This window comes from Corallococcus sicarius (assembly GCF_003611735.1).
In the GTDB taxonomy this organism is placed as follows: Bacteria; Myxococcota; Myxococcia; order Myxococcales; family Myxococcaceae; genus Corallococcus; species Corallococcus sicarius.
The window spans coordinates 1-42,217 of the sequence record NZ_RAWG01000053.1 but is presented as its reverse complement, the minus strand read 5'-3'; the positions used below and the strand labels follow the sequence as shown (position 1 = coordinate 42,217).

At 71.4% G+C, this 42,217-nt stretch carries 33 protein-coding genes; 12 read left to right on the top strand and 21 right to left on the bottom strand.

Annotated features, from left to right (window positions below; genetic code table 11):
• Window positions 1–447 precede the first annotated feature (447 nt).
• The 10 genes from D7X12_RS11160 to D7X12_RS11115 form a co-directional block, all read right to left on the bottom strand.
• The gene (locus D7X12_RS11160; protein WP_244224487.1) at window positions 448–2,106 is read right to left on the bottom strand and encodes a hypothetical protein; all 1,659 of its coding nucleotides are present in this window, start codon (window positions 2,104–2,106) and stop codon (window positions 448–450) included.
• 67 nt (window positions 2,107–2,173) lie between these two features.
• Window positions 2,174–2,908 carry an endonuclease/exonuclease/phosphatase family protein gene (locus D7X12_RS11155; protein ID WP_120625248.1) on the bottom strand — a complete coding sequence of 245 codons (735 nt, stop codon included), beginning with the start codon at window positions 2,906–2,908 and terminating at the stop codon, window positions 2,174–2,176.
• Between the two features lie 91 nt (window positions 2,909–2,999).
• The gene (locus tag D7X12_RS11150; protein WP_120625247.1) at window positions 3,000–5,747 is read right to left on the bottom strand and encodes a VWA domain-containing protein; all 2,748 of its coding nucleotides are present in this window, start codon (window positions 5,745–5,747) and stop codon (window positions 3,000–3,002) included.
• Window positions 5,748–5,805: 58 nt separating this feature from the next.
• Window positions 5,806–7,539 carry a vWA domain-containing protein gene (locus D7X12_RS11145; RefSeq protein ID WP_120625246.1) on the bottom strand — a complete coding sequence of 578 codons (1,734 nt, stop codon included), beginning with the start codon at window positions 7,537–7,539 and terminating at the stop codon, window positions 5,806–5,808.
• 94 nt (window positions 7,540–7,633) lie between these two features.
• Window positions 7,634–8,494 (bottom strand): DUF58 domain-containing protein, encoded by an 861-nt coding sequence (locus D7X12_RS11140; protein WP_120625245.1) that lies wholly within the window; start codon window positions 8,492–8,494, stop codon window positions 7,634–7,636.
• On the bottom strand, window positions 8,491–10,023 hold the full coding sequence (locus D7X12_RS11135) for an ABC transporter permease (protein ID WP_120625244.1): 1,533 nt from the start codon (window positions 10,021–10,023) through the stop codon (window positions 8,491–8,493). The genes D7X12_RS11140 and D7X12_RS11135 overlap by 4 nt, the downstream gene beginning before the upstream one ends.
• Window positions 10,020–11,003, bottom strand: coding sequence for an ABC transporter ATP-binding protein (locus tag D7X12_RS11130; protein WP_120625243.1), 984 nt, complete (start codon window positions 11,001–11,003; stop codon window positions 10,020–10,022). The genes D7X12_RS11135 and D7X12_RS11130 overlap by 4 nt, the downstream gene beginning before the upstream one ends.
• A complete protein-coding gene (locus D7X12_RS11125; RefSeq protein ID WP_147443609.1) occupies window positions 11,000–12,778 on the bottom strand; it encodes a hypothetical protein in 1,779 nt (592 codons plus the stop codon). Before D7X12_RS11125 ends, D7X12_RS11130 begins: the two co-directional genes overlap by 4 nt.
• A complete protein-coding gene (locus D7X12_RS11120) occupies window positions 12,771–13,769 on the bottom strand; it encodes an AAA family ATPase (protein ID WP_208718949.1) in 999 nt (332 codons plus the stop codon). Before D7X12_RS11120 ends, D7X12_RS11125 begins: the two co-directional genes overlap by 8 nt.
• Before the next feature lie 18 nt (window positions 13,770–13,787).
• Window positions 13,788–15,326 carry a hypothetical protein gene (locus D7X12_RS11115; protein ID WP_120625241.1) on the bottom strand — a complete coding sequence of 513 codons (1,539 nt, stop codon included), beginning with the start codon at window positions 15,324–15,326 and terminating at the stop codon, window positions 13,788–13,790.
• Between the two features lie 154 nt (window positions 15,327–15,480).
• Here D7X12_RS11115 and D7X12_RS11110 point away from each other — a divergent pair, with 154 nt between their 5' ends.
• From D7X12_RS11110 to D7X12_RS11095, 4 genes are all read left to right on the top strand, one after another.
• Window positions 15,481–16,476 (top strand): aldo/keto reductase family protein, encoded by a 996-nt coding sequence (locus tag D7X12_RS11110; protein ID WP_120625240.1) that lies wholly within the window; start codon window positions 15,481–15,483, stop codon window positions 16,474–16,476.
• 239 nt (window positions 16,477–16,715) lie between these two features.
• A complete protein-coding gene (locus D7X12_RS11105; protein WP_120625239.1) occupies window positions 16,716–17,408 on the top strand; it encodes a MotA/TolQ/ExbB proton channel family protein in 693 nt (230 codons plus the stop codon).
• Window positions 17,409–17,411: 3 nt separating this feature from the next.
• Complete coding sequence (locus tag D7X12_RS11100) at window positions 17,412–17,846, top strand: ExbD/TolR family protein (RefSeq protein ID WP_120625238.1); 435 nt, start codon at window positions 17,412–17,414, stop codon at window positions 17,844–17,846.
• Between the two features lie 20 nt (window positions 17,847–17,866).
• Window positions 17,867–18,586, top strand: a complete 720-nt coding sequence (locus D7X12_RS11095; protein WP_120625237.1) for an energy transducer TonB — start codon at window positions 17,867–17,869, stop codon at window positions 18,584–18,586.
• 39 nt (window positions 18,587–18,625) lie between these two features.
• Here the strand turns inward: D7X12_RS11095 and D7X12_RS11090 are convergent, their stop codons facing one another.
• Window positions 18,626–19,117: a MarR family winged helix-turn-helix transcriptional regulator gene (locus tag D7X12_RS11090; protein WP_120625236.1), complete on the bottom strand. Its 492-nt coding sequence runs from the start codon at window positions 19,115–19,117 to the stop codon at window positions 18,626–18,628.
• A 203-nt stretch (window positions 19,118–19,320) separates the two neighbouring features.
• On the opposite strand from D7X12_RS11090, the gene D7X12_RS11085 reads away from it, so the two are divergent.
• Entirely contained in the window at window positions 19,321–20,712 is a 1,392-nt protein-coding gene (locus tag D7X12_RS11085) for a TolC family protein (protein WP_120625235.1), read from the top strand.
• Between the two features lie 146 nt (window positions 20,713–20,858).
• Window positions 20,859–21,071, top strand: a complete 213-nt coding sequence (locus D7X12_RS11080) for a hypothetical protein (RefSeq protein WP_120625234.1) — start codon at window positions 20,859–20,861, stop codon at window positions 21,069–21,071.
• Between the two features lie 6 nt (window positions 21,072–21,077).
• Here the strand turns inward: D7X12_RS11080 and D7X12_RS11075 are convergent, their stop codons facing one another.
• Entirely contained in the window at window positions 21,078–22,121 is a 1,044-nt protein-coding gene (locus D7X12_RS11075; RefSeq protein WP_120625233.1) for a Rieske 2Fe-2S domain-containing protein, read from the bottom strand.
• 85 nt (window positions 22,122–22,206) lie between these two features.
• Here D7X12_RS11075 and D7X12_RS11070 point away from each other — a divergent pair, with 85 nt between their 5' ends.
• The 3 genes from D7X12_RS11070 to D7X12_RS11060 are packed head-to-tail and all read left to right on the top strand — an operon-like array spanning window position 22,207 to window position 25,909.
• Window positions 22,207–23,097, top strand: coding sequence for a DUF547 domain-containing protein (locus D7X12_RS11070; RefSeq protein ID WP_244224486.1), 891 nt, complete (start codon window positions 22,207–22,209; stop codon window positions 23,095–23,097).
• A 9-nt stretch (window positions 23,098–23,106) separates the two neighbouring features.
• A complete protein-coding gene (locus D7X12_RS11065; protein WP_120625232.1) occupies window positions 23,107–24,765 on the top strand; it encodes a DUF4135 domain-containing protein in 1,659 nt (552 codons plus the stop codon).
• Window positions 24,766–24,784: 19 nt separating this feature from the next.
• The gene (locus D7X12_RS11060; protein WP_120625231.1) at window positions 24,785–25,909 is read left to right on the top strand and encodes a WD40/YVTN/BNR-like repeat-containing protein; all 1,125 of its coding nucleotides are present in this window, start codon (window positions 24,785–24,787) and stop codon (window positions 25,907–25,909) included.
• A 124-nt stretch (window positions 25,910–26,033) separates the two neighbouring features.
• Here the strand turns inward: D7X12_RS11060 and D7X12_RS11055 are convergent, their stop codons facing one another.
• The 4 genes from D7X12_RS11055 to D7X12_RS11040 form a co-directional block, all read right to left on the bottom strand.
• Complete coding sequence (locus tag D7X12_RS11055; RefSeq protein WP_120625230.1) at window positions 26,034–26,969, bottom strand: ROK family protein; 936 nt, start codon at window positions 26,967–26,969, stop codon at window positions 26,034–26,036.
• Between the two features lie 46 nt (window positions 26,970–27,015).
• On the bottom strand, window positions 27,016–28,386 hold the full coding sequence (locus D7X12_RS11050; RefSeq protein ID WP_120625229.1) for a phosphomannomutase/phosphoglucomutase: 1,371 nt from the start codon (window positions 28,384–28,386) through the stop codon (window positions 27,016–27,018).
• 169 nt (window positions 28,387–28,555) lie between these two features.
• Window positions 28,556–30,841: a protein kinase domain-containing protein gene (locus D7X12_RS11045; protein WP_120625228.1), complete on the bottom strand. Its 2,286-nt coding sequence runs from the start codon at window positions 30,839–30,841 to the stop codon at window positions 28,556–28,558.
• A 225-nt stretch (window positions 30,842–31,066) separates the two neighbouring features.
• On the bottom strand, window positions 31,067–32,128 hold the full coding sequence (locus D7X12_RS11040; protein ID WP_120625227.1) for a mannose-1-phosphate guanylyltransferase: 1,062 nt from the start codon (window positions 32,126–32,128) through the stop codon (window positions 31,067–31,069).
• 178 nt (window positions 32,129–32,306) lie between these two features.
• On the opposite strand from D7X12_RS11040, the gene D7X12_RS11035 reads away from it, so the two are divergent.
• The 3 genes from D7X12_RS11035 (at window position 32,307) to D7X12_RS44205 (ending at window position 37,522) form a co-directional block, all read left to right on the top strand.
• Window positions 32,307–35,045, top strand: a complete 2,739-nt coding sequence (locus tag D7X12_RS11035) for a GDSL-type esterase/lipase family protein (protein ID WP_120625226.1) — start codon at window positions 32,307–32,309, stop codon at window positions 35,043–35,045.
• 3 nt (window positions 35,046–35,048) lie between these two features.
• Window positions 35,049–36,521, top strand: a complete 1,473-nt coding sequence (locus D7X12_RS11030; RefSeq protein ID WP_120625225.1) for an MBOAT family O-acyltransferase — start codon at window positions 35,049–35,051, stop codon at window positions 36,519–36,521.
• Window positions 36,522–37,048: 527 nt separating this feature from the next.
• Window positions 37,049–37,522: a hypothetical protein gene (locus D7X12_RS44205; protein WP_244224485.1), complete on the top strand. Its 474-nt coding sequence runs from the start codon at window positions 37,049–37,051 to the stop codon at window positions 37,520–37,522.
• Here D7X12_RS44205 and D7X12_RS11020 read toward each other — a convergent pair.
• From D7X12_RS11020 to D7X12_RS11000, 5 genes are all read right to left on the bottom strand, one after another.
• On the bottom strand, window positions 37,519–38,937 hold the full coding sequence (locus D7X12_RS11020) for a serine hydrolase domain-containing protein (RefSeq protein ID WP_120625224.1): 1,419 nt from the start codon (window positions 38,935–38,937) through the stop codon (window positions 37,519–37,521). The two genes, D7X12_RS44205 and D7X12_RS11020, sit on opposite strands and share 4 nt — an antisense overlap.
• Window positions 38,938–39,018: 81 nt before the next feature.
• Window positions 39,019–39,576, bottom strand: a complete 558-nt coding sequence (locus D7X12_RS11015) for a DUF488 domain-containing protein (protein WP_208718947.1) — start codon at window positions 39,574–39,576, stop codon at window positions 39,019–39,021.
• Window positions 39,577–39,578: 2 nt separating this feature from the next.
• Window positions 39,579–40,520 carry a methyltransferase gene (locus D7X12_RS11010; RefSeq protein WP_244224484.1) on the bottom strand — a complete coding sequence of 314 codons (942 nt, stop codon included), beginning with the start codon at window positions 40,518–40,520 and terminating at the stop codon, window positions 39,579–39,581.
• 102 nt (window positions 40,521–40,622) lie between these two features.
• Window positions 40,623–41,246 carry an NUDIX hydrolase gene (locus D7X12_RS11005; protein ID WP_120625251.1) on the bottom strand — a complete coding sequence of 208 codons (624 nt, stop codon included), beginning with the start codon at window positions 41,244–41,246 and terminating at the stop codon, window positions 40,623–40,625.
• A 14-nt stretch (window positions 41,247–41,260) separates the two neighbouring features.
• Complete coding sequence (locus D7X12_RS11000; RefSeq protein WP_120625222.1) at window positions 41,261–42,154, bottom strand: undecaprenyl-diphosphate phosphatase; 894 nt, start codon at window positions 42,152–42,154, stop codon at window positions 41,261–41,263.
• Window positions 42,155–42,217: the final 63 nt, after the last annotated feature.

The window sequence follows — 42,217 nt, the reverse complement described above, 5'->3', positions numbered from 1 at the left end:
GCTGGGGCCGGTGCCGCTGCTGGGGCCCGGGGCTTCGGCTCGGAGAAGGGGTCGGAGTCGGGCCGTGCGGGCATTGCCGGGTTGGCGCGCGGACGCGGCGCGGCCACCGGCTCCTGGGGCGAGAAGGGAGCTTCGCGTTCGAGGTCGGAGACCCAACGCTCCAGGAGCGTCATCACTCCCTGGGAAGGGATGGGAGCACGTGTTCGCTTTCGCTCCGAGTCATGTTCAGCCACGGCGCCTCCACGGCAGGAGTTTCCTGTGCAGGCACAGTAAGGACTCGCGCCTGGGCGAGGAGTTCGACGCGGGGCCGGTGAAGACGCGCACGGTTGACTTCAGAATGGAGGAGGCGCGGGAGAGGGCGGGGACGACAGTGAGGACGTCCTGCGGGGCCATGCGAGGCCTGACCCCGTGGGGAGGCTCGCGTGTCACCGGGTGGTGAACGTCGGATCAGAACAGACGTGAGTACGTCGCCGGTGCGCCTGGACGCGGCGTCCAGCGCTTCCCGTCGCGGGGAAGCCAGAGGAGTTGGAGGCCCTCCGCGCGGCCTTCGTAGCGAAGGGTGTGGCGGCCCTGGGACAGGGTGAATTCGGAGGTGGTGATCCGCACGCCGTCGAGGAACAGCGCGCCGGTGTCGAGCACGCTCGCGGGATGGACGAAGTACCGGTCCGCGCGCACCGCGAGGAAGTGGTCGTCCAGCGCTCCGGAGTCCGCGGGCACGCGGTAGCGCTGGCCCCAGAGGTAGAGGTCCCCGTCGAGCGGCTGGTAGTGCGCGTCGAGGAAGCGGCGCAGCGCGGGAGGAAGGCCGGAGGTGCGCAGGTCGTCCACGCGCAACACGCAGCCCTGCTCCACGAGGGCGCGGGGCATGTCATGGGACAGCAGGTCCACGAGCGAGCCGCGCAGGTACGCGTCCGTGTAGAAGTAGAAGTGCGCATGGGGCCGGCTCACGAAGCCGCCCGAGTTGTCGTAGACGACGTCCTCCGGTCCCGTGAGCGTGGCGATGCGCGCGAGCACCTCGCGCTGCCGTGCGTTGCCACCACCGTCCAGCCGCGCATTCACGTGCGCGGCCTGCACGGCGAGCAGGCCACAGAGCCCGACAAGCCCCACGGTGCGTCCCACGGGAGTGCGCAGCCGGGAGAGCACCGCGAGGACTCCGCGCGCCGCGAAGGGCGCGAGCACTCCGAGGAAGGGCAGCAGACTGTAGGGGAACGGGGCGCGCTGGAGCGCGTACGCGCCGAACGTCGCGGGCACGGCGATGACGAGGAGCACGTCGGGTGTCCCCCGGTCACCCTGCTTCAGCAGGCCCCGGACGGTGGCGACGAACCCGACGGCGGCGAGGAGGAAGAACGCGGGCTGTTCACCCAGCGCGGGCACCAGGTATTCGCGCCACGAGAAGCCAGGGTAGTGACGTTGGTGTTCGGAGGCCCAGACGAAGCACCAGTGCCACCAGGCGCGCCAGGAACCCGTGACCGTGAGGTACGCGGCCACGGCGGACAGCGCGGTGAGGACGCCGAGGAAGAAGGCGCGGGGCGCGGGCAGTCGTCCCCGGCGCAGCAGGAGCTCCCCGATGAGGAACGCGCCCACCAGCCCGCCGAAGAAGAGCGCTTTCTGCGAGCCCCAGCCGGCGGCGACGAGCAGCACGCCCGCCAGGAAGGACGAGGAAGCGGATCCAGGTTGCACGGCCAGCGCCGCGAGCGCCCCGAGGAAGAGCGCGGCGGTGAGGGCATCCGGGCGCACCTCCGTGGCGAAGTGCAGGTACGCGGGTGAGAGCAACAGCAGCACTGGGGCGAGGAGCGCGGCGGTGCGGCCCTCGCGGCGGTTGAGGACGAACACCGAGGCGCAGGCCCCCACGAGCGGCACGAGCATGGCGGCGCGCAGCGCGAGCACGTTGCGCGGATCATCCCCGAGCAGCCGGAACAGCGGCGCGAGCAACTGGTACACGAGGGGGAAGTGCACCTCGAAGAAGTCGCGGTACGGCACCTGCCCGTGCGCCATGAGCCACGCGGCATGCGCGTACTGGAACTCGTCGATGCTGAACGCCTTGTGCAGCGCGAGGCGCGCGGCCTGGAGCAACAGCACCACCAGGACGACACCGAGCCCCCACCGCACGGACCGGGACTCCTTCATCGGCGCCGTCATACCGCGAAAGCGCCCCGGCTTCAGCGGGGGCGCTGCGTCAGTACTGGACGGTCGCGGTATAGGCGAAGTGGTCGGAGCCGAACTTCTCCAGACGCTCCGCGGGACCGGTGCCGATGCCCACGCTGACGTAGATCTGGTCGATGGGCACGCCGTCGACGCCCGCCGTCCGCAGGTGGTTCATCCCGGGGATGTCCTGCGACAACGCGCGGTTGAAGTCGCCCACCAGGACGACGGGCAGGTCACGGCCGCGCAGCTCGGCGACGACCTCGCGCACCACGGCGTTGTGCGTCCGCCAGCGCTCCTGGCGCTCGGGGTGCTCACCGTTCCAGGCGCCGGAGATGTAGTGGGTGTTGACGAACGCCAGCTTCGCGCCGGTCTCCAGGTTCTTCAGCACGACCCAGTTCACGAAGCGGGCAGGCGTCACCCCGGCCTCACCGCCGTGCGTGATCCGGGACCCGTCCCCGGTCTTCTCGTACTTGTTCCTTCGCCAGGAGATGGCGATGGAGTTGCGCGCGTCGAGCCGCTCCGCGCCGGGCCGGAAGTGGTCGTAGAACTCCATCGCCCCCAGCTTGGAGTGACCCTCGGCGGTGCTCACCTCCTGCCAGCCGATGACGTCCGCGAGCGGCCTGAACGTCGCCTGCCCATACAGGGTGTTGTGGGTCGCGACCGTGGTCGTCGTGACGGCGAGCAGCTCGGTCTGCTCCGAGGCGGAGGGCATGAGCCCCAGGGAGAGCAGGAGGCTGAGGACGGCGGAGGACAGGAGCTTGAGCATGATTCCCTTGATGCTCGCGCCAGGCCTCTCCCGGATCAACAGTCAAAACCTGTTAAATCAGAAATCGACCAAAGGCGGAATGGGACGCCGCTCAGCGTCCCGTCCGACGCCGGGCGCGTGCCCGCGCGGCCTCCAACGCGGAGTCCATCCCAGGGGGCGGCTTCGGCGGTTCGGGAGGTTTGTCCTGGGGTGCCTCCGTCGGATCCGCGGGCTTCCCGCCACCTGACGCCTTCACCACCTCCGTGCGCGGCGCGGTCGCGGGCCTGCTCGTGACGGTCTCCTTCACGGGCCGCGCACGGGCCGCTCGCACGCGGGGCGCGGAGAGGAAGCGGCGCACGGCCACCTCCGACAACAGCAGCGCCAGCGCGAACGCCACCAGCCACGGCGCCAGCGCCACGCGTCCCTCGGACTCCGGGGCCTCCTGGAACAGGCCCGTCATCGACAGCCGCTCCTGGCCCCCGCCCACCGCGGCCAGCGCGCGCAGGAGCCTCAGCCCCTCCTTCGCGCTGCCCGGTTCGAACTCCGGCGCGTACGGCAGCGTCACCGGGGGCGCTCGCAACACGCGCCCTGCCCACTTCACCACTGGGTGCCACGTGCCACTGCCCGTCAGCGGGTACTCGGCCACCAGCCGGTCCTCGTCCTCCCAGTGCAGCGGCTTCTCCACCCCGGAGCGCCCGTCGCCCGACAGCAACACCGCCGTGGGCAGCGCTCCGGGCATCGGTGCTCCCGGTGGCAGGTCCAACGTCACGCGCAGCACGTTGCCCTGGCGCTCCGAGCGCACCACCGCGTCCTCCTTCGGCGCGGCGCTCGCCATCGACCAGCGCACCATCGCCTCCAGCGTCGCTCGCAGCGCGCCCCAATCGCGCAGCCCGCCCGTGTACTTCCCGTCCACCTCCGCGGTGAGCGCCACCACGCGTCCGGCGCCGTGCGGCCACAGCGCCAGCAGCGGCGCGGCGTTGGTGTCCAGCGTGCGCAGCGCCACGTTCGCGCGGGGCTTCAGGTACGTGAGGTTGTAGCCGCCCACCTGCGGCAGCCCCTGCGTCGGCAGCGGCCCCAGCAGCGGCAGGTCCGGCGCGGCCTCCAGCGACGCGGGCTCGTCCACGAAGGTGGCCCTCGCCACCGCGAGCGTCTCCTGGCTGAAGATGCGCGGCAGGCTCATCACGTCCTCGGCGAAGTAGATGCGTCCGCCGCCCCGCCGGGCCACCTCGCGCAGCAGCTCCGCGTCGGAGTCCTTCGGGGTGCCCATGCCGATGACGGACACCGTCACGTTCGCCTGTCGCAGCGCGGCCAGCGTCTCCTGGTAGTCGCCCGGCTGTTCGGAGTCCGCCGCGTCGGAGAACAGCACCACGTGCCGCGTGGGCTTGTCGCTGCGGAGGATCTGCTTGCGGGCCGTGCGCAGGGCCACGTCCACGTAGATGCCGCCACCTCCGCTGAAGCCGCTCGCCACCTTGTTCAGCGGCAGGCCTTCGCTCACGGGGCTCAACGGGAAGATTTCATGCACCTCCGTGTCCACCATGTGGATGGACGCTTCGTCGTTGCCGTTGAGGAGCGTGAGCGCGGCGGTGACGCCCTCGGCGGCCAGCTCCATCTTCGTGCGTCCGTCCGGAACCTGCACGCCCATGGAGCAGCTGGAATCCATCAGCACGCTCATCGCCACCGACGCGCGCCGCTGCTCCTCGCGCATCTCCAGCGACACGGGCAGGAGCGGCTCCACGGGCGAGCGCCGGTAGCCGCCCTCTCCGAAGCTCGACCGCCCGCCCGTCATCACCAGCCCGCCTCCCGCCTGATCCACGTAGTCCGCGAGCGCGTTCAACCCCGTCTCGCCCAGCGCGTTGGCGTCCACGTTCTCCAGCACCACCACCCCCACCCCGTCGAGCGCGTCCAGCGACAGCTTGAACGGCGCCCGCACGTCCACGTTCATGCCCGTGGCCCCCAGCGCCTTCGCCAGCGTGCCCGTGGGCTGCTGGGTGAGCAGCAGCACGCGAGGCGGCCCCTCCACGCGCAGCACGCCCAGTCCCACGTCGTTCTCCGGGACACCGTCTCCCGAAGCCTCCACCGTGAGCCGGTAGTGCACGAGGCCCGGTGCTTCCAGCAGGTCTCGCAGGGGCAGCAGGTTCGGCCCGGGCTTGAAGTCGAAGGGCCCCTTCACCAGCACGCGCCCGTCGCGCTCCAGGCGCACGGTGCCGGTGACGGCGGCGGTGGCCTGCACCACGGCGGAGAACTGGAAGGGTTCGCGCACGGAGACGGTGGCGGGCACGTCGAGAGACACGACGGCGATGTCCAACGCGGGCTCCGGACGGGCCACCTGCCGGTAGTCCACCGCGATGCCCCGCGCCGCCAGTCGCCGCGTCGCGCCCCGAGCATCCGCGCCCGTGGCCCGTCCGTCGGAGACGACCAGCACGCGGCCCGTGCGCTCGGGGGGAATCAGCGCGCCCGCCGCATCCAGCGCGGCGGACAGGTCCGAAGCCTCCGCGTCCACCGGCCGCGTGAAGCCGCCGAACCGCCCCACATCCGAGAGCGGTGACTCCACCCGGGCCTCGCGGCCGAAGGTGATGACGCCCACCCGGTCACCGGGCCGGCGCTGCGACTCGACCAGAGACACGAGTTCCTGCGCCACCCGGTCCACGTCCAACGGCATGGAGCGCGAACGGTCCACCACCACGGCCACGTCGCTGCCCGCGTTGGCCAGTCGAAGTTCGGGCCCCGCCAGCGCGCCAACGCCGAGCACCAGCAGCACCCAGCGCAGCACCATGGGAGGGCCGGGCCTCCGGCCGTAGCGCCACAGGAAGAGCCCCAGCGGCAACAGCAGCAGCCACGCCTGCGGAAGGGAGAAGGTCACGCCGTCCTCCGCAAGACCCGTCCCCGTGACAGCAGCCATGTCCGCGCAAGAACGCCAGTCATACCTTCCTCGTGACGTAGAAGTCGGCCAGCAGCGCGGCCAGCAGCAGCACCAGTGGCCAGCGAGCGCGCTCCTGCCCACCGTTGCCCGCCACGTCCTCCCCTGCTTCCTTCGCCGGCACGTCAGCGCTACCCCGTCCGCGCAGGTCCGACTCGCGCGCGTCCAGCGCCAGCACCTCCACCGCGTCCACCTCCGTGCCGTCCCGCTCCAGCACGTAGTGCCCGGGGCTCGTGGGAGGAGGCAGGCTCAGCGCGCCCGCGCCGAACACCGGCTTCTTCCCCATGGGCCCGCTCAGCGCGTAGCGAGCACCCGCCTCCGTCACCACGGGCAGCGCTTCACCCAGGTTGAGCTGATGCCGGGGGAAGCCTTCGCGCAGCCGCCGCGCCTCGCGCACCACGTTGCCCAGCAGCACGGGCCACGCCGTCGTGCGCTGGAGGTTGGAGCGCGCCAGGTCCACGTTGAGGTGCAGCCGTCCACCCTCCTCTTCCGACACCAGCACCGCCTCCCCCGCCGTCACCAGCGGGCGGCCCGGAGGATTCGCGCCCGCCGTCCACCGCACCCCCGCGAGCTGCACGTCGTCCATCAGCGTGCTGCCCTTCTCCGTGAAGAACGGCCCCACGAACGTGCGCAGCGGCGCCTCCGCGCCCAACGTCACCCGAGCCTCCGCGCGCGCAGGCCCCACCGACAACACCGGCGCACCCGCCACGGGCGTGCCACGCGCCACGTCCGGAGACACCGCGAGGAAACGCTCCAGCGCCTGCCGTGACGCGGGAGAGAGCCCTTCTGTCAGCCCCACCGCCACGGGCATCACCGGCGAAGGCGGCAGTCGCACGCGCCCGTCCTCCGGCAGCGCATCATCCGGAAGGGACACCTCCACGTCACCCGCCTCGCGGAACGTGAGCCGCACCGTCGCGGCGCCCTCCTCCGGCAACGCGACCCGCTCCACCCGCTCCGTGCCTTCACGCGCACCGGGCCCTGGCGCCGCACGCACCCGAGCCTCCACCTCCGAAGCCCCCGCGCCAAAGCGCGCCACCCGCAGCGTCACCGTGGCCCGGCCGCCTTCGTCGCGCCGCTGCGCGGACACCAGCGCCACGTTGCCCTGCGAGCGCCCCAGCGCCGTCCAGCGCACCGCGGGCGGCACCACCGTGTCCTCCGTCGGCGGTGCATCGGTGAAGAAGTGCACGCGCTTGCCCGGCCCCGCCAGCTCCTGCGCCCACAGGAGCGTGGGCACGACGTCATGGTCCGGCCCTCGCGACTCGAAGGACTCCAGCGCACCCAGCGCCCGCGATGCATCGGCCTCCGGGCCCGCCACCACGTGGGGCGACGCGCCGCTCGCCAGCACCGTCACGTGCGTAGCGCGTTCATCCTCCACGCGCTTCGCCGCCTCCATGCGCACGCGCTCCAGCACCGTCTTCCCGTCCGGCGACCGAGCGGACATGGACAGGCTGCCATCCACCACGAGCACCAGGTGCCGACGGCGCGCCGTCTCGCCCAGCCGCACGTCCGCCAGGTACAGCGCCGCGGCCAGCACTGCGAGCACCTCCAGCAGCAGCGACGCCTCGCGCGTGAAGCGCTCCCAGCGGGGACCACCCTCCGCGCGAGGACGAGGCGTGCGCCACAGAAAGAGCGCGCTCACCACCACCGGCTTCTGCCGACGGCGCAGGAAATACGCCGCCACCAGCGGAACCAACGCACCCAGCGCCAGCAGACCCCACGGAAGCCCGAAGCTCACGCCCCGCCTCCCACGAACAGCGCGCGCGGCGGTCCTGCGTCCTGCAAGCGCAGGCCGACCGCCGTGCAGAGCAGCCTCCACGGAAGCCCGAAGCTCACGCCCCGCCTCCCGCCACGAACAGCGCGCGCAGCGGCCCCGCCACCTGCGCGCGCAGGCCGTCCGCCGTGCTCACCGTGAGCAGCGTCCCGCGTGCCCGCACCGCGGCGCTCCGCAAGGCGCGTTGGTGCTCAGCGAAGCGGCGGGCGTACGCGGCCAGCACGCTGTCCGTCAGCAGCTCCTCCAGCGCCACGCCGCTCTCCGAGTCCACCAGCCGCGCGCCCTCGCCGCCCGTGGGCTCCAGGTCCTCCACGTCCAGCACCTGCACCAGGAACAGCGCGGACGCCCCCCGCGACAGCCGGGCGCACAGCGCCTCCAGGTCCGTCTCGAAGAGGAAGTCGCTCACCACCACCCGCACACCACAGGGCCGCAAGGGCGGCAGCCGCCCCAGCGCCGACGCCAGATCATCCTGCGCCTCGAACTCCGCGCCCCGCAGCGCCGCGCGACACGCCAGCCCCTGCACCCGCTCCGACCGCGGACCACCCCACAGCAGCGTCGGCGACAGCCCCTGCCTCCCGCCCACCTCCACCGTGAGCAGCGCCACCTCGCGCGCCGCCGCTGCCTTGCGCGGTGACAACGCCATGCTGCGCGAGCCGTCCAGCACCACCTCCGCGCGCGGCGACACCTCGTCCTGCCGCACGCGCAAGACGAGGTCACCCGTGCGCGCCACCGCGTTCCAGTCCACCTGCCGCAGGTCATCCCCCGGCTGGTACATGCGGAAGTCGTGCAGCTCCATCGCGCTGCCCGCGGACGAGGCGCGCACCTCGCCCACCCGCCCGCGCTGCGGCAGCCGCGGCAGGGCCAGGGTCAACCCCGGCACCAGCCGCGCCACCTCCGCTTCATCCAGCCGCGTGCTCACGACGCGTGGGCCCGCCGCTCACGCTCGGCGAGCACCCGGTCCGCGGCGAACGCGGCCAGGAGGGTCACCAGCGCCACGCACAGCAGCAGCTCCGGCGTCATGCGGGTGCCGTACGGCTCGTCGTAGTCATACCGGCCGAAGTTCACCGTGCCCACCAGGGGGTTGAGCAGGTTGAGCAGCGGGTCCCCCGACTCCAGGCCCAGGAACACCGCCACCAGCGGCGGCAGCCCGGAGGCCAGCGTCGTCAGCGCGACGAAGAGCAACCGCACCGACACCGGCGACGCGAAGCGGTCCGAGGCAGGCATCCGTCCCAGCAGCAGCGCCAGCGACAGGAACAGCACCCCGTAGAGCGCCATCGCCGTGAAGGCCATCCCCATCCGCGACCAGTTGCGCACCCAGTCCAACGTCGCCTCCCCCGACATCGCGAGCAGCACCGAGCATCCGAGCGCCCACCCCAGCAGCAGCAGCACCGTCAGCCGGAAGCCGCGCAGCGCCCCGGGCTTGAAGAGCGACCAGGGCCGCGTGCCCGCGCGCAACGGCCGGGCCTGCCCGTCCACGTCCGACATGGTGAAGAGGCCGGTGCCAATGAGGTGCATCGTCCCGAAGATGCCTGCGACATCCGCGACGTCCTTGTGGAAGTCCAGGTACCACCACACCGCTACCGTTCCCGTGAACGTCAGCAGGACCTGCACCACCAGCGCCCGCCGGGGATGGCGTGTGTAGTTCTCCGTCATCAGCGACAGCCGCGCCACCGACGCCTCGAACAACAGCCACCCGTCCGTGAGCATCAGCCACAGGCCCACGCCCACGCCCAGGAGGAAGGTCTGGTCGAAGGTGAACCCGGTGCCCCGCCCCTGCGTGATGATGAACACGAACGTGAGCGCCTGGAAGAACGTCACCGCCAGCACACCCACCAGCGCGAAGCGCACGGCCGCCCGCCCCATCCGGCCGTCCGCCAGCGTCGCCGCGCACACCGACGCGAGCGTGAGGAACACCATCCACACGCCCCCCAGCAGCAGCACGACCAGGATGGTGGGCAGGTCGATGCCGTTGAGGAAGTAGCTGAACAGCAGGAAGGGCCCCACCGCCGACGCGTACAGCGCCGCCTGCACCAGGAAGGACGCCACCTTGCCGCGCAGGATGCGCCGTGGCCCCAGCCCCGTGAGCAGGAGCAGCACCCACGTCTCGTCCTCCCGCTCGCGAGCGAGCGAACGGTACGCGTTGAACGGGATGACGCCGAAGTGCACCACCCCCAGGCACACGAAGAAGGAGAAGAAGTAGGTGCGCCCCTCGCGCGAATACGACGCCCCCTGCGTGTCCGCGTACGCGACGAGCGACAGCACCAGGCACGCGAACAACAACAGGCCGAAGGACACCCAGAAGATGCGCGTGCGCAGCCCCTGCCGCACCTCCTTCACCACCAGCGGGTTGAGCCGGTCCCCCCAACGCTCCCACCGGTCGGACGCCCCGGCGGCGGTGACGGGAACGGACTCGGATGCACCCGACGCCGGACTTGCTTGCGTGCTCACGCCACCCTCCCCTTGGTCACCGTCATGAAGGCATCCTCCAGGTTGCGCTCGCGCGGGGTGAAGGCGCACACCGGCAACCCCTGCGCCACCAGCGCCGCGAGCAGCACCGCCGCGGCGGCCTCCGCCTCCATCGGCCCCGCGCCGGGCTCCAGCTCCAACCGCACGCGCAGCGCGCTTCCCTCGCGCGTCACGTCCTTCACGTGCGGCTGCTCCAGCAGCGTCCGCTCCGCGCGCGCGCCCATCAACTCACCCTCCGCGCCCGCCGCCAGCCGCACCACCAGCTCCGTCACCTGCGAGGCGTCCCCGCTCGCGCGCAGCAGGTCCTCCACGCGGCCCTGGGCCAGCAGGCGCCCCTGTTCGATGATGACGCAGGAGTCGCAGATCTCCGCCAGCTCCGTGAGGATGTGGCTGGAGATGATGACCGCCTTGCCCTGGTCCGCCAGCGCGCGCAGCAGCTCCCGCAGCTCGATGCGCGCCCGGGGATCCAGGCCGTCCGCGGGCTCGTCCAGCAACAGCAGCCGCGGGTCGTGCAAGAGCGTGCGCCCCAGGGCCACGCGCTGACGCATGCCCTTGGACAGCTCCGTGGTGAGCTTCCCCGACAGCGGGCCCAGCCCCGTGAACTCCATCACCGAGTCCACCCGCTGCCGCCGCTGCACGCCCTTCAGGCCGTACGCGCGCGCGAAGAAGTCCAGGAACTCCCTCACGGTGACGTCGTCGTAGGTGCCGTAGCGGTCCGGCATGTAGCCCAGGAGCGGCCGGGCCTTGTCGGGCGCGTCCACCAGCGACCGGCCCTCCAGCAGCACCTCGCCCGCGGTGGGCACGTCCAGCGTGGCCAGGATGCGCAGCGTGGTGCTCTTGCCCGCGCCGTTCGGCCCGATGAAGCCCAGGATGCCGCCGGCCTCCAGCGAGAAGGTCACGTCGTCCACCGCGCGCAGCGCTCCGTAGTCGCGCCGCAACCCCTTCACCTCCAGCAGGCTCATGGCCGCACCTCCTCGAAACCACCGCGCACCAGGTGCACCGCGTCCTCCAGGTCCACGTCCACCGCCGCCGTGGATGCGAAGCCCCGGCCGCCCACGCGGACCAGGAACTCCCCCGCCTCCAGTTCGGCCTGGACGGGCGACGTCGCCGACGGGAAGCGGAGCCCCACCTCGTGCGGTAGCTCCAACACGGTGTCCGCCCCGGACTCGGCCGGCAGGGACTCCGGAGGGCTGGGGGGCAGCGGGACGGCCCGCGCCTCGGCGCCGTCCGGCATCGCGGGCAGGGTCCAGAGCTGCCCCTGGAAGGACAGCCGGCCGGCGACGATGTCCGCGCCGAGCGCGTTCTGTACGATGACCCCGTCCTCCACCTTGCGCGCGGTGAGCCGCGCCCGCGATGGGAGCACGGCCACCTCACCCCACTCGCGGTAGGTGCGCGAGGGCAGGAAGCTGTCGCGCAGCACCAGCCCCTGCGTCCAGTCCAACGTGCGCGGCGGATCCTCCGGCTCCTGCGAGCCCAGCAGCACGCTGGAGGCGGGCATGCTCACGGTCTCCTCAGCGAGGTTCGCGTACCAGGCGGCGAGCCCCACCGTCACCGCGCGCGAGCGCTCGCGGTCCAGCAGCGTGAGGCTGTAGCGCGCGGCGTGTACGCGGAAGCCGTCCACCAGCACCGACCAGGCCACCAGCGCCAGACAGGTGACGGCCGCCAGCGTGGGCACGGCGATGAGCACCGCCAGCGGCCCCTTGCGCCTCGCGAGCATCAACCCGCCGGGTCCCACCGCCAGGGTGAAGAGGAAGATGAGGAACATGAAGCGACCCACGGGGGCGCGCGCGCTGGCCAACAGCGGCTGCCGTCCGTCGCGCAGCATGTCGTTGCGCTCCCACTGGGGCGGCGGGCCCGCGGGCCTCACGATGCCCTCCGCGGACGCCACGTCATCCCCAAGCGCCTGCCCGCATGCCGCGGGCGTGTCACGGCACTGGCGCACCTGACCGAAGCCATAGGCGGACAGCTCCGCCCGGGCGTCCTGGAGCAGCGGGAAGTGCAGACGAGGGTTGGCGGGAGGCTGGGTGAGCACCAGCTTGCCGCCGCTCAGCGCGAAGGACTCCAGCACGGCCCAGACGTCATCGGGCACCTCGCCCGGCGGTACCGTCACCAGCACCGCGTCGTAGCCCACGTACGCGGCCAGGTCGCGCGGCGCCACGCGGGCATCCAGGAAGCGCGTGGCGACGAGCGGCTCCTGGCTGTCCTCCGAGCGGTTCATCGCGGTGGTGCGCTCGAAGGACTTCACGTCGCCCAGCACCATCACGCGCGCGCCGCGGTAGCCGTCCAGGTAGAAGCCGCCGGAGGAGGTCTGCACCCCGGGCGACGACATCTCCAGCCGTCCCGAGGTCAGGTCCGCGGGCAGCATCAGGTAGGTGACGACGCGCTCGCGCGGCCCCACCTGGAGCGAGCGCTCCGTGACGCGCCCCTGGGACTGGATGGCCAGGTGCACCGGGCGCGGTTGGCCGCTGAGGTTGTGCACCGTCACCTGGATGGGCGTGTAGCCCCGCTGGGGCACCAGCGTGACGGAGCGCAGGGTGGCCTGGAGGTCGCCCTTGTCGGGGAAGGTCTCGGGCGTCTCCACCACCTCGCGGTAGCCCGTGGGCCGGGCCTCCGCCGCCTCCTCCGCTGGCACCGCGACGGCGGCGGCGGTCACCGGGAATGGATCCGAGGCGCCCGCGAGCCCGGCCCACAGCAGGACTCCGGCGAGCAGCGCGGCACACGGCCCGCGACTAACCACGGGGCACCTCGGGGATGGCCTTGAGCAGCTCGCGCACCACGTCCGGCGCGGACACCTTCTCCAGCGACGCCTCGTACGCCAGCACCAGACGGTGGTTGAGGGCGGCGGGGGCGGCGGCCACCACGTCATCGAAGCCCACGTTGGGCCGGCCCGCGAGGAGCGCGAGCGCGCGGCCGGCGGCGGCGAGGGCCAGCGCCGCGCGGGGGCTCGCACCGAAGCGCACGAAGCGGCGCACGGGTTCAGGAGCGGAGGCCTGGCGCGGATCCGTCGCCTCCACCAGCCGGCCGATGAAGTCCGCCACCGGGCCGGGCAGGTGCACGCGGTCCACGGCGGCGAACAGGCGCGCGAGTCCCTCCGCGTCCAGCACGGGCTCCTGCGCGGGGGGCGCGCCGCGCACGCGCGTGGTGAGCAGGGTGCGCAGCGTCTTCGCGCCCACGGGCGGCACGAGGATGCGGAAGAGGAAGCGGTCCAGCTGCGCTTCGGGCAGTGGGTAGGTGCCCTCCAGCTCGATGGGGTTCTGGGTGGCGAGCACGAAGAACGGATCCGGCAGGGGCCGCGTCTGGCCCAGCACCGTCACCGAGCGCTCCTGCATGGCCTCCAGCAGCGCGGACTGCGTCTTGGGGCTGGAGCGGTTGATTTCATCCGCGAGCACGAGGCTCGCGAAGAGGGGGCCCTCGCGGAAGACGAAGTCACGGCGCGCCTCGCCTTCGAGCACGTAGGTGCCGGTGATGTCGCCGGGCAGCAGGTCGGGGGTGAACTGGATGCGGCGGAAGGGCAGCGACAAGAGCCGCCCCAGGGCCTTGCACAGCTCCGTCTTGCCCAGGCCGGGCAGGCCCTCCAGGAGCACGTGGCCCCGGGCGAGCACCGCCACGACCACCTGTTCGACGACGCCTTCCTGGTCGAGCATCACCTGGTTGAGCCCGGCCTTGAGCCGGGAGGCCACGTCCGCCGCGCCCTGTGCCTCGGCGGGACTCAAAAGCTCCACTGCCACGTCGTTCCCCCTTCTGGACTACTCACCACCGAAGTACCGCTTCACGAGGTCGCGGTTGCGAGGCAGCAGCGGACCCGAACCCGGTCCCGCCGTCGCATCACCCTTCGCGCCCGTGCCCTGCGCACCCGCCGCGCCCGCCGGTCCTGTCCGAGCCTTCGGATCCGCGGCGCGAAGGCCCCACAACTCTTCCGCGTCACCGCCGTGGCCCTCGGGCAGCGGCTGGAAGGCCAGCCGGTCCGGATCCATCTCCGCTTCCCCACCGAAGACGAGCGGGTTGCTCTCCCCGCCCCGGCCCGTGCCCGCGCCTTCGCCCGGCCGCACAGCCCGGCTCGGGTGCTGAGCGCCCTGCTGGCCCTCGCCCTCGCCCTCACCGTCACCCTCGCCCTGCTGGCCTTGCCCCTGGCCCTGTTGGCCCTGGCCCCGTTGGCCCTGGCCGGACTGGGACCGCCGGGTGGGACGCCGCGCCTGGGCCCCACGGTTCCCCGCCGCGTTGTTTTCCTGGCCGAAGCGCTGGGCCAGCGCCTGCTGCCGGCGCTCCAACGTGCGGCGCAGGTCCGCGACCTGATCCGGAGAACCGGAGGACTGGGCCCGGGCGGAAGCGCGAGCCTGGGCCTCGCTGGAAGGGTTGCCCGAGGACGACTGGGAGCCCTGCTTCTCGCCCTCCTGCTCTCCAGCGCCCTGCCCCTGCTGCGAGCCCTGCGGGGACGCCTGGGGTTCGCCTTCTGGAGGGGACGCAGGGTCCTGGTCCCCACCGGCGCGAGCATCGAGCGCCATGAGGGCCTGCTCCAGCGATTCGCGCTCACGGGTGGCGGACTCGGCGCCACCGGCGGCGTGGAGGGCATCCTCGAGTTCGGCGGCGGCTTCAGCGGCGCGGTTCAACTCCGCGGCGGCCTCGGAGGCGCGCTCGGCGAGCCGCTGCTCCAGGGCATCGGAGGCCTCCCAGTCGGTGGAGTCGAAGCGGCCCTGCGCGACCTCCTCGGACAGCCGGCGCAGCTCCTCTTCGACGTCCTGGCCCAGGGGCTCCTCGCGGGCGAGCGCCTCGGCCTGCGCCTGCACGGCGGCGACCTGGGTGGCGGCAGCGGCGTTGATGTTCGAGGCGCGCAGGGCCGGCAACGGAACGAGGAACCCCACGGCCACGAACAGGAGCGCGCCCAGCAGGGCCCCCACGGGCCGGCGCCACGGCACCTCCGGAGCTTTCACCTGTTGGGCAAACTGGTTGAGGCTCAGCTCCCACTCACCGACAGGGCGCTCCAGGCGCGTGAGCAGCAGGCCTCCGGCGTTGGCGGAGCGGTCCGCGAGCACCGCCGCGTACTCCAGCGACACGCCCCGGGAGCGGGCGCGCACGAACCACCACGCGAGGCCCGCGACGACCAGCGGAGGCACGGCCCAGACGGAGGCCCCCCGCAGGAGCAGCCGGCACAGCACGCACGCGGTGGCGGTGGCCCAGATGGGAACCAGGCCCGCGCCCGTCCACGCCACGACGTTGAGGCGCCGCTGCACGCGCCGGATGGGCGCGAGCACAAGGGACTGGAAGCGGCGTTCTTCGCTGGCGGCCATGCGTGGGCGGCAGTGTCGGACACCCGACCCACCGTTCACAAGCGACGCGCCGGAACGGTCGAATCCAGCCGCGAGCGGTCGACCTCCGGACTCCGGGCGGCGGGACGATGCGAATCCCTGCGAACCCCGCGAACCGGCGGTTACTGTGCCGCGCATGAACTTCCGATTTCTCGGTCGCAGTGGTCTGAAGGTCAGTGAAATCTCCTTTGGCAACTGGCTCACGCACGGCTCCCAGGTGGAGGAGGACGCCGCCCTGGCCTGTGTGAAGGCGGCGCTCGATACGGGCATCACCACCTTCGACACCGCCGACGTGTACGCCGGCACCAAGGCCGAAGCCGTGCTCGGCCGCGCCCTCAAGGGCCAGCGCCGTGAAGGCTACGAGCTGTTCACCAAGGTCTACTGGCCCACCGGCCCCGGCCAGAACGACCGCGGCCTGTCGCGCAAGCACATCATCGAATCCATCCACGGCTCGCTGCGCCGCCTCCAGACGGACTACGTGGACCTCTACCAGGCCCACCGCTTCGACGCGGAGACGCCCCTGGAAGAGACGATGCTCGCCTTCGCGGACATCGTGCGCCAGGGCAAGGCCCTCTACATCGGCGTCTCGGAATGGACCGCCGAGCAGATCGCCGCCGGCGCCAGGCTCGCCCGCGAGCTGCGCGTGCCCTTCATCTCCAACCAGCCCCAGTACTCCATGCTCTGGCGGGTCATCGAGTCCAAGGTCATCCCCACCTCTGAAGCAGAGGGCCTGGGACAGATCGTCTGGTCCCCGCTCGCCAAGGGCGTCCTCACCGGCAAGTACCTCCCCGGCAAGCCCCCTCCCTCGGACACCCGCGCCGCCACCCAGCAGGGCGCGCAGTTCATGACCAACTTCATGACGGACGACGTGCTCACCCGCGTCCAGCAGCTCAAGCCGCTCGCCCAGGAGGCCGGCCTGTCGCTCGCGCAGCTCTCCGTCGCGTGGGTGCTCCAGCACCGCAACGTCGCCTCCGCCATCATCGGCGCCAGCAAGCCGGAGCAGGTGCTCGACAACGTGAAGGCCACCGGCGTGAAGCTGGACGCGGAGCTCCTGCGCCGCATCGACGCTGTCCTCGGCCCCGTCGTGGAGCGCGACCCCGCGCAGACCACCAGCCCCAGCCGCAGGCCCTGAGGCAGACAGGAGAAGCCCCACAACCCGGACTTCCCGTCCCCGGCCGGCGGGCACCTCATCGCCCGCCGTGCCTCAAGCGGCGCCATCCGACATCCGCGCCCTCCTACCGCCATGCGCGGTTTCTTGAATTGCGACACCCTGGTGAACCCGGGCGATCCATTTGACTTTTAAGTCGGGTGGAACAACACAGGGCCTCGCGCGTTAGCAGTCCACACTCTTCACCCCCAGGCTTCTCCTCCATGACGTCCTTCCTCCTCCTGGCCCAGGCGGCCCAACCCGAACTCGGCTGGTTGAGCAGCAAGTTGCTCGGGGTGACGCTGGGCAGCGCCGAGTGGGTGCTCTGGCTGCTCGTCATCCTGTCCGTCATGTCCATCGCGGTGATGCTGGAGCGCGCCGTCTACTTCGCGCGCCACCGGCTGCCGAACTCGGAGGCGCTGGCGGTGCGGCTGGCGCGCGGTGAGTTCGACGCCGTGAGCGCCGAGGTGAAGAACCAGAAGGGCATGGAGGCCGCCGTCATCCGCGAGGCCCTGGCCTCCGCGTCGCAGGGCCCCGACACCGTGGAGCAGGTGATTGCGTCCACCGTCGCCCGCGAGCGCCCCCAGTACGAGCGCTTCCTGTCGCTCCTGGGCACCCTGGGCAACAACGCCCCGTTCATCGGCCTGTTCGGCACGGTGCTCGGCATCATCAAGGCCTTCAACGACCTGGGCGAGATGAACGCCAAGGGCGGCGCCATGCAGCAGACGGTGATGGCCGGCATCTCCGAGGCGCTCGTCGCCACCGCCGTGGGCCTCGCGGTCGCCATCCCCGCCGTCGTCGCCTTCAACATCTTCAGCCGCCAGCTGAAGACGCTCACCAGCCGCACCAACTCCCTGGGCCACGCGCTCGTCGGCGCCATGAAGGCGCGCAAGCCGGGCGCCGCGGGGGGGAACTAGCCCATGGCTGGCAGCGCGGGCGACAACGACGACGAGATCACCGGCATCAACGTCACCCCGCTGGTGGACGTGGTGCTGGTGCTGCTCATCATCTTCATGGTGACGGCGAACTTCATCGTCCGCGAGACGGTGGAGGTGGACCTGCCCCGCGCCGCCAACGGCGGTGAGACGGTGCAGGGCCTGGTGAACGTGGTGCTCGACAAGGAGGGCAAGCTCTACTTCGACGGCGTCGAAGTGACGGAGGCCGACCTGTCCCGCCGCGTGGTGGAGGCCGTCACCAAGGACAAGGACACGCGCGCCATCATCAGCGCGGACCAGACCATCGCCTACGGCCGCGTGATGCGCCTCATCGACGTGGTGAAGGGCCAGGGCATCGCGAAGTTCGCCCTCAACATCGAGAAGGACGCGGCCCCGTCGGCCGCGCCCGCCGCTCCCTGACCAAGGCACGCGAAGCCACCATGAGCCAGGCGGTCCTCCCCTCCTCCATGACGCCCCGGCGCGACCGCTCCACGCGGTTCGTGCTCGTCTTCTTCTTCGTGTCGCTCGCGCTGCACGCGGGCGGCTTCTGGTTCCTGTCCACCATGGAAGGCCGCAAGCACACCGCCGCCCAGCGCCCGGTGGAGCTCGTCATGGTGGAGGTGCAGAAGCCGCCGCCCATCAAGGTCGCGGAAGCCGTCAAGCCGCCGCCCCCGTCGGAGGCGCCGCCGCCGCCCAACGACACGCCGCCGCCGGAGCCTCAGGCGAAGCCGCCGCCGCTCGTGGTGGGCATGACCATGTCGTCCACCACCAGCGCGGGCTCCTTCGCCGCGCCCGTGGGCAACACCGCCTACGGCAAGGCCAACGGCACCGCGAAGGACCCCAAGGAAGTGAAGGGCTACTCCGCGCCCAAGTACGTGCCCGTGTACCAGGTGGACTCCGAGCCCACCGTCGCGTCCGAGGTGAAGATCCCCTACCCGGACGAGGCGCGCCGCGCCGGCATCGAAGGCACCGTGACGCTGTCCATCACCATCGACGCGGACGGCAAGGTGGGCACCGTGAAGGTCATCTCCGGGCCCGGCTACGGCCTGGATGAAGCCGCGCGCGATGCCATCCGGCGCTTCCGCTTCAAGCCCGCCATCAAGGGCGGCGAGGCCGTGGCCACGGAGATGAAGTACTCGTACACGTTCCTGCTGGACTGACGCCGGGTCCCGGGCGCTGAGGCTCGGAGGCTCGGCGCCTCACTGCGTCTTGAGCGCGCGGCGCATGATGTCGCGCAGCGCCACCTGGTCCTCTTCCGGCATCGCCGTGACGAACTCGGGCGGCTCGAACATCCGCGCCATCAGCCGGCCGCGCAACGCGGCGCCCGCCTCCGTCAGCACCAGCATCTTCACGCGCCGGTCCTGCTCGCTGCTGCGCCGCTCCACCAGCCCGCGCGCCTCCAGCCGGTCCACCAGCCCCGTCACGTTGGACGCGTCGCACGACAGGTAGTTGGCGAGCGTGCTCATCGCGAGCGCTTCCTCGCCCAGCTGCCTCAGGACGTGCGCCTGCACCGGGGACAGCTCGAACTCCGCCGCCAACGCGGGGAAGTTGCGCATGTGGGTGTGCAGCAGGGAGAACAGGAGCGTCCACGCCTGCTGCGCGACGCCCACCTCGCCCGCCTCCGTCCCACCGGATGGGCCCCCCGACGGACGCACCGCCTGCTCGCTGTGACTGTCGCTGTATCCGTTCATAGTGAAGTTACGTTAAGTCATCTGACGCACATAAACAATTGACTCCATCAACCTTTGAGGGGTACTACATTCCGGATATTCCAACATCCGACAGTGCGGAGTTCTTCAATGCGGCTCCGGGGTCGGGTAGAGGTCGCCGTGAAGTCGTTCTTTGGACGGATCCGCCTCGCGCTCCCGCGGGTCGGTGAGGAGGTCGAAGCGGTATGAGTACCCTTCTGGCGCTTTCCCTGTCGGCCGCCCTGGCCGCGGCGCCTGTACTGTCGCTGGACGAGGCCTTGGAGTCGGCCCGTCAGCAGAACCTCGATTTGAAGATTGCCCAGGAGCGCTTCGAGCAGGCATCGCTCGCGACGCGCAGGGCCTGGTCGGGCTACCTGCCGCAGGTGTCGGTGGGCGCGTCCATCACGCGCAACAACGTGGAGGCCGCGTTCGGGCCGCTCGGGGAGCTGATCCCGCAGCGCGTCGTCATCCAGCCGCTCATCCAGAAGGGTGCGCAGGCGGAGGTGCGGCAGGCCATCATCGCGCCGCAGCTCTGGGCGGCCATCGCGGCCTCGTACAAGTCGGTGAAGCTGGCGGAGCTCAACACGCAGACGGCGCGCCGGCAGGTGCTCTTCGGCGTGGCGCAGGCCTACTACGGTGCCGCGGCGCAGCAGGAAGCGCTGCGCGCCCAGGAGCGGCTGCTGGAGCTCAACCAGGCGCGGGAGAAGGACACCCAGGCCCGGTTCGACGCGGGCACGGTGACGCGCGTGGCGCTGCTGCGTGCGCAGCTGGACCGCTCGCGCGCGGAGCAGGACCTGGTGCGCGCGAAGAACGCGCTCGCCAGCCTGAAGCTGGCGCTGGGCACGCTCATCCAGCGCGACCCGGACTTCGAGCTGGCCCCGCCGCCGGAGCCGCAGGTGCCCGCGCAGGCGTCGCCGGAGGACCTGGTGAAGCAGGCGATCGAGTCGCGCTCGGACGTGCAGGCCTCCGAAGTGGGGGTGCAGCTGACGCGCATCAACAAGAAGGGCGTGCTGCTGAGCTACCTGCCCACCGTGGGCGTCAACGGCGTCTACCGCATCAGCAACGCGGCGGGCTTCGCCGGCTCCAACGAGACGTGGGCCGTCACCCTGGCCGCCAGCTGGACGCTGTTCGACGGCGGCCTGCGCGAGGCGAACCTCTCCGAGGCGTCGTCGCGCGTGCGTGAGGCCACCGTGAGCCAGCAGCTGGCCCAGGCCCGCGTGAAGGAAGAGGTGCATCGCTCCAAGCTGGACCTGGAGAACGCGCTCGCCAACCGCGCCAAGGCCGAGGAGGCCCTGGGGCTGGCGCGCGAGTCCAACCGCCTCACCGACGTGAGCTTCCAGGCGGGCGTCGCCACGTACCTGGAGGTCGCGGACGCCAACACCTCGCTCACCAACGCGGAGGTGGGCTTCGTGTCGGAGCGCCTGCAGGCGTCCCTCGCCGCGCTGCGCCTGCTCAACGCGCTGGGCTCGTTCGAGTCCGGTTCGGTGCGCAAGGAAGCGGCGGAGCTGGGCGCGCAGCCCGGTGTCTCGGCGCAGCCCGCGCAGCAGCAGCCGGCCCCCGCGCCGGAGCAGCAGCCGCAGCCTGTGCCGCAGCCGTAGTCGCAAGCTTCGAAGGGGAAATTCCCGGCGCCCATCCTGGGGCGCCGGGTCCCCTGCCCTCCCGGGCGAGGAGCAGGTCCGTCGTTGTGGGGGTCCGGCGTCAGCCCCACCCTCCAGACAGGACCCACTTCCACGAGGAGGGCATCATGGCGGACGCATCCTGGGGCAACTGCAAGAACTGTCGCTTCTTCGCCGCCAACGGCGATGAGCCGGGCGCGGACGGAGTGCAGAGCTGCAACCAGCCGGAGCTGAAGCAGTTCGCGCTCGTGGTGTCGGGCGACAGCGGCTGCAACGCCCACGAGGAGCGCACCGGGGAGACGGTGCCCGTCTACGACGACTCCGCCCCCGCGATGCACTGACGCGCGTCAGGCGCCCTTGACGTCGCGCACGTGGGGCGTCGTCACCGGCGCCGGGTCGTGCGCGTAGTAGATGCGCTCCATCAGCTTGCGCTGGTGGACGAGCGGCTTGTCGTACTTGTCCAGCCGCATGCCCTTGTGGCTGTAGGGCGTGTCCGCGACGGTGGGGATGAAGCGCGCGTCATCGCGCACCTCCCACCAGGTCAGCCCCAGCGCGGCCTTCGCCGCCAACGGCAGCAACGGCCGCAGCGCGGGCACCGTCGTGCGCAGGAAGGAGAAGACGTGCAGGCGCGTGGTGCGCGCCGTCTCCGGCACGAAGAAGATGTGCGCCTGCGTGGTGAAGGGCCGGGGCACGCCCGCGGGGGAGGTCCAGTGGATGGTGTAGATGCTGCGCACCGGGTCGAAGCGCGTCACCCAGTCGTTGTGGAAGAGGTCCCCCGTCTTCACGAGCAGCAGACGGATGATGGGTGCGGGCCGCTGCGGGGCCCGGTAGTGCACCTCCGTGCGGTCGTCGAAGTTGTGCGCGTCGAACTCCACCGCGCCCGTCTGCGGGCCGCTCCACCCCAGCCGGGTGTGCACGTAGGGCGTGTGCTCGTCCTCGCTGAAGTTGTCGAGCGACACGTGCAGCGGCGCCTCGAACAGCGTGGAGAAGGTGCCCCCGAAGACGTAGTCCTCGCCGGACAGCTCCGGCATCGCGGACAGGGGCGTGTCCGAGCGCGCGAGCCACAGGTAGCCATGGCGCTCCACCACCTGGAAGCTCTTCGCCTCGCAGTGGCGCAGCTCCGGCTGGCTGGGGTTGGAGCCCTGGCCCTTCGAGTCGAAGCGCCAGCCATGGTACGGGCACTGGAGCTGGCCCTCCTTCGTCACCGTCCCCTTCGACAGCGGCGCGAAGCGGTGGGGACAGGCGTCGGACAGCGCCGCGGGCTGGCCGGAGGCGTCTCGGAAGAGGGCATAGGCATGGCCCCCCAGCTCCACGCGGACGGGCCGGCGGCGGAGCTGATGGGAGGGGAGCACCGGGTGGAAGTGCCGGACAACGTCGGGGGTAGGCTCCATGGAAGGGTGAGTATAGCGGCCTGTCGGGGCTGACCCCGGTGGGTCTTCCCGGTTCCGGTCCTGGCGGGTGGCATACTGCGGCGCCGTGAATGCTCCCGTCCCTTCCCGCCACCGGGCCCGCTGGCTCGCCCTGGGGGCCCTGGCCCTGCTGGCGGTGCTCGTCACGGGGGCGGCGTTGTACGCGCGGGGCGCACTGCCGGCCCCGGTGCCCCCGCTGGCCGGGCCCTTCGGCTACCACGACTACGCCCGGGCGCTGGACCCCGTGCGGCCTGGCGGGGACGTGGACTTCGGGGGGCTCGTGCGGGAGCGCGCGGCGTTGGACCGGTTCGTCGCGTCGCTCGCGTCGGTGTCGCCGCACAACCGGCCGGAGCTGTTCCCCACGCCCGAGGACGGACTTTCGTATTGGATCAACGCGTACAACGCGCTGGTGTTGCAGCACCTGGTGGACGGCTACCCGGACGGCGTGGCGGCGTCGTGGTTCGGCCGCTTCTACTGGGGCCGCGCGTGGCCGGTGGGCGGCGAGCGGCTGACGCTGTGGGCGCTGGAGCAGCGCATCCTCTTTGGCGAGTACGCCGACCCGCGCGTGCACTTCGCCCTCTTCCGGGGGACGCGGGGCGGGCCCGGGCTGGACGGCGCGCCCTACCAGCCGGACTTCCTGGACGCCCAGCTCAACGACGCCAGCCGCCGCTTCATGGGGGACAAGCGCCACGTGCGGATGGAGGGCACCACCGTGCACCTGGCCTCCCTGTTCAAGACGCGCCAGCAGGACTTCCTCGCCGCGCTGCCGGAGGGCCGGGGCGGCAACGTGCTCCAGTTCGTCTGGGCCTTCCTGCCGGACACCTGCGAGGAGCGCCCGGGCTGTGACACGCGCGGCGACCTGGACCGCGCCTGCGGGACGCAGCTGGACAAGTGCACCCTCGCCTTCATGCCCGAGGACGCCTCCTTGCCCGACGCCTCGGCCCCTCTTCGCCCCTGAGTCCCCGCCATGTACGACGCAGAGATCAACACCGCCCTCAACGACGCCTCACAGTTCCTGCGGGACTCGATCATCTCTGGAGGCGAGACGCCCACCCCGAACCGGGCGAAGCCGTTCGTCAAGCAGGCGCTCCAGTTGCTGGTGGGAGACCTGGAGGCGACCTGCGGCATCCAGGGAACACGCGGCATGCTGCCCGTGCTGCTCGCCTCGAACTTCCTCATGCGGGCGGCGGTGGACCTGTACGGCCCGGGCCTGTGCGCGGCGATGCAGTCCGAGCGCGGTGAGTGGGGCATCGTCGACAACATCAGCTCCGGCCGGGTGGGGAGCACGGCGTGGAGCCTCGCCCGGGGCCTGCTCGGCACCGTGACAACGCTCGCGGAGACGGCCACGGACCGCGTCTGGGCGTTGATCAAACGGGTGGTGGCGGGCCACGTGCAGTTCGGCTCGGACATGCTCTGCCGGATCCAGCGCGACCGCTCCTTGTTGAACCGGGCCTTCGGCATCACGGGCACCCTGAACGGGCTGACGGTCACGGGCAGCGACCCGCACCGCACCGGACACCGCGTGGTGCTGCTGCGGTTCTCGGATGGGCGGCGGACCGTCTACAAGCCGTCGGACCTGACGTTCCAGTTGCTGCTCATGGGCGACCCGACCTCGTTCCAGGTCTGCCACGCGCACCATCCCAAGCTCTTCCCGCACACCGACAGCCTGTTCACCGCGCTCGACCCGGACCTGCCGGCCATCCGCATCGTCGCCATGCCGCACAAGCGGGGTGAGTACGGCTACATGCAGATGGTCGCCAAGGCGAATGTGATTGCCCTGGTGGACCAGGGCACCTACTTCCGGAAGCTGGGCCGGCTCATCACGGTGGCCGCCCTCTTCGGCATCACCGACCTCCACGAGGAGAACGTGATGGCCACGGACGACGGGCCCTACCTCATCGACGCGGAGATGGGGTTCTCCTATCCGGGGCAGGGCGTGGGTCCCATCGACCACTCCTCGCTCAACCGGGTCCTGCACATCACCCCGCAGCAGTACACCAACGTGGGGGGCGTCTTCTCCCCGGCCTTCGACAACCAGGGCGCCTGGGAGATCTCCAAGTTGTCCGCCCCCTATGATCCCACCGAGATCAACGCGGGCTTCCGGACGGGGGCGCACGGGCCCTGGGTTGGCGGGGCCACGTATCCGAACGTCCTCCTGCAGGGCATCCGGGAAGAGGTGGACCGCATCGCCCTGCGCCTGCCGAACATCCACAGGTGGATTGGCCTCATGTATTCGGTCGCGCCCGTCGCGCGGGTCATCCTCAGCACGACGGTCATGTGCAGCCTGCACGTCAACGGCGTGACGCGGTACCTCCAGGGGAACCTGGAGACCGACGCCCAGGCGCCGCACCTCTCCTTCGACAACTGGCTCCGGTGGTACGGGGGCAAGCACAACGCGGTGCCCGGCGCCCTGTTCCAGCCGCACAGCCGCCAGGTGCTCTACGACCCGACGGGGACGCTGGGCGTCACCTATGGCACCGCGACCGCGGGCGGCGTCTCCGTGGCGCACCTCACGGAGGTGTGGAACGAGATGAACCGCCTGAGCACGGCCCAGGGCGTCACCAACCTCAAGGCCCGGTTGAAGACCGCGCTGGAGGCCAATCTCGGGTGCGGTCCGCTGGTCTGAGGCGAGAGGAACACGGGACATGACGACGGCAGGCATGTGGTTGGCGCTGGGGCTGGCCCTGGGAGCAGGGGGCGCGGACGTGAAGTGGGAGCCGCAGGTGAGCGGGACGACGGTGCGGCTGCGCGGGGTCAGCGCGGTGGACAAGCGCGTCGCCTGGGCCAGCGGGGACAAGGGCACCTTCGTGCGCACCACGGACGGAGGCAAGACGTGGAAGGCGGCCACCGTGCCGGGCGCGGAGGCGCTCGACTTCCGCGACGTGGATGCCTTCAGCGAGCGGACCGCGTACCTCCTGTCCATCGGCACGGGCGACAAGTCGCGCATCTACAAGACGACGGACGGGGGCGCGCACTGGACGCTCCAGTTCACCAACGCGGTGCCGGGCGCCTTCTTCGACGGCATGGCCTTCTGGGATGAGCAGCACGGCGTCGCGTTCAGCGACCCGGTGGACGGACACTTCGTCGTCATCACCACGGAGGACGGGGGCGCGACGTGGAAGCCCGTGCCCGAGGGCGCGCTGCCCCCCGCGCTCCCCGGTGAGGCGGGCTTCGCCGCCAGCGGCACGAGCATCGCGGTGCAGGGGTCGTCCCATGTCTGGTTCGGCCTGGGGGGCTCCGCGGCGCGCGTGCTCCACTCGGCGGACCGGGGCCGCACCTGGACCCTCGCGACGACGCCGCTGGCCACCGGCGAGGGCGCGGGCGTCTTCTCGCTCTACTTCTGGAGCCCGAAGGCGGGCATCGCGGTGGGCGGCAACTACAAGCAGCCGGAGGAGAAGGCCGGCACCGTGGCCCTCACGCTGGATGGGGGCAAGACGTGGAGCGTGCCTCCGGGCACCCCACCCGGGGGCTACCGCTCCTGCGTGGCCGCGCTGACGCGCAACCGGGGGATGTCCCTCGTGGCGGTGGGGCCCACGGGCTCGGACCTGTCCACGGACGGCGGTGGCAGGACGTGGGCGCCGCTGGACGCCACCGGCTTCCATGCCGTGTCCACGCCGCCGCGCACGCATGACACGGCGTACGCCGTGGGCGAGGAAGGCCGCATCGCGCGGCTCGTGGACGCTCGCCCCGCGGCGCCCGGCAAGGCTCCCCAGGCAGCTCCCCAGGCAGCTCCCCAGGAAGCTCCGGAGACCGCGCCGAAGAAGCCGTAGCGCGTACGCAGCAGAGGCTCCAAGGGCGCGCAAGGGCCTCCCCCGCGCCCGGCGCACAGAAGAAGCCTCAGCGCACGCTTCAGCACTTCACGGGCGCGGGGGCCTGCCCCGCGCCCCTGGCACGTCACGCCGCGAGCAGCGCCGCGCCGATGATGCCGCTGTCGTCGCCCAGCTCCGCGTCGGTGATGAGCAGGCCCTCGCGCGACGTCCGCGACGCGTACGCCTGCACACCCTCCAGCACGCGCAGCCGGATGCCCGGGCAGTGCATCAGCACCCCGCCGCCCAGCAGCAGCCGCGCCGGGTTGAGCATGGTCACCTGGTTGGCCACCGCGACGGCCAGGAACCCGGCCGCGCGCGAGTAGATCTCCTTCGCGCCCGGGTCGCCCATGTCCGCCGCCGTCTCCAACGTCAACGGCGTGATGCGGTCCGGGTTGTCCTCCACGAGCGACTCCAGGATGCGCGAGTTGCCGGACGCCAGCAGCTCCTTCGTCTGGGCGATGAGGTTGTGGCCGCCCGCGTACGCCTCCAGGCAGCCATGCTCGCCGCAGCCGCACCGCCGGCCGCCGGGCACCACCTTGATGTGGCCCAGCTCGCCCGCCACGCCGCCGCCGCCGTTCACCAGCTGGCCGCCCGCGATGATGGCGCTGCCCACGCCGGAGCCCACGTAGGCCACCAGCATGTCCTGCGCCCCACGGCCGGCACCCGCGTGCAGCTCACCCCACGCCGCGGCGGACAGGTCGTTGACCACCTTCACGCCGTAGCCCAGCCGCGTCTTCAACATCTCGCCCAGCGGGACGTTGCGCCAGCCCAGGTTGGGCGCCACGGAGATGACGCCGCTGTCCTTGTGGATCTGCCCGGCCGCGCCCACGCCGCAGCCGTCCACCTTCACCCCCCCGGCCGTCTTCACCGCCTCGGTCGCCGCCTGGGCGATGGTCTCCACCACGCCCTCCGGCGTGCGGTCCATCACCGCGGCCTTGGCGCTCGAGATGAGCGCGCCCTTCGCATCCACCACCGCGGCCCGGACAAACGTCCCGCCCAGGTCGATTCCCAGCGTCGGCATGGCCAGCTCCCTCCGTGTGCGTGCTTCGCGTGGAACGCCGGAAGCTTCAGGCGCCGACTTCGGACTGCGCCCGGGCGACCGTGCTCTCGATGAGCTTCTGGATCTCCTTCAGGCGGGACTCCGTGCTCGCCTCGAAGCGCAGCACCAGGATGGGCTGCGTGTTCGACGCGCGGATGAGGCCCCAGCCGTCCGGGAACGTCACGCGCACGCCGTCCACGTCGATGATCTGATGGCCCGCGTCGCGCAGGATTTCCGTGGCGCGCTTCACCATCGCGAACTTCTTCTCCTCCTTCGTGTCGAAGCGCAGCTCGGGGCTGGCGAACGTCTTCGGCACGTCGGAGAGCAGCTGCGACAGCGTCTGCTTCTCGTGGGTGAGGATCTCCAGGAGGCGCGCGGACGCGTACACCGCGTCGTCGAAGCCGTAGTAGCGGTGCTTGAAGAAGATGTGGCCGCTCATCTCACCGGCCAGCTCCGCGTGCTCTTCCTTCATCTTCGCCTTGATGAGGGAGTGGCCCGCCTTCCACATCACCGGCTTGCCGCCGTGCTTCGCGATGTCGTCGTACATCGTGTAGCTGCACTTCACCTCGCCGACGATGGCCGCGCCCGGGGCCTCCTTCAGCACGTAGCGGCTGAAGAGCACCATGATCTGGTCGCCCCAGAGCACGTTGCCCTGGTCGTCGATGACGCCAATGCGGTCGCTGTCGCCGTCGTAGGCGATGCCCACCTCCGCCTTGTGCTCCTTCACGGCCTTGATGAGGTCCTGGAGGTTCTCCACCACCGTGGGGTCCGGGTGGTGGTTGGGGAAGTTCGCGTCCATCTCACAGAACAGGGGCACCACGTCGAAGCCCATGCTGCGGAACAGCGGCACCGCCACCTCGCCACCGGTGCCGTTGCCGGCGTCGATGACGATCTTCATGCCCTTGCGGCCCACCTTCACCGTCTGGCGGACGAAGTGGTTGTAGGGCGTGACGATGTCGTAGGGCGTGACCTTGCCGGGCTTCGTCGCGGTGGCGAAGTCCTTCGCCTCGATGAGCCGGCGCAGCTCCTGGATCTCGTGGCCGTGGAAGGTCGTCTTGCCCGCGCCAATCTTGAAGCCGTTGTACTCGGGCGGGTTGTGGCTGCCGGTGATCATCGCCAGGCCGTCCACGGGCAGCGTGTTGGCCGCGAAGTAGGTCAGCGGCGTCGGCACCACGCCCACGTCGTAGACGTCCAGGCCCGTGGCGGTGAGCCCCTTGGCGAGCGCGTCGCGGAAGCGCGTGGAGGACTCGCGGCAGTCGCGCCCCACCGCGATGGAGGTCCCGCCCTTGCGGCGGATCATGGTGCCCAGGCCCAGGCCCAGGAGCTCCACCACCTCGATGGTGAGGTCCTTGTCCACCAGACCTCGGATGTCGTACTCGCGGAAGATGTGCGCGTTCATGGCTGTGTCCCCACCCCTGTCCCGGCCGTGAGGGCTCGGCGGAGGGCGGCGGACCATACACGAGCGGGCCCGGGGGCTGCACACACCCGAGCGCCACCTTCCGACTGCTGAACGCCCGCCCCTCCCCTGGAGGGCCAGGCCTACCCCGGGAGTCCGATAATGGACCCCATCAGGCCATGGCCCCGGTCATCCGGGCCCCGGCCCCCGCCGGCACCTGCTGCCGCAGGGACTGGTAGTGCTTCAGCCACGACGTGTTCAGCGGGTCCAGCTTCAGGGCCTCGGCGTAGCACTCCAGCGCCGCCGGCACGGACCGTTGGACCTCCAAGGCGTGGCCCTGGGTGAAGAGGGCGCGGGCCTTGAGCTCCACCTCCGGGCGCGCGGCCAGGAAGGCGCTGCGCAGGGCCTCCATCGTCGGCTCCGGCACCCCGGCCGCGACGCACCGGGCGAGCCCCGGGAGGTTGCCCCGGGTGGCGTCGTAGCCCACGCGGGACAGCGGCTCGCCGAGCATGCGCTGCGCGGCCAGCACGCGGACCCGCAGGGCCTCGAGCGCCTGCCGCTGGGACGTGGGGAGCGCCCGGCCCTGGAAGACGGCCAGGCGGCGCAGCGCGGCCTGGGCGCGGCGGTGCACGTCGGCGAAGTCCGCGTCGGGCTTCGCGCCCAGCAGGGTGTACGGGTCGCGGGCCACGGCCTCCGCGCGGGACAGCAGGCGCTCCAGCTCCGCGTCCGGCGCCGGCTCCGCGCCCTCTTCGAGCGCGCGCGTGAGGAGCCGGTGGAGGGCGGGGTACTCGTCGGAGAAGTGGACGAAGACGCCGGCGGGCACGTCCCAGGTGCGCGCCTCGTCGAAGGTGACGTGGCGGACGACGTCGCAGGCGCCCACGGCCGTCTCCCCGCGGAAGGACACCTCCACCGGCAGGCGCGCGGCGAGCGGCGGCAGCGTGCCCTGGCACTCGGCGAAGAGGCCCTCGGGGGCGACGTCGCTCACGGACACCGGCTGGAGCACCTGGCCCGGCGTGAGGCCCAGGCGCACGCGCAGGTCCGACGGCGCGTCCGTGCGGGGCGCGGAGGCCTCCAGGGGCGCCGCGGTGTCCACCGGCGTGACAGGCGCGGAGGAAGCGTCCCCCACCCGGTCCACCAGCGCGATGGGCACCACGTTCCGGGACAGGCCGTCCATCACCACCGGAGCGGCGTCCACGGAGGGCGCCAGGTGCATGAACGGAATCGCCGCGGACCCCAGCGTGGAGGTCGCATGCGCCGGCGCCGCCGCGACCGGGACGGTGCTGGCGGCGGAGGCCTCCCGCTCGGCGGGCCCCAGCAGAGCCACGGCCGACGACCAGAACGCGGCGACCTCCGCGCGCATGGCCACCTTGCCCGCGTGGGCCGGGGAAGCCCCGTCGTCCGCCGCGCGCAGCGCCGCGTCTTCCATGGACGACGCGGACGCGCCCCACGCGGGCACGTCCTCGGTGATTTCAATGTCGTCCGCCGCGTCGTGCTCCACGTCCACCACGAACTCCTCCGAAGCGTCCTCGCGCGCATCCGCCGACGCATCCCGCACACCGACCTCCGTGCCCAGCGCCTCCGCGAGCGCGACGCGGAAGGCCCGCGCGTTGTCGAAGCGCTCCTCGGGACGCGCGGCCAGCGCGCGCAGCAGCACCGTGGACAGCGCGGGAGGGATGCTCGCGTTGAGCGCGTGCGGCGGGTACAGCACCGCGTCCGCGGACCGGCCCAGTCCGAAGGGCAGCCGCCCGGTGACGAGCAGGTAGCCCGCCACGCCCAGCGAGTGGAGGTCCGCGCGAGGCCCGCCGGAGATGCCCGCGCACTGCTCGGGCGCCATGAACGTGGGCGAGCCCACCGACACGCCCTGGGAGCGCTCCTCGGACGTCAGCGCCGCGGCCCGCACCGCGCTCGCGCCGAAGTCGCGCACCTGCACCCGCCGCGCGCCCTTCGCGTCGCGCGTGATGAGCAGCGAGTCCAGCGTGAGGTCCCCGTGCACGAGCCCCCGCGCGTGCGCCGCCTCCAGCCCCGCGAGCGCCTGGTCCAGCACCTCCCCCGCCTCCACCGGAGACAGCGGCAGGGGCATCGCGCTCAGCGACTCGCCCTCCGGCGCCTCCATCAACACGCAGGGCAGGCCGTGGGGACCGGGGCGCACGTCCAGCACGCGCGCCACGTGGCGGTGCACGACGTTGCGCTGGGCGAGCGCTTCGGAGATGAACCGCGCGCGCACCGCCGGCCGCTCCGCCAGGTGCGCGTGCAGCACCTTCACCGCGAAGCGGTGCCCGGTGGGCACGTACTCCGCCAGGTACACCGACGCGACCGCGCCCGTCTCCAACCGGCGCTTCAGCAGGAGCGGCCCGTGACGCTGGCCCTCCAGCGAATCCCCGGCGACCGACGGCGACGCCACGGGGCAGGCTTCCCCGTTCTGGTGGTCCACGACGCAGCGCTTGCAGCCCATCGACATCCTCGCCTGCCACCCCCTGGATGGGGCGGACGCGGGTTGGGCTTGCAACGTCCGCGCCTCGTGCCCGGGGGCGCCCTCCGTCCATCACCGGACACTCCAACCGCCCGAACGTGCCAGCAAGCCCCGGAAACGGCTCGGGGCCCCCTGTAGAAATGACAGGCGGCCCCGGGTAGAAATGTGTGAGGGGAAACAGGAGGCGCAGTGGGCCTCCACCCCACATGCGGCCTAGAGGAGCTTCAGGCGCTTCTTCGCCTTGAGCGCCTCGACGACCTTGCGGACGTCCTGGCTCTTGTCCTTGGGGACGACGAGGACGGCGTCGCCGGAGTCCACCACCACGACGTCATGGAGGCCCACCACGGCGAGGGTGCGCTTGTCGCCCAGCACCACGCAGTTGGTGCAGTCCACGAGCACCGCGTCGCCGGAGACGACGTTGCCCTGCGCGTCCGCGGGGCGCACTTCCGGGATGGCGGCGAAGGAGCCCACGTCGGACCAGCCGAAGTCGCCATCCAGCACCGCGATGTTCTCCGCCTTCTCCATCACGCCGTAGTCGATGGAGATGGAGGGCAGCTTCGGGAACACGCGCTTGAGCACGCCGGAGAAGGTGCGCTTGCCCGCGGCCTTCTGGAGCGCGTCGAGCCCCTTCTTCATCTCCGGCATGTGCTTCTGGAAGGCCTCCAGCATGACGTCCGCGCGGAAGACGAAGATGCCGCCGTTCCACAGGTAGTCGCCGCCGGCCAGGTACTCCTGCGCCGTCTTGAGGTCGGGCTTCTCCTTGAAGGCCTTCACGCGGCGGCCGCCGCCGGCCAGCGCGTCACCGACCTGGATGTAGCCGTAGCCCGTCTCCGGGCGCGCGGGCTTGATGCCCAGCGTGACGATGTGGCCGCCCTCCGCGATGCGCGCGGCCTCCGCGAGCGTGCGCTGGAAGCCCTTCACGTCCGCGACGTGGTGGTCCGACGGCAGCACCGCGAGGATGCCCTTCGGGTCGCGCGCGGCCACCTGGAGGGCGGCGAGCGCGATGGCGGGCGCGGTGTTGCGCGCCACGGGCTCCACCAGGAGGTTGGCCTTGGGGATGCCCTTCACCAGCTTCGCGGCCGTCTTCGCGTGCACGGGGCCGCACACGATGAAGGTGTTCTTCACCGGCGCCAGGCCCTTGAGGCGCAGCGCGGTGTCGGTGAGCAGCGGCAGCTTGGAGGCGAGCGGGAGGAACTGCTTCGGACGGGCCTGGCGGGACAGCGGCCAGAAGCGGGTGCCGGAGCCTCCGGCCATGATGACGGGATAGAGGGCCATATGCGGGGTAAGAGCTCCTGGAGGGCGCCAGGCCACACCTGGCGCGAACGGCGGCGCACCATAGCGCTTCGCGCCGTGGGAGGAAGGGGGCCCGGCCGGCTGCTCGACAGGCGATGGGGCGCGCGGATGTGGGCAGAGTTTTGACCCGCCCCCGAAAAGCCAGTCTCATGCCCCCCCGTTGAGTCTCAAGCCCACATCCACCGGGTGGACGCTGGCCTTCACCGTGCTGCTGACGGTGGGGTTGTCCCTGGCCCCACTGCCGGAGAAGTTCCGCCCCCTTCCCAGCCTTCGCCAGGAAGGGTCGCTCGGGCCCAAGCTGGTGGCGCTCGCGCTGCCGGCGTCCCTGCGCGGCGTGAAGGCCCCGCGCCCCCCCGCCGACACGATGGCCCCGGACGCTCCGCCCTCCGCGCTCGCGGAAGCGGACACCGCCGGCGCCGACACGGATCCGCAGGCCGGCCCGGACGTGGGCGAAGCGCCCGCGGTGCCCGGCATCGGCCTGGAGGAGCTGAGCGCTCCCACGCTCGCGAACGCGCTGGAGCTGGAAGCGCTGCGCGAGCGCATGGGCGCGAAGCACGTGGAGATCGAGCTCAACTGCCGCAAGGCGCGCGCGGACGGCGCGTGTGAAGAGGACGGCCTCGCGCCGCTGATGCGCGCGCTGGGGGATTTGCGCTCGGACACGCGGCGCACGCCGGTGCGGGTGGTGCACCTGGGCGATTCGCTGATCGCCTCCGACTACATCACGGACGTGGTGCGCGACCGGCTCCAGGAGCGCTTCGGTTCGGGCGGCCCGGGCTTCCTCTACATCCACCGGCTGGCGAGCGCCGGCCGCGCCACGCGCGCGGGCACCGCGAGCACGGACGGCTGGAAGATGGAGCGGCTGGTGGACACGCACTGGCCGAAGGACCGCGTGGGCTGGACGGGCGTGGCCTTCTCCACCAGCGGGCCTTCGCAGGGCACGCGCTTCTCCGTGGAGGGCTCGCGCCAGGCGGAGCTGTTCTTCCTCGCCCAGCCGGCCAACGGCTCCGTGCAGGTGTCGGTGGACGGCAAGCCCACGCAGCGCATCCAGACGCGCGCGTTCGGGCCCAAGGCGGAGGCGGCCTTCGCGCGGTTGAAGCTGCCGGAGGGCGCGAAGACGCTGACGCTCACGGCCAGCGGCAAGACGGAGCTGCACGGCGTCTCGCTGGAGTCGGGCACGCCGGGCGTCGTCTACGACACGGTGGGCCTGCTGGGCGGCATGGCGGAGGTGTACCTGCGCGCGCAGCCCGCGGCCTTCCGCGCGCAATTGCGGCACCGCAAGCCGTCGCTGGTGGTGCTGATGGTGGGCGGCAACGAGGCGTTCTTCCTGTCGCGCGAGCGCACCACGGTGGACGAGGTGCGCGCGCAGATGAAGGCGCTGGTGTCGCGCGTGCGCACGTCGGTGCCGGACGCGGCGTGCCTCGTGATGTCGCCCATCGACGCGGGCGTGCGCACGATGAGCGGCGAGCTGGTCACGCGCCGGCACTCGGCGCAGGTGGCCGCGGTGTTCCGCGAGGAGGCGCGCCAGGGTGGCTGCGCGTACTACGACACGCTGGCCGCGATGGGCGGCGAGGGCTCCGCGCTCAAGTGGCTGGAGTCGGGCCTGATGCTGGAGGACCTGGTGCACCCGCGCGTGCGCGGCTCCAACCTGCTGGGCCACCTGTTCGACCTGGCGTTGCAGCGGGCCTTCGCGCGCACGCATCCGCCGCGCATCCCGGCGGACATGTCGGGCCTGCAGAACGCGACCCCGGCGCTGAAGCGCACGTTCGAATCGCTGGCGCGCCGCGAGTCGGGCGCGAAGCTGCGCGTGGGCATCGCTCAACTGGGCGCCTCGCACACGGCGGCGCACTTCTTCTCCGACACCGTGCGCGGCGCGCTGACGAAGCGCTTCGGCGACGCGGGGCGGGGCTTCATCGCGGCGGGCAAGCCGTCCCCCCGGCTGGAGGCGGCGCACGTGGCGCGCACGCTGGACGGGCCGTGGACGGTGGAGGACGCGAAGGGCGCGGCGCCCGGAGGGCTCTGGGGGCTCACCGGCATCCGCGCGGTGGGAGCGCCCGGCGCGAGCCTGGGCATCTCCTTCTGCGAGGGCTGCGACGGCCGCAAGGACAACACGCCGGGCCGGCTGGACCTGTACGCGCTGGACGCGCCAGACGCCGCGGCGCCGGAGATCCGCGTGGACGGGGAGCTGATTGCCCCGGAGGCACCGCCGCCCGAACCGCTGACGAAGCCCACGGTGCGCATCCGCTCCTTCCCGGTGACGGGGCCCGCGCACACGGTGCAGGTGACGGTGCCGGAGGGCGGCGGGTCCGCGACGGTGCTGGGCGCGTCGCTGGAGTACGACACGCCGGGGCTGGTGTACGACGCGCTGGGGTTGCCCGGGGCCACGGCCTTCACGGCGCGGGACATGGATGCACCAGCGCTGGACGCGCAGCTCACGGCGCGCCGGCCGGACCTGCTGGTGTTCTGGTACGGCACCAACGAGGCGGAGCTGCCGGGCCTGGACGCGGGAGCGCTGCGCCAGGACTACGCGGCGCTGGTGTCACGGCTGCGCAAGGCGACGGGCGCGGAGTGCCTGCTCATCGGGCCCACGGACCGGTTGCAGCAGGACGCGGACGGCCGTTGGACGGAGGCGCCGTCGCTGGGCAAGGTGCTGGCGACGCTGCCGCAGGTGGCGAAGGACGCGGGGTGTGCGTACTGGTCCGCGCGAGCGGCGATGGGCGGCGAGCGCTCCATGCAGCGCTGGCAGCGGCAGCCGTCGGCGCTGGGCCACGTGGACGGCGTGCACCTGACGCAGGCGGGCTACGCGGTGCTGGCGAACGCCTTCGTGAAGGACCTGATGGCGGCGTACGAGTCCACGAAGAAGGGCGGCGAGCCGACGGCCTCCGCCGCGGGAGCGCCCTGAGCCGTGCTGTCCCACAGCCTCCACTACGTCATCTTCGTCATCGCGGTGTTCGCGCTCTACTGGGCGGTGCACCGGCACTTCTGGCCCCGGATGGGGGTGCTGCTGGTGGCGAGCCTCGTGCTGTACACGGGGTTCACGCAGCTGCCCACGCTCATCGTGCAGGGGAACGTGACGCCGCAGGCCCTGCTGCTCGCGGGGCTCCCGCTGCTCATCTTCCTGGCGGGCGTGACGGTGGACCACCTGCTGGTGAAGGGCCTGGGGCGCACGGACAGGCCCGGCGTGCGCAAGCTGCTGGTGGTGCTGTCCATCGTCTCCAACCTGGGGATGCTGGCGGGCTTCAAGTACCTGGAGCTGTTGCGCAGGACGGCGCTGGCGGTGCTGGGGCCGTGGGGCGTGGAGGTGAGGCCGGAGCCCTTCCACCTGCTGTTGCCGGTGGGGCTGTCGTTCTTCGTCTTCCAGTCCATCAGCTACACGGTGGACGTGTACCGGGGGAAGGCGAGCTCCGAGCACTCGTTCATCGAGCACCTGCTCTACATGCTGTTCTTCCCGCGCGTGGTGAGCGGGCCCATCGTCCGGGCGTCGGAGCTGATGGCGCACTTCCGCCAGGTGCCCACGCTGTCGCCGGATGACGGCGGCAAGGCGATGTTCCGCATTGCTGTAGGGCTGGTGAAGAAGCTGATCATCGCGGACGTGCTGGGCAGCGGCATCGTGGATCCGGTGTTCGGCAGCCCGGAGGCGTACTCGTCGGCGGAGTGCGCGGTGGCGGCGGTCGCGTACACGCTGGAGCTGTACTACGACTTCTCGGGGTACTCGGACATCGCCATTGGGGTGGCGGGGCTGTTCGGGTTCAAGTTCCCGGAGAACTTCGCGCGGCCGTACCTGGCGAAGAACCTGTTCGAGTTCTGGAACCGCTGGCACATGAGCCTGTCGTCGTGGCTGCGGGACTACCTGTACATCCCGCTGGGCGGCAACCGGCGTTCGAAGCCGCGGGTGTTGTTCAACCTGATGATGGTGATGGTGCTGGGAGGCCTGTGGCACGGGGCGGACTGGCGCTTCGCTGTCTGGGGTGCGGTGCACGGCGTGGCGTTGTGCGCGGTGCGGTGCTGGTGGTGGTTCCGCGGCAAGCAGCCGGAGCCGGGGCCGGTGCGCGCGGGCATGGGGATTCTGGCCACGTTCACGCTGGTGGTGTTGACGCGCGTGGTGTTCCGCGCGCCGGACATGACGCACGCGGGTGAGTTCTACGCGCGGATGTTGGCGGGGATCCCGGGGCTCGCGAACGTGGGTCCGCTGGTGTGGATCATGTTGGCGGTGGCCATCATCGCGCACACCCTGCCGATGAAGGTCTACGACCAGACGGCACTCGCGTTCCTGAAGCTGCCGGCGCCCGCGAGAGCGGTGGTGCTGGTGCTCATCGGCCTGGGCATCCGGCAGCTGTCCACCCTGGAAGCGCGGCCGTACGTGTACCTGCAGTTCTGAGTACGCTGCGCCGGATGGGGCATGTCCGGCGGCATCTCGGGTGGGTCGCAGCGTGCCTGGGCATTGCGTGCGCCAATGCCGGTCCGCGCCGGTACTACGCCTCTTCGGAGCTGCCCAGACGGGACGGCCTGGAGGGGCTGACCATTGCTCCGGGCCCCTGGCCGGAGGTCCCCGCTGTCCTGATCCACGCATCGCTCGTTCCTGACGACCTGATCATCCCAACGCTTCACGCCTTGCTGGAGCTACCTGGGGCGGTTGACGCATGTGATGCGAAGGCTTGAGCGGGACGAACGAGGACAGGTGATTCCGGCGTGGGGGGGGCTCGCCACCGGACACCGAAATGCACCCCGATTCTACAAGTGGAATCAGGAGGGCCAGGTCTTCCGGTGGGATGGCGGTAGGAAGCAATGGAACTTCCAGGCACGCTGCACCCCGCGTCCATCCAGCATGTTCAGACCCCAGGGAGTTCTACCGGACTGCTCCGCGGCCCTTCACCCCTAGAGCCTCACGGCCATCCAGGTGTCCTCATGCTGAAAGCGCCGCGGTTCATGCTGATTGCATCGTTGCTGGTGGAGACGGGCCTCCTGGGGACACCTCTCTGCAACAAGAGGCCGGACGCGAGCCCGGCGGCGTCCCAGTCCGCCACCGGGCTCCCTGATGCAGGCGCGCCTTCCACGCAGGAGGCGCCCATCCCCTGGCCGAAACAAGACCTGCCGCCGCTCGCGACCCTGGAAGGTCCTGCCATCCAGGCCGCGCAGGCCGCATTGCAGGAAGTGCTGAAGCGCTTCCCCAAGGAGTCCGAGGGTCAGTGCGCCTTCTCCGCCAAGGCCCTGGAAGTCGTCATCGGCCAGGAGGCCGGCTGGTACTTCGTGCGGATCAACCGCCGTGTGGACCGGTGCCCTGGCTTCGGCCCCGGTGTCACCGGCCTTGAGACCGATTGGTTCGAGCTCTACGCGGTGTCACCCGAAGGCAAGCTCGAGCGTTATCCCTACCAGCCCTAGAGACGCGCCTGGTTCACAACCAGGCTGAAGGCGGACACGCGGCCATCCGGGATGAGCGACACGCCGTAGCGGTACGTCACGGATCCGAACCGCACCAGGTACGTATAGACGCGGTCATCGCCCACCACTTCCCGCTTCACCAGGACCAGCGGGCCCGCCGGCCCCAGGCCCTGCAATATCGCCTGGTAGCGCGGTCCGGCCTCGCGCACGAACCACCACGGGACGTATGCGAACTCCGCGGGATTCCACGTTCCGGCCCGGGTCTGTTCGAGCAGCATCGTGAGCCTGGCGGTGACCTGCGGCTCCCGGTCCGGAACAGGCTCGAGCGGGGGCTCCGCGAGCGCGGGATTGACGAGCTCCGCGATGCCTTCCACGAAGGCCGTGGGGTCCGCCCGGTTGATGTTCGCCAGCACCACGATGGAGAGCTCGTCTCCGAGGAAGCGGGAGTAGGCGGACCTGAAGCCCTGCCACGCACCGGTGTGCTGGTGCAGCGGCTTGCCATTGCGCTCCAGCAGCTCCCACCCGAAGCCATACGGCTGCGAGGCCCCGCTGTTGAGCTTCACCGGCGAGAGGATCTCCCGCCAGCTGCTCCGGCTCACGAACGAGAGTTCCTCCACGGCGGCGTCCCACGCCAGCATGTCCTTCAGCGAGAAGTAGAGCGAACCGTCCCCGGTGGTGTTGAGGGACGGCGAGACCCAACGCTGGTTCTTCACCACGCCGCCGGACACGCGGTAGCCAGCCGCGCGGTTCGGAATCACGTCATCCTCGATGATGCCGCGCGCCGTCTTCATGTGCGCGGGCTTGAAGACCTGTTCGCCCAGGACGTCGATGTAGAAGGTGTTCGCGACCCGGTTCACGAGGAGGCCCAGGAGCACGTAGCCGGAGTTGCTGTAGCTCCACCGCAGCCCCGCGGGGAACTCCAGGGGCAGCGCGTAGATGAACCGGGCGAACTCCTCGTCCCTGTAGTCCTTGCGCTCGTCCAGCAGTCCTTCCAGGTCCTGGATGCCCGACGTGTGCGTCAGCAGGTGGCGCACCGTGATGGGGGCCCAGGTGGAGGGCGCATCGGGGAAGTACTTCGTGATGCTGTCGGACAGCGACACCCGGCCCGCCTCCACCTGGAGCATCACCGCCATCGCGGTGAACATCTTCCCCACGGAACCGGACTGGAAGAGGGTGTCCGTCCCGACGGGAACCTGATGCTCCAGGTTCGCGAAGCCATACCCCTTCGCCAGCACGACCCGCCCATGGCTCACCACGCCCACGGCGAGGCCGGGCACGTTCTGCCGCATCTGCTCCGCGCGCACGAAGGCATCAATCCTCTCCCGCAGCGAATCATGCGCGGCGGCGGGACGGCCCGTGAGCAGGCCCAGAGCAAGGACGACGCCGGCCGAGAAAGGTTCCAAGGGGTTGGGCATGGGGTTTCCTGGCACCCACGCCATCATGGGCTGTGGGCTTCATTCAGGAGCCCCCGACCGCGCGATTGATGCAGGTCTTCTTTACGTCGCCGGGTAGAGCACCTGTCGTCCCCGCAGCTCCGCGAAGGCCGTGAGCCGGTGCGGCTCCACGCGGGTCGGGCTCGTGATGTGCGTCACCGGGACGCCCCTGGCCCAGAGCGCATCCGCCACCAGCGAGCGATGGCAGCGCCAGCGCAGCGCCTCCGCGCACATCAGGGCCACCGGCCCCCGAAGCGCCACCTCGCGAAGCGCCTCCAGCCCCTGCGTGAAGTCCTGCGTCAGCATGTAGTCCGCGTAACCGCGAAAGCTCAGGTTGCGCCAGGCCGCATTGGGCGAGTCCTTGCGCGCACGCCGCAGCCCGCCGAGCGCCGCCAGGTGCAGGTGCTCCACCCCTGCCCGCTCCAGCGTCTTGCCCAGCACGTCCACGTTGAACTGCGGGTTCGTGCGCGAGCGCGGCACCGTGCGGATGTCCACGAGCGTCCGCACGCCGTTCGCCCACAGCATCTCCACCAGTTCCTCGACCGTGCGCGTGGAGTGGCCCAGCGCGAACACCTGGATGCCGCCCCACCCTCGCGCCCGCCTCGGCATCCCCGTGGCCATGCTCAGGCCCGCCGAGCCACCAGCGCCACCAGCGCGATGCGCTCCACGTCCGCGTAGGGCTCCTTCTCCAGCTCCTCGCTGAACACGTCCGGATCCAGCTCCTCGTAGGACACGTTCGTGAGCGGCGCGCTCCGCCACACCTGCTCCAGCGCGGTGCGCAGCAGGTCCTCGCCCTCCACCACCGGCGTGCCCGTGTAGAGCACCAGCGTCCCTCCCGGCTCCAGCCGCTCCACGCCCTCCCGCACGATGCGCACCGACAGGTCCGTGCCGTACGTGCCCCCGCCGTCCCGGTACGTGCGCCCGCCCGTGTCCGCCAGATACGGCGGGTTCGCGGCAATCAGATCAAACCGTCCGGAGACGTCCCGAAGCAGGTCTGAGTGCACCACCTGCACCGCCCGCACGCCGTTCAGCTCCGCGTTGACCCGCGCGAACACCAGCGACTCCGTGCTCACGTCCGCGAGCACCACCTCCGTGCTCCGCCCCGCCACCGACAGGCCCCCGGCCCCGGACCCGCAGCCCAGGTCCACCACGCGCCGGAACGTGCCCGGCACCCGCTGCAACAGCGAACAGAACCGGTACGTGTCCGGTCCGAAGAAGACCGCGTCCTCCTCCACCGTGGGCCACGCGGAGTGGGCATACAGCCCCGGCCCCAGGCTGGAGAACCGCACCCGGCTGCGCAGCAGCCCGTCGTCCCGGGTCTCCAGCTCCCCCGCCTGCTCCAACAGCTCCTGCAGCCGGGAGCTCAACACCCCGCGAGCGAACGGCCGGCTCCACCCGAACACGTCCCGCGGCGTGCGGGCCTGCCGTGCCTCCGGACGCGCATTCACCCGCCGGTGCGTCTCCGGGGTCACCGTCGTGAAGGCATAGCCCTCGGCTCGCAGGGCCTGTCCCAGCGCCACCAGCGCCGCTTCCCGGGCGTCTTGCGCCCTGCGCCCACCGTCCAAGTCGCCCCCTTGAAGGTCCGAGTCCCTCCAATGTTGGACGTGCCCCAGCGCCCGACAAGGCATCCCTCCGCCCGGGCCTCCAGCGGGAGACGGCGACCGCGCTCAGGGGCCGGAGGGCGGGGGAGCGTCGAGCAGCGCCTGCACGCCCGGCACCTCGGCCACGAGCTGCAGGAAGTTGCGCAGGATGCGCCCCGTGGCGCCCCAGATGACGTGCTCACCGTGCGTGTAGAAGTGCACGTCGTGCTCCAGCCCCTCCCACGCGTGGCGCTCCACGCGGACGATGGCCGGGTCCATCAACCGCACAAGCGGCACCTCCAGCACCAGGTCCACCTCCGTCGGGCTCGGCACGTACTGGCCGTCCCCCGGAATCACGCCCACGTAGGGATGGATGCGGTACGCGGACGTCGTCGGCGTCTCGTCCAGCTGGCCCAGCACCCGCACCCCTCCGCGCGCGATGCCCAGCTCCTCTTCCGTCTCGCGCAGCGCCGTCTCCAGCGGCGTGACGTCCCGGGCCTCCTGCCCGCCGCCCGGGAAGGCGTACTGCCCCGCGTGCGTGCGCAGGTGCGCCGGCCGCCGGGTGAAGACCACGTAGGGCACGCCGTCCCGCTCGAACAGGGGCAGCAGCACCGCCGCCTCGCGCAGCGTCCGGCCGGGCAGCTCGAACGTCCGCGGCGGCCGCGCCACCAGCTGCGTCTGCAACGTCTGGAACAGCCCCTCCACGCGCACGCCTTCCGCCTCCCTCAATCCGTGATCTGCTTCTCCACCGGCGGATCCTTCGGCGCGTCCGGCGTCGACAGGTTCTCCACGCCCGACATGGGCTTGAGCACGCTCGCCTGCAACAACCCCAGCAGCAGCACGCCCAGCACGATGCGGTACACCACGAATACCAAGGTGGTGCGGCGCTTCAGGAAGTTCAAAAGCCACGCGATGGCCCCCATGCCCGACGCGAACGCCACCAGCGTGCCCACCACGAGCGCCTCCGTGGACGGCCGCGTCGTCGCTTCCAACAAATGCTTCAGCTCGAAGATGCCCGCCAGCGTCGTCGCCGGAATGGACAGCAGGAACGAGTAGCGCGCCGCGTCCTCGCGCTTGAGCCCCAGCGACAGGCCGCCCGTGAGCGTCGTGCCGGACCGCGACGAGCCCGGCACCAGCGCCAGCGCCTGCCAGAGGCCGATGAGGATGCCGTCCCGCCACGTCATGTCCGCCACCGTGCGCGTGTGTGACGCGCGCTTCTCCACGATGAACAGCACCACCGCGAGCACGATGAGGCTGAACGCGATGACGTAGAGCGAACGGAACTGCGTCTCGATGAGCTTCTTGAACGCCAGCCCACAGATGCCGATGGGCAGCGTGCCCACCAGCACGAACCACGCGAGCCGCGACTCCAGCGTGCCGAACGGCTCGCGGCGGGCCAGGCCCTTGAAGAACGCCCCCATCAACGAAACGATGTCGCGGCGGAAGTAGATGAGCACCGCGGCCACCGTGCCCAGCTGGATGATGGCCGAGTACGCGGCCCCCGGGTCGCGCCAGCCGAACAGCTCCGGTGCGATGCGCAGGTGCGCGGTGGAGCTGATGGGCAGGAACTCCGTGAGACCCTGGACCAGACCCAGGACGATGGCTTCGAGGAGGCTCATAGGGGGCGGTGCGCCAGGGATAAGCCCTGCCTCCCTGCCCCGCAAGCGCGAAGGTTCCCCACC

Bases quoted from the DNA above. Each gene is read 5' to 3' on its own strand.
- D7X12_RS11045 (WP_120625228.1), bottom strand. From the start codon at position 30,841: ATGTCGATGGGCTGCAAGCGCTGCGTCGTGGACCACCAGAACGGGGAA.
- D7X12_RS11085 (WP_120625235.1), top strand. From the start codon at position 19,321: ATGAGTACCCTTCTGGCGCTTTCCCTGTCGGCCGCCCTGGCCGCGGCG.
- D7X12_RS11015 (WP_208718947.1), bottom strand. From the start codon at position 39,576: ATGGCCACGGGGATGCCGAGGCGGGCGCGAGGGTGGGGCGGCATCCAG.
- D7X12_RS44205 (WP_244224485.1), top strand. From the start codon at position 37,049: ATGCTGAAAGCGCCGCGGTTCATGCTGATTGCATCGTTGCTGGTGGAG.
- D7X12_RS11155 (WP_120625248.1), bottom strand. From the start codon at position 2,908: ATGCTCAAGCTCCTGTCCTCCGCCGTCCTCAGCCTCCTGCTCTCCCTG.
- D7X12_RS11000 (WP_120625222.1), bottom strand. From the start codon at position 42,154: ATGAGCCTCCTCGAAGCCATCGTCCTGGGTCTGGTCCAGGGTCTCACG.
- D7X12_RS11060 (WP_120625231.1), top strand. From the start codon at position 24,785: ATGACGACGGCAGGCATGTGGTTGGCGCTGGGGCTGGCCCTGGGAGCA.
- D7X12_RS11040 (WP_120625227.1), bottom strand. From the start codon at position 32,128: ATGGCCCTCTATCCCGTCATCATGGCCGGAGGCTCCGGCACCCGCTTC.
- D7X12_RS11110 (WP_120625240.1), top strand. From the start codon at position 15,481: ATGAACTTCCGATTTCTCGGTCGCAGTGGTCTGAAGGTCAGTGAAATC.
- D7X12_RS11065 (WP_120625232.1), top strand. From the start codon at position 23,107: ATGTACGACGCAGAGATCAACACCGCCCTCAACGACGCCTCACAGTTC.
- D7X12_RS11075 (WP_120625233.1), bottom strand. From the start codon at position 22,121: ATGGAGCCTACCCCCGACGTTGTCCGGCACTTCCACCCGGTGCTCCCC.
- D7X12_RS11130 (WP_120625243.1), bottom strand. From the start codon at position 11,003: ATGAGCCTGCTGGAGGTGAAGGGGTTGCGGCGCGACTACGGAGCGCTG.
- D7X12_RS11055 (WP_120625230.1), bottom strand. From the start codon at position 26,969: ATGCCGACGCTGGGAATCGACCTGGGCGGGACGTTTGTCCGGGCCGCG.
- D7X12_RS11090 (WP_120625236.1), bottom strand. From the start codon at position 19,117: ATGAACGGATACAGCGACAGTCACAGCGAGCAGGCGGTGCGTCCGTCG.
- D7X12_RS11050 (WP_120625229.1), bottom strand. From the start codon at position 28,386: ATGAACGCGCACATCTTCCGCGAGTACGACATCCGAGGTCTGGTGGAC.
- D7X12_RS11115 (WP_120625241.1), bottom strand. From the start codon at position 15,326: ATGGCCGCCAGCGAAGAACGCCGCTTCCAGTCCCTTGTGCTCGCGCCC.
- D7X12_RS11020 (WP_120625224.1), bottom strand. From the start codon at position 38,937: ATGCCCAACCCCTTGGAACCTTTCTCGGCCGGCGTCGTCCTTGCTCTG.
- D7X12_RS11095 (WP_120625237.1), top strand. From the start codon at position 17,867: ATGAGCCAGGCGGTCCTCCCCTCCTCCATGACGCCCCGGCGCGACCGC.
- D7X12_RS11105 (WP_120625239.1), top strand. From the start codon at position 16,716: ATGACGTCCTTCCTCCTCCTGGCCCAGGCGGCCCAACCCGAACTCGGC.
- D7X12_RS11100 (WP_120625238.1), top strand. From the start codon at position 17,412: ATGGCTGGCAGCGCGGGCGACAACGACGACGAGATCACCGGCATCAAC.
- D7X12_RS11080 (WP_120625234.1), top strand. From the start codon at position 20,859: ATGGCGGACGCATCCTGGGGCAACTGCAAGAACTGTCGCTTCTTCGCC.